The following is a 57,671-nucleotide window of genomic DNA, read 5'->3' as shown; positions in this document are numbered from 1 at the left end:
CCTAGTGTACGTCAGCCGACATTGGGCCGTAGGCCTTGCCGAATCGTTTCTCGATACGGCGCTGGATGAGTTCCCAGGCGGTCGTCATGGCGAGGTAATAAAGGGCCGCAACCATGAAGAGCTCCAGAACGAGGAACTTTTCCTGGATAAGAACCTGCGTGCGGCGCAGCAGCTCCTCCATGGAAATGATGGAGGCGATCGACGTTGTCTTCAGCACGCCATTGACGGAATTGCCAAGCGGCGGAATGATGATGCGGAAGGCCTGCGGCGCAACTATGTAGCGCATCACCTGCGCCTCGGTCATGCCGATGGCGCGCGCCGCATTGATTTGGCCTTTGGGAACCGCGGCGATACCTGCCCGGACGATCTCCGACAGATAAGCGGCCTCGCAAAGCGACAGGCCGATCAGGGTGGACTGCAGAACCGTCAGCTTGATGCCGAGCTGCGGCAGGCCGGTATAGATGATGATGAGCTGCACCAGCAGCGGCGTGCCGCGAAATATCCAGGTGTAGAAATAGGCCGGTCCGGAGAGGAACCGGTATTTCGACATGCGCATCACCGCAATGACGAAGCCCAGCGCAAGACCCGCCGTCATGGCAAAAACCGTGAGGCCGAGCGTCACCATCGCCCCCTCGAAAAGATAATAATTCGTCAGGTATTCGAAGAAACCTTCCCAGTTCCAACCCTTCACGTCTTTCTCCAATTCATGCGGGAATGGTCGCGGCGAGAACTCTCCCGCCGCGCTGACAGTTCAGATGGAGGAGATTTCAGCCTTCCGGACCAAGAACGGCGAGGTCGCCGGGCGCGATGCTCACGCCATAACCACCCATCAGCTTTTCAAGCGAACCATCGGCCTTCATTTCCTTGAGAGCAGCAGAGACGGCACTGGCGACGTCCTTGCTTCCAAAGGAAAGCGAACCGGGCGTAGGGTACATGCCGGAAAGTGCATGCGTGAACTCGCCGCGATCCTGGTATTGCTTGGCGACAGGATCGATGGAGACCGCGGCCTGAACCTGACCTGCCCGCAGCGCCTGATAGACGGTCGCGTAATTGTCGAACAGGTTTATGGTCATCGGCGCAAGACCGCGTTTCTTGAAGTCCTCGTTCAATTCCTTGATCTTGCGCTCGGCATAGCCACCGATATCGGTGCTGACGGCCTTACCGGCCAGATCGTCCACCTTGGTGATGGGCTCGGATGCACCGACGGCCGTTGAAATGCTGATGGCGAGACTCTCATAGGGGATCATGAACAGGATCTTGCGCCGCTCCGCCGTCACGAACAGGCCGGCATTGATCATATCCCAGCGGCCGCCCTGCAGGCCCGGCACCATGGTGGCATATTCCGTGCTGATATATTCGGGCTTCAGGCAGAGGCGCTTGGCGATTTCATAACCCAACTCGATACGAAGGCCTTTGAGCACACCCTGTTGGTCGGCATAGGCCATGGGCGGCAATGTCGGGCTGGTCGCCATCACGAGATGGCCGGGCTTGATGAGGTGATCGTTGGATATTTTCGGCGTGCAGTCCTGTGCAACGGCCGCACCGGCAAGAAGACTGATGACAAAGCCCGCCAGAGAGGTTTTGGCGCGCACGGCTATGCATTTCCGGGAAATCGGATTCCAGTTCATATTAAGCTCCGCTCTTTATATTATTTATTATGGCATACCATCACACCAAACGGATTGCCCTGTCAATAAGCGGTCATTTGTTTTTCTAAATTATTGTAAAACAACCATAAAATCAAAAAACCGCAGAGCCTGCGGCCGCCAACTGGGCAACCGCAAGACAAGCAGAACGGAGCGCCAAAAACCGTCAGTCAGCCGTTTTTTGCGCGGTGAGAACGGCTTCGGCGATAGCGCATGCGCTGGTGACATGATCGAGAGCGGCTTTGTAAGCGGCGTCCCCGTCACCTTTCCGGATCGCATCGACGATCTTTTTCATCTGCGCCGGACCTTCGGTATCGCGGCTTTTCGTCTTAATCGTCATGGAGCGAAGATGGTTGATCCGCACCGTCAGCAAATTGACGACGCCCCAGGCGACATGCCGGTCGATCTTGCTGAACAGCGTATGATAAAAAGACGAGGTATGCGCGAGAACACCGGGCATATCCTTGGCAACGTAACTTTCGCGAATATGCTCGAGTGAAGCCTCAAGCGCCTCGACAATGGCGGGATCGCGACGCTCCGCACAAAGGCGCGCCGCCATTCCCTCCAGCGCACCGCGGATTTCGTAAATCTGCTTGGCCTCGGCGAGATCGAGCAGCGCAACCATCGGCCCCTTGTTCGGCAAATTCGCCACCAGCCCCTCGGACTCCAGATGCCGCAGGACTTCGCGCACGATGGTGCGGGAAACGCCCAGCTGGGCGCAGAGATCGCGCTCTACGAGGCGATCTCCCGGACGGAAGTAACCGTTCACGATGGCGTCGCGCACCTTGTCGAGCGCAAGCTCCCTCAGCGTCTTGGTCGGACGCTCAACGCGAATGGCAGTTCCCTGCAAAGCACCGGTCATGGTATCACCTCGTTTGGCACATCCCGCTTCCGCCCGCCGGGCGTGAAAACAGGTTCTGGCTCTTTATATTATGGCGTACCAACTTATTTAGCCGCGCACCATGTTTATGGCAACAGCGCGCGACCCGCTTGTCGCAATGCCGCGTCACCCCATCCGTTCCGATGCATAGCTGCCCGGGCTTGGCGGGAAGACCACGGTGCGGTTACCGTTGATGAAAGTACGGTGGTGGATATGGGCGTGGATGGCGCGTGCCAGAACCTGCGCCTCGACATCCCGGCCGAGCGAAACATAATCCTCCGCGCTCTGGGCATGGGTAATACGCACAATATCCTGCTCGATAATCGGACCTTCATCGAGATCGGCGGTGACATAGTGGGCCGTCGCACCGATCAGCTTCACGCCGCGCTGATAGGCCTGCTTGTAAGGGTTGGCGCCCTTGAAGGACGGCAGGAAAGAATGGTGGATGTTGATGATCTTCCCCGACATCGTCTCGCACATCCGGTCGGAAAGCACCTGCATATAACGCGCAAGCACGATCAGCTCGGTTCCGGTGCTTTCGGCAATATCCATGATCCGGGCTTCAGCCTGTGGCTTGTTTTCCTTCGTCACTGGAATGTGGTGGAAGGGAATATCATGATTGACCACCACTTTCTGGTAATCGAAATGGTTGGAGACGACGCCAACAATATCGATCGGCAAGGCCCCGATGCGCCAACGGTAAAGCAGATCGTTCAGGCAATGGCCGAAGCGCGACACCATCAGCAGGACCTTCATCCGCTCGGACTGGTCATGAAGCGCCACTTCCATGCCGAATTTCTGCGAGATCGGCATCAGTCCAGCCATCAAGTCGTCACGCTTTGCTCCCTCTTCGGAAATGAAGCCCACGCGCATGAAGAAACGGCCCGTACCGAGATCATCAAACTGCGAACTATCGACGATGTTGCAGCCTTTTTCAGCGAGAAAGCCTGAAAGGGCAGCGACGATACCTCGGGTGGACTTGCAGGTTACGGTCAGGACGAAGTTCGTCATCCGGCACTCTCTCTGTCATCGATACTGGAAAAACCCCGCGCTGTCTGACGAGCGCGGGGAAAAGCCGCGAGGGCGGCGGGGAAACCCGAACTCAAACGTCGAGCGTTGTCTGGTGCTCCCAGGCAGTGAATTGCGCGCAATAAGCGTTCCACTCGCCCTGCTTGAGCTTGAGATAGGCCTTTGAGAACTCCATGCCCAATGCCTGCTGCAGTTCCTCGTCCTTCTCGTATTCGCGCAGCGCATCGAGAAGATTGAGCGGCAGTTTCGGCGCATTCGTCACGGTATGACCTTCGCGATACATGTCTATATCGTGATGCGGACCGGGATCGGCCTGTGAGCGGACACCCGACAGACCGGCCGCAATGATGATGGCCTGGAGCAGATAGGGGTTCACGGCGCCATCCGGCAGACGCAGTTCGAAACGCCCCGGCCCTGGCACGCGAACCATGTGGGTGCGGTTGTTCCCGGTCCAGGTCACCGTGTTCGGCGCCCAGGTCGCGCCCGAGATGGTCCGCGGCGCGTTGATGCGCTTGTAGGAATTAACCGTCGGATTGGTGACGGCCGCAAGAGCGGAGGCATGTTTCATGATGCCGCCCAGAAACGTCTTGCCCTTTGCGGAGAGCCCGAAAGGCATTGCCTTGTCGGCAAAAGCGTTGACCTTGCCGTCCAGATCCCAGACCGAAATATGAGCGTGGCAGCCGTTGCCGGTCAGACCCTTGAAAGGCTTCGGCATGAATGTCGCGCGCAGCCCGTGCTTTTCGGCAACCGACTTGACCATGAACTTGAAGAAGGAATGTTTATCCGCCGTCTGGAGCGCATCGTCATATTCCCAGTTCATCTCGAACTGGCCGTTCGCGTCCTCATGGTCGTTCTGGTAGGGTTTCCAGCCCAACTCCAACATGTAGTCGCATATTTCCGCGATCACATCGTAACGACGCATCACTGCCTGCTGGTCGTAGCAGGGCTTTTCCGCCGTGTCGTACTCATCGGAGATTTTCGCGCCGTCCGGCGAAATGAGGAAAAATTCCGGTTCCACGCCGGTTTTGACCCGCAGCCCTTGCCCGGCCGCTTCCGCGATGAGCTTTTTCAAAACGACGCGCGGCGCCTGTTCCACAGGCTGGTCTTCCATGACGCAATCGGCAGCAACCCAGGCCACATCCTTTTTCCAGGGAAGCTGGATGACCGAGGAGGCGTCCGGCACTGCGAAGAGATCGGGATGGGCGGGCGTCAGATCGAACCATGTGGCGAAACCGGCAAATCCGGCGCCGCCCTTCTGCATATCGGCAATCGCTTCTGCAGGAACCAGCTTGGCGCGCTGGCCACCAAAGAGATCGGTATAACTGATCATGAAATATTTGATGCCTTTTTCGGCAGCAAACTTGGAGAGGTCCAGTGTCACGTCATTCCCCTTTTTTTGAATATCAGACACTTCATCGAAAAAGACGGCCACATCCTCCCAAATGCGCCCGTCCATTGTGTTTTTTAAAAGCTGCCTTTACCCGGGAACCAGTTTGTTCCCGCCAGCGGAACCTGCGCCATTGCCGCAGCCTCCATGGTTAGAGCCACCAGATCTTCCGGCTCCAGATTGTGGAGATGGTTTTTGCCGCAGGCGCGTGCGATGGTCTGGGCTTCGAGCGTCATGACCTTCAGATAGTTGGCGAGGCGGCGACCGGCGGCGATTGGATCAAGACGTGCGGCAAGTTCCGGGTCCTGCGTGGTGATGCCTGCGGGGTCTTTGCCCTCGTGCCAGTCATCATAAGCGCCGGCCGTGGTGCCTAGCTTCTGGTATTCATCTTCCCATTTCGGGTCGTTATCGCCCAGCGCCACCAGCGCCGCCGTTCCGATGGCAACCGCATCGGCACCAAGCGCCAGAGCCTTGGCGACATCCGCACCCGAGCGAATGCCACCGGACACGACCAATTGCACCTTGCGATGCATGCCGAGATCCTGAAGCGCCTGTACTGCGGGGCGAATACAGGCAAGCGTGGGCATGCCGACATTTTCGATGAAGACGTCCTGCGTGGCCGCCGTGCCGCCCTGCATGCCATCAAGCACCACCACATCGGCACCGGCCTTCACGGCAAGTGCGGTGTCGTAATAGGGGCGCGCACCACCAACCTTGATGTAGATCGGTTTTTCCCAATCGGTGATTTCGCGCAGTTCAAGGATCTTGATTTCCAGATCGTCCGGGCCGGTCCAATCAGGATGACGGCAGGCGGAACGTTGGTCGATGCCCTTCGGCAAATTGCGCATATTGGCGACGCGATCGGAAATCTTCTGGCCAAGCAGCATGCCGCCGCCGCCCGGTTTCGCGCCTTGGCCGACGACCACCTCGATGGCGTCCGCACGGCGCAAATCCTTGGGGTTCATGCCATAACGCGACGGCAGATACTGATAGACCAGCGTCTGGCTGTGGCCGCGTTCCTCATCCGTCATGCCGCCATCGCCCGTCGTGGTGGACGTGCCGGCAATGGTCGCGCCACGGCCGAGCGCTTCCTTGGCGTTGCCGGAAAGCGCGCCGAAGCTCATGCCGGCAATGGTGATCGGCGTTTTCAGCGTGATCGGCTTCTTGGCAAAGCGCGTGCCAAGGGTGACGGTCGTATCGCACTTCTCGCGATAACCTTCGAGCGGATAACGCGAGATGGACGCGCCGAGAAACAGCAGGTCGTCGAAATGCGGCACCTTGCGCTTCGTGCCTGCGCCGCGAATATCATAGATGCCGGTCGCAGCCGCACGGCGGATTTCCGCCAGCGTATGATCATCGAAAGTCGCGGACTTGCGCGGTGGGGTGAAGGGGTTGTGATAGCTCATCGGAAAATCCCTCGCCTCAATACGCGTCGGCGTTGTCGATGTTGAAATTGTAGAGCGTGCGGGCCGAACCGTAGCGTTTGAACTCGCTTGGGCTGACATCGGAGACGCCGGCTTTTTCAAGAAGCTCGGCAAGCTTTTCCAGATGTTCGGGCCGCATTTCCTTTTCGATGCAGTCGGCGCCGAGGCTTTTGACCGAGCCGCGCACGAAAAGCTTCGCTTCATAAAGGGAGTCACCCAACGCATCGCCCGCATCGCCGCAGACAACGAGGTGGCCCGACTGGCCCATGAAAGCGGACATGTGGCCGATATTGCCCTTCACGACGATATCGATGCCCTTCATGGAAATGCCGCAGCGGGAAGCGGCATTGCCCTTGATGACCAGCAGCCCGCCGCGACCGGTGGCACCTGCGTATTGCGAAGCGTCGCCCTCGATGACGACGGTGCCCGACATCATGTTTTCGGCAACGCCCGGCCCGGCCGAGCCGTAAACGGTGACGGTGCCGCCATCATTCATGCCGGCGCAATAATAACCGACCGAGCCGCGAACATCGACGATGACGGGGCTGTCTATGCCAACAGCGACGGCATGGTGGCCGCGCGGATTGACAACTTCGAATTCGGTGTCGTTTGTGCCCGAGGAAAGCCCATGGAGCGCGGTGTTGAGTTCACGCAAAGGCGTGTGGGAGAGATCGAAAACTGGCATGGATATGACTTTCGCAATATGCGCCGATGACGGTTTCACGCGGCCTTTTCATGGTCCCAGAAATAGACGGTCGCCGGCTCCGGCTCCCAGACGCGGGCATTTTCGATGCCGGGCAGATTGACCAGCGCGCGGTATTCAGAGCCGAAAGCGACATATTGATCGGTCTCGGCCATCACCGCCGGCTTGCAGGCGATGGGATCGCGCACCACGCCGAAACCGGATTTGGTGCCGACGACGAAGGTAAAGAACCCGTCGAGATCATCGAGCGCGCCGGTCAGCGCTTCGCCCAGATCCTTGCCCTTGGCCATTTCAGCCGTGAGATACGCGGCGGCCACTTCCGAGTCGTTCTGGGTTTCGAAGGTCATGCCCTCGCGTACCAGTTCCCGACGCAGATTATTGTGGTTGGAGAGCGAACCGTTATGCACCAGGCACTGGTCGGCACCGGTGGAGAAGGGGTGTGCGCCAAGCGTCGTCACAGCCGATTCCGTTGCCATGCGGGTGTGGCCGATGCCATGGCTGCCCGCCATGGAGCGCACGCCAAAACGGGCGACGACATCTTTCGGCAGGCCGGTTTCCTTGTAGATTTCCACGCTGTCGCCGGAGCCCATCACCCGCACATTCGGGCGGATGGCAGCCAGGACCGAGCGAATTTCCGTGAGCTTTGCCGATGGAATATCCAGGACCGCGTGGGTGCTTTTCACCGCAACCGAAGCTTCAACACCATTTTCCTTCAGCGCTTCGGCAAGGCCCGAAAAATCGGCGACGGGATCGGCTGACTGGATGGTCACTTTTGCCCGGCCATCGGCAGCGCTTCCATAGATCGCGATGCCGGCGGAATCCGGTCCCCGATCCGTCATGGTCACGAGCATGTCCGAAAGCAGCTCACCCAGCTGCGGTTCAAGGCTTTTGTCCTTCAGGAATAGTCCAACAATGCCGCACATCGACAGGCACCTCCATTCGTTTCTGAATGAAGAGCTAGCATATGGAATTCCATCTCGTCAACTATCAGGAATATTTTTTTCTTCTAAGGCAACTTTTCAATCATTTGTCAGCCGCCTTTGCGGATAGGAAATGATCGACAGATAGCGAGCGGGAAGCTTCACCAGTTCCTCCGGGCCGTGCGGCGCATCAGCATCAAAAAACAGGCTGTCACCCGCCTGCATGGTGAAAAGCTGCTCGCCGTGGCGATAAACCACCTCTCCCTCCAGCATGTATAGGAACTCCATGCCCTCATGCTGGAAGGTCGGAAATACATCCGAGTCCGTCGTCAGCGTGATGAGATAGGGCTCGACGGTGACGCCGCTGGTGTTGTTGTCGATATGGCCAAGCAGGCTGTACTGATGGCCGGCGCGGGTGCCTCTACGCTCGATGTTCACCCCTTGGCCCGCCTTGACGAAGGTGGCGCTGCGCGGCTCCTCGAAGCCACGGAAGAACGCCGTGATCGGCACGCCAAGCGCCTTTGAAAGCGTCTGCAGCGTGGTGAGGGACGGCGAAATATTACCGTTTTCGATCTTTGAGAGCATTCCCACCGATACACCGGTGGCCGATGCGAGATCGGTGACCGTGATGCCCAGCTTCTTGCGATAGGCACGCACCTCATGGCCGATCGCCATTTCGAGATTATTGACCCTCGGCTCGCGAACCGCATGCGGGTCCTGCGACAAAAGCGCAGGCTCGGTCTTTGTGCTGTCCTTTGCCATGTGATCCTCCGGCATAACGTGTTTTCCCTTCTTTAAAGGAAAACTATTTTAATTCAGAGGAAATTTTTACATCGCAGCATCGGTAAAGCCTGCGGAAGGTCAGTACGTCACCCTGCCATCGGAGAGGTCAAAGACGGCACCAGTATAGAGGCATTTCAGTGGACTACGGACACGCGCTGTCCATCGTAGTCTTACGCAGATATTGAAGCTCACCTCTAACACGCCGCCAAGCGGTGCCAAGAATTACCCGGCACCGCTGGATTTCGAAAGGCCCTTCGACCAGTCAATGGCAAGAACCGTTCCTGCGGAGTTCAGGCTTCGACCAGCTCGCGAACATCATCAACGAGAAAATGCACGATCACATAGCGCGTCGTGTATTTCTGACCGCTATCGGACACGCTCTCGACGCTGCCGCCGTCGGAGGGATGCCATTTCTGATAGTGAGGATTGTTGGCGATCAGCGTAATCGCCTTGCCCGAAAACCTGCCGGTCAGCCGATAGCGAGCCTCTGCAAGATGCCAAATCTTTTCAAAATCCTGCTGGCTGATGCGGGCTTTCAAAGCCTTCTTGGATATCGTTTCTTCGGGCGAACTGTCGTCGTGTGCCCCCGATGGAATATGCAGGTCAACCTCTTCCGCGCCGTCCAGCAGAAAGGCAAATTCGTCTGGCCACATCCGTCTCACGTATCGCTCCTCCCAAAGCTTATCGTCCTACAACACAATTATGATAGCGCCTCTGCCGTAAGAGGCAATGGCGGATATCAACGAGCACTTGCCGGCATCCCAATTTTTCGGGAGCGTGGCCATGTGGGCCTCCAACAGGTGCTGAAGATCGCGGGTGGGACGCAACGAAATGGAAGCCAACGGCTATCTCAACCAGTCTGCCTCCGCTGGCGCAAAGCGGCACCGGCTTCGCTAGCGGACTGCAGCATCAAAGCGACCAACGAATGAATCAGGCTATCTCGGAAAAATCTTACGGCTCAGCGTAAATTATGGCGGAGAGGGTGGGATTCGAACCCACGATACCCTTGCAGGTATGCCGCATTTCGAGTGCGGTGCATTCGACCACTCTGCCACCTCTCCGCATGCGCGAACGCTTGCGTTGCGCGCTCCTCATAAACATCAATGGCGGGACTGACAAGGGAAATTTCGTGTTTGTGTCACAAATTATTCGTCCCGGACAAGGCTGTATAAATGCTTCGGCTTCTGGCCGTTTTGTGGATATTTTTCACGTGGCGCCACACGGCTTCACTCCTCCACGTCACATTCGGGCGGTGGCGTCACAGCTGGTGATAGCGACGTAAGATTTCCACGATCCGGTCATCCTGCTCCTGATCCGGCAGAAGGGCGGGTTGCCGGCTGGCGCCGACGGATGGGTCCTGAAGGTAAAGCGAGCGCTTGACCATGGCGGGCGCAAAACCGAGCGCATAGAGATCGGTGCGAAAATCCGTATAGATCGCCTGCTGGCGTTCGGCCTCAGCGATATCGCTGGCGTTGAAGGCATTGAGAATGCCGGCAAGTACATCCGGGAGCGCGTTGCCGAGGCCGGAGATGCAGCCGGCGGCACCGTTCTGCAACGACCAGAGAACGAGATGATCCGGGCCGGAATAGACTTCGAAACCGGGCATCTCCTTTGCTACCTGTAGATAGGCTTCCAGCGTCTGCTGCGCACCGCCCGAATCCTTGATGCCGGCAATGTTGCCATGGGCGGCAAGTTTGCGGGCGGTTTCCGGCTCTATGTGGTTCTGGGTTCGGGCGGGAATATCGTAAAGATAGACCGGTGTTTCGACGGCGTCGGCCACAGTCGAGAAATGGCGGATCAGCCCATCCTGGGTGCAGGCGATGAAGAAGGGTGTGATGACGGCAATACCGTCTACGCCGATGCGGTCGAAGGCTTTGGCGAGTTGCAGCGTTTCGAAAGTGGCGGGCATGCCGGCGTTGACGATGACCTTCGCACGGCCCGCAACTTCGTCCACCACCTCTTCCGTCAGCCGGATTTTTTCTTCATGCGTCAGTGCGGTGAAATCGCCGTTAGTTCCGGCGCACATGATGTTGTTGCCGGCCGCCACCTGACGGCGCACCTGCGCACGGGTCGCTTCGTAATTGATGGTTTCGTCCTCGTTGAAACAGGTCACGAGCGCGACGAAGGCTTGTTTGGTCATGAAAGAACTCCGCTTGGATTTCCAATAGTGTGATCGGCATCGGCCGGACGCACAGACTGCATATCGGGGTCGGGATCGAGGCTGGCGGAAAGAAGTGCGCGCGTATAGGCCTCGCGCGGCGCTTCGAAAACCTGCCGGACAGTCCCGAATTCCACAACCTCTCCCCGCTGCATGACCATGACGTGATCGGCAAAATCGCGGACCACCGGCAGGTCATGCGCGATGAAGATGAAGGAGAGGCCCATTTCACGGCGCAGCTTGTCAAGAAGTGCAACAACCTGCGCCTGGACAGACACGTCGAGCGCCGAGACCGCTTCATCGCAGATGATGAGCTTCGGCTCCAGCGCCAGCGCGCGGGCAATCGCGATCCTCTGCCGCTGCCCACCGGAAAACTGATGCGGATAACGGCGCATATGTTCCGGCGAGAGGCCGACCTGATGCAGCAATTCCGCGACCCGTTCGCGCCATTTCGCTTTGGGTAGTATGTCCGGATGGATCACCCAGGCTTCGGAAACCAGCTGGAACACAGTCATGCGGGGGTTCAGCGACTGGGTTGGATCCTGAAACACCATCTGTAAATCACGCCTGAGGGCAAAGAGTTCGGCAGGCGAAAGCTTGAAGAGATCACGCCCCTTCCACTCGGCGCTGCCGGCATCCGGCTCGTCGAGCCGGAGCAGAATGCGCGCGAGTGTCGATTTGCCGGAACCGCTTTCGCCAACGACAGCTATGGTTTCCCCCGCCATAAGGTCAAAGGAAACGCCCTTCAGTGCCTCGAAAGCCCCATAACGTTTGCGCACATCGCGCACACGGAGGAGCGGTTCGCCGGTCGCATTCGGCTCGTGCATTTCGCCCCTGCCGGGGGCGGCGCTGATGAGCTTGCGGGTATAGGGATGCTTTGGGTTGCGATAGACCTCGCGAACCGTGCCTGCCTCCACCAGCACGCCTTTTTCCATCACGACCACCCGGTCGGCGATTTCGGCGACGACGCCAAGATCATGGGTGATGATGAGAACGGCCATACCGGTTTCCCGCTGCAATTCCTTGAGCAGGGCAAGAACTTCAGCCTGAACCGTCACATCGAGTGCCGTGGTCGGCTCGTCGGCGATCAGGAGATCGGGCCGGAGCGCAAGCGCCATGGCGATCATCACACGCTGGCGCTGGCCGCCGGAAAATTCATGCGGATATTTCTTCAAGGCTCCGTCCGGATCAGGAATTCCAACGCGCGCGACAAGCCGCCTCGCCTCCGCTTCGGCTTTCACCCTGTCCATTCCATGGGTGGTCATCGCCTCGCGGATCTGCCAGCCGACGGTATAGACCGGATTGAGATGGCTGAGCGGGTCCTGAAAGATCATGGCGATGCGCCGCCCATTGATCTCGCGGCGTGGCTCAGCCGGCATTGTCAGAAGGTCTTTGCCATCAAGAAATATCTGGCCGCCGCTGATACGTCCGGGCGGCATGTCGATGAGGTTCATGATGGCCGAGGACGATACCGATTTGCCCGAGCCGCTTTCACCGAGGATCGCAAGCGTTTCACCACGGTCGATATGATAGGAAACATCCTTCACCGCATGCACGACACCGCCTGCGGTGTGAAACTCCACGGAAAGGTTGCGCACATCGAGAAGATGGTCAGCCATGTTTGCGGCCTTTCATTTCCAGCCGCCAGCGCTGCACGGGGTCGAGCGCAATGCGCAGCCAGTTGGACAGCAGGTTGAGCGACAGGGTGGTGAGTATGATGGCAAGGCCCGGCCAGAAGGACAGCCACCAGGCATTGGTGAGGTACTGCCGCCCCTGCGAGATCATCAGGCCCCAGGTGATTTCCGGCGGCTGAATGCCGATACCAAGGAAAGACAGCGCGCTTTCCGCCAGCATCACATAGGCGAAATCGAGCGTCGCAAGCGTTGTCAGCGTCGGCAGGACCACGGGTAGAATATGGCGGAACAGGATACGTTTGCCCGATGCGCCCATCACGCGCGCCGCCTGTACGAACATGCGTTCACGCACCTCCAGCACTTCGGCCCTTGTGGTGCGGATGTAAACGGGGATGCGGGTTATCGCCAGAACCAGCATCAGGTTGAGGATGGATGAGCCGAGCAGATAAAGCACGATGACCGCGATCAACAGTGACGGAAACGACATGATCACGTCCGCCAGCCTCATGATGATCTGGCCAACACGGTTGGAGGAAAAACCGGCGATCAGGCCAAGCACGGTGCCGGTGACGGCGGAAAGGAAAACGGCACCGGCGGCGATCATCAGTGTATTTTGCGTGGCGGCGACGATGCGCGCCAGCAGCGGGCGACCGAGCGCATCCGCCCCCAGCCAGAAATACCATTCGCGTTGCCATTGGAACGGGGCAAGGTTGCGTCCACGCAGGTTCTGCTTCGTCGCCAGCTCGCCAAGCCACGCCGGGCCGACAAAGGCGAGAATGATGACGACGATGAGGAAGATCGCGGCGCAGAGGGCGAATTTATCGGCCCACAACATGCGCAGCATGCGCGTTGCAAAGGATGGCTCATCGATAATCTCTGTATCGGCGTTTGAAAGGCTCATGGCTGAACGTCTCCTCAGTGCCGGATACGCGGATCGAGCAGCGCATAGGCGATATCGATCAGAAGATTCATCAGGAAGATCGCAAGCGCGGTCACAAGAATTGCTGCCAGCACGACGTTGAAATCGCGCTGAAGAATGGAATCGATCATCAGCTTGCCAACCCCGGGGAAACCAAAGATGGTTTCGACGATGACTGCGCCGTTGAGAAGGCTTGCCGCCTGATCGCCGATGACGGTGATGACCGGTAGCATGGCGTTTCGCAAGGCGTGGATGAAGATGATCGGACCCGATTTCACACCCTTGGCGCGCGCCGTTTTGACATAGGCAGAGGACAACGCACCGATCATCGAGCCGCGCACCACCTGAACGATGATGCCGAAGGGGCGCACGAACAGAACCGAGATCGGCAATATCCAGTGCAGCACCGAGCCGGTGCCGGAGGTGGGCAGCCAGGCGAGATTGACGGAAAACACCACGATCGCCACGATCGCGAGCCAGAAATCCGGCACGGAAGCGCCGATGAGCGAAATGGTGGAGGCCATGCGATCGAAGAAGCCACCGGAGCGGAAAGCGGCAAGCGAACCGACGACGATTGCTGCGGTGGTGACGAGGGACATGGTGATGACCGCAAGCCACAGCGTCCAGACGAAAGCCTCCAGCACCACATCCAGCGCAGGGCGGGCTTTCCTGAGCGATTCACCCAGATCCCCCGTCATCACGTCGCCCGCGTAGCGCAGGAACTGCACCATCAGCGGATCGTTCAGCCCATGCAGCGCACGAAACTGCTGCTTCAATTCCTCCGAAGCCTCCACCGGCAAAAACAGCGCGGCCGGGTCGCCCGTCAGGCGGGAGAGGAAGAAAACCATTACGATGAGGCCGATCAGGGAGATCAGGCTTGCAACGGAACGTTTTCGGATGAAGCTCAGCATGGTTACCTCCGGTGTTCAGCACGACGGCGAAGCTAAAGCTCCGCCGCCGCTCTTTGGCAGATGAAATACCGGCTTACTTGATGCCGATTTCCGAAAGCTGCAGCATCGAATTGGTGGCGATGGTGGGCTTGAAGTCCAGCCGTTCGGAGACGCGTGAGAAGCCAACCATGTGGAACAGCAGCACATCCGCCACGACATCGTCATGCAGGTAGGCGATGAGCTCGGACCAGAGCTTGGCGCGTTCATCGCCGACGGCTGCGGATGCTCGTTCGATCAAGTCATCCACCTTGGGGTCCGAGAAACCGGATTGCGTGCCCTTGGTGGCATATTTGAAGAACATGGTGAAGGACGGATCACCCTTGGAATTGTCGTGCATGGCAGCGACGATCTGCGGTCCCCGGCCTTCCTTGAAAGGCTTGGAATAATAGCTTTCGTGCTCGGCCACTTCCACGAATTTGAGGTCGATCTTGAAGCCGACTTCCTGCAATTGCTGCTGGATCGCCTCCATGATCTCGGTGACATTAGGGAAGTTCGCAGTGCGCGCGATGATGGTGATCGGCGTATCCACCTTCACACCAGCAGCTTTTGCCTCCTCCAGCAACTTCTTCGCGCCATCAGGGTCGTAGGGGAAAACCTTGACATCAGGGTTCCAGCCGAGCGTGGTCGGCGGAACGAGTGCGGTGGCCAGCACAGCACCTTCGGGAACCAGCGTGCCGAGGAAAGCCTGCCGGTCGATGGCGAGGTTGAGTGCACGGCGCACCCGCACGTCATTCAGCGGCGCGATGTTGTGGTCGAGGCGCATGTAGACCGTCTCGCTGTCGAGATAGGAAAAGTCGGTCTTCGGGTTTGTCGCGTCGAGCTGCGAAATGGAGGGTGAAAGATCGGCTTCGCCGGTCTGCACCATGGCGGCGCGAACCGAGGGATCAGCTCGGAAAAGATAGGTCGCTTCCGTCACCTGCGGCTTGGCGCCCCAATAGTCGTCACGTGCAGTCAAAACAATCTGCTGGCCCGGTGTCCAGTTGGTCAGCTTGTAAGGTCCGGTGCCAACAGGCTCGCGGATAAATTCCATCTTGGTTTCTTCGGGCACGATGGTGACGAGCGACATCAGGAGCGGCAGAATGGGCTGGGCTGGCTCTGTCTTGAAGTCGATCGTATGGTCGTCGACAATCGTGGGGGTGACGGTCATACCGCCGAAGTAACGACGGGATTCGCATGCATTCTTGTCGCTCATGATGCGCTCGAAGCTATGCTTGACATCCTTGGCATCGAAACCCGTGCCGTCGGAAAACTTCACGCCTTCACGCAGGTGGAAACGCCAGCTGCCATCCACGTTCTGCTCCCATTTTTCAGCGAGGCGCGGTTGCACGCCGTTCTTGCCGCGCACATCAAGCTCGGTCAGCGTCTCGCTGACATTTTCCATGATGATACGGCCAATATTGGAGCGGGTCGCCATGCAAGGCTCCAGCAGGTCAGCCTCTTCCGCCAGCACGATCTTGATCGGCCCCGACGCCGCAAGCGCCGGCGAAACCGCGGCGCTAAGGCAACCCATAACAAGGGCGCCCGCAATCAATGACTTCTTCATTCCGTTCTCCTCCCAGATCAGAAATTCAGCAACATGGCGGCGTGCCGCAAGAGGCATTCAAAAGCCCCGTCTCCTGCATTGAGGAGCATGGCGTGCGGATGATCGTCTCCTCCACCCGTTATCAAAGCATCGACGCTATCACATTTTTTGTCAAATTATTTTTCAGAAGGATTTTTTATTGAGACTTAGTACAGAAGTTTTATGTTTATAAAACATACACTTATTTTAATTCATCAAAAATTTTCGGACGTCCTTTTGTCTTAAATAAACTTGACAACTTTTTGAATATGCCATTTTCATCAGACCAAGAGGAGACCACGATGACCCCTGATGACATTGCTCACGCCATGACCGGAGCCATCCATGCCGTTTCGGAAAACCGGCACGAAGCGTTCCTGCCATCGCCGATGATCCAGAACCATGCGAGCTTTCTGCACCTTCTGCAGGACGGCACCCTGCTGTGCGCCTGGTTTGGCGGAACGCTGGAGGGAAAATCGGATATTTCGATCTTCGCGTCCGCGCTCACACCCGGCGCGAGCCGGTGGGGAGCGCCGCAGCGCCTGAGCAACGATCCCGCCCATTCCGAACAGAATCCGGTTATTTTCACCGCACCTGATGGCACTCTCTGGCTGTTTCACACCGCCCAGCCATCCGGCAATCAGGACGAATGCCGCATCCGCATGGCGCGGGTCGTCCACGACCCGGCAACGCCGGAAAAGCTGTCCGCCGAAGATGGCCGTTTTCTCGATCTTCCGAAAGGCTGCTTCATCCGTGCGCCGCTTCGCATCCGCGATGACGGCGCATGGCTTCTGCCGATCTTCCGCTGCGTCCAACGCCCCGGCCAGAAATGGAACGGCAGCCACGATACCGCAGCACTCGGCATATCGAAAGACAACGGCCTCACATGGCAATTGCAGGAGCTGGCGGGCTCGACCGGCTGCGTTCATATGAGCCCGGTTGCGGGCGCGAATGGGCGCTACTCCGCTTTTTTTCGCCGCCGTCAGGCCGATCTCGTTTACCGCACGGAAAGCACAGATGGCGGTCGCTCATGGACAGAACCGCTGCCGACCGACGTACCGAACAATAATTCCTCCATCGCCGCGATCAGGCTCGCACACGGCAGGCTGGCGATGATCTGCAACCCCATCAACGCCGCGCAATCCAGCGACCGTCGCGCCTCGCTTTATGACGAACTGGGCGAGGAAGACGACAGACCGGATGCCGATCCGAGCGGTGGATGTGTGCCCATATGGGGCGTGCCGCGCGCGCCGGTTTCCATCTGCCTGTCCGATGACGACGGCCGCAGCTTTCCTACCCGGATTTTGATCGAGGACGGGCCGGGCACCTGCCTGTCCAACGATTCGACCGACGGCCGCAATCTGGAAATGTCCTATCCATGGCTTCTGGAGGCAGCGGACGGTACCCTGCACGCAAGCTACACCTATCATCGCCGCGCAATCAAATATGTCCGGCTGGCGCCCGGCTGGGCAGACGCCAAGGACGGGAGAATCGGATGAGCAACATCATTGGTATCACCATGGGTGACCCCTGCGGCGTCGGCCCGGAAATAACCGTCCGCGCGCTTGCGGAAATGTCCGCCCCGGATAGGGAAGCAACGCGGATTTATGGCAACCTTGCCACGCTGGAAGCGGCGCGGGGTGCGCTTGGCATCGACATCGATCTTACTCGGAATGTGGTCGATCTGCCGGTGGAGGGTGCGCCGCTGCCATGGGGCACGCTGTCGCCGGTTGCCGGAGACGCCGCTTTCCGTTTCATTGAAAAAGCGGTGCGGGATGCCGAAGCGGGCGCAATCGGCTGCATCGTCACTGCTCCGATTAACAAGGAGGCCCTCAATCTTGCGGGCCACCATTATGACGGCCACACCGGCATGCTGCGCAGCCTGACCGGTTCTTCAGCCGCCTACATGTTGCTTGCCTCCGAGCGGCTGAAGGTCATTCACGTCTCGACCCACGTGTCCCTGCAGGAAGCCATTCAACGGGCAACGACGGAGCGGGTGCTGGCGACCATCCGCGCTGGCAATGCTCATCTGAAGCGCATCGGTTACGAGCGGCCGCGCATCGCGGTTGCCGGTATCAATCCGCATTGCGGCGAAAACGGTCTGTTTGGCACCGAGGATGATGACCAGATTGCGCCAGCGGTTGCCGCCGCGCGCGCTGAAGGCATCGAGGTACACGGGCCGATCTCCGCCGATACCGTGTTCCACCGCGCCTATTCGGGCACTTTCGATCTGGTTGTCGCGCAATATCACGATCAGGGCCATATCCCGATCAAGCTCGTCGCCTTTGATACCGCCGTCAATGTCTCGGTCGATCTGCCGATTGATCGCACTTCGGTCGATCATGGAACGGCCTTCGACATCGCCGGCAAAGGCATCGCCAATCACGGCAACATGAATGAGGCCATAGCCTATGCGCGCAAGCTCGTGGCGGGCAAGGGCGCAAGAGGATGAACACCATGTCCACAGCCTCCATTCTCATCCATCAGCCGCGCAGGCTTGCCGTTGGCGCCGGCACCATTTCTCAGGTCGGCGCCTGGGCCGTCAAAACCGCTTCGACCCTGGTGATCGCCACGCCGCTGACCGCGAAATTTGCCGACCGGCTGCAATTGCAGGGTCCTTTCACTGTCTTTGACGCCATTCCCGGCGAACCGGACACAGGGACGCTCGATGCAGCACTGGCCGCAGCGCGCGCCGCCAAACCCGATCTCGTCATCGGCCTCGGCGGTGGCTCGGTGATGGATGTGGCGAAACTCGTCGCCGCACTCTGGAATTCCAGCCAGACGCTTGAGGATGTGGCAGGACCGAACAGGGTCGCAGGGCGCGACACCAGGCTCGTCCAGATCGCCACCACCGCCGGAACCGGCTCGGAAGCCGGGATTCGCTCGCTCATCACCGATCCCGTCAAGGGCAGCAAGGTCGCGGTCGAAAGCCCTCATCTGATTGCCGATTTCGCGGTGCTCGATCCGGAACTCACGTATTCCGTGCCATCAGCTGTGACAGCGGCGACGGGGGTGGATGCCATGGCGCATTGCGTGGAGGCTTTCACCAATCGCAAGGCCCATCCGATGATCGACGGTTTTGCCCGCATGGGCTTTTCGCTGGTGGGCAAATATCTGGCGCGCGCCGTTCGCGACGGCGCTGATACCGAAGCCCGCGAAGGAATGATGCTCGCCTCCTACTATGGCGGCATCTGCCTTGGCCCGGTCAATACGGCGGCGGGTCACGCCATCGCCTATCCGCTCGGCACGCTTCTCAACCTGCCGCACGGGTTGGCAAACGCTATCGTCTTCCCGCATGTTCTGGCTTTCAACCAGCACGCCGTTTCGGCAAAGACGGCGGAGGTGGCCGGAGCGCTTGGGCTTCGCGAGCATCTTTCATCCGATGATCTTCGCAAGGCAGCGACAGATTTCTGCGCCGGCCTCGGCATTGAAATGTCCCTTGCGCGGCACGGGGCAAGCGAAACCGACCTTCCCCGTTATGCGCAAGACGCTCACGCAATCCGCCGGCTGATGGACAACAATCCCGTCGATATGAGCCTTGATGACGTGCTCGGCATTTACCGCCGCGCTTTCTAATCGAAAGTCCGGTGCGCTATCGCGCGCACCGGCTCGCCGTCACTTCCCTCAATCCGTATGCGAAGACTCGAAGAGGCGGTCACGTGATCCCGTCAGATGGTCGTGCATCAGCCGCCGCGCGGCCTCGGCATCTCCTTCGGCAATCGCCACCGCAATCGCCTCGTGCTCGGCAAACACGCGGGTAAGGCCGGATGCCTCGCGCTTCACCGACATGCCGTGAAACTTCATTCCCACCGCAATGTGGTCCTTGAGAGCCTCCATCGCAGTGGAGAAATAGCTATTCCGTGCCGCCCGCGCGATGGCAAGGTGGAACTGATAATCGGCATCCTCACGGTGGGACTGGCGATTGGTGGCGTCCCGCATCAGCTCGAGCGCCTTTTTGATTGCGACGAGCCTCTCGCCATCATGCCGCAAGGCCGCCGCCGCCGCAGCTGCCGGCTCCAGAGTCAGCCTGAATTCATAACAGTTCAGCAGGTCAGCGACATTTTCGAGCTGGCCGAAGCCCAGCGGCTCGCGCAGGCCGAATGCCCGCACATAGCTGCCGGAACCCCTTCGCGAATAGATGAACCCCTGTTCGCGCAGCCGCCGAAGCGCCTCGCGGACCACCGGTCGCGACACTTCGAATTCCATGGCGAGTTCATGTTCGGTCGGAAGCCGTTCATCCGGCTTGTAGGCGCCGGATTTGATCGCCCGGTGCATTCTCTCGAAAATAATGTCCGGAAGTGCCTTGCGCGCCGTTTCTTTCATCAGCCCCATCTGGTCAGCTTTCTCCAGCGTCATTTTCGCCAAGCATCATTTTCGCAATCCGTTTCAACGTGTCAGCTTGCCCAAAACCACCTGACTTCGCAATGATACATTGGTCGCCGGACCAGCCGACACCAAGACCGGGCAGGCACTCGCCGGCAAGGCGCAGACGCGATACCCCCATGGCAAGCAGCACCGCTTCGGCCGTGGCGCCGCCGGACAAAAGCAACGTGTCGGTCCCGGTGGTGAAAAGCGGCACGACGCCATACGCCAGCTGGTCTGAAACCTCGAGCGGGGAAAGATCTTCCGCCCCTTGCGTCGCGTAAACGAGCGTCAGGCTGGAACGAGCATGCGCGTGAAACGGCACGACGCCATTGGGTGCATCGGTGACCGATACCAACCCCGTTCCTTTAAGGATTTCAATTTGTTCAACGGTGATCGGGTCGCGCGAACCTATGACGAAAAGCCCCTTACCCGCGGGAATAGATGCCGCTTCGGGCACCGCCTGCGCTGTCATCATTTCGGCCAGCGCCTCGGCCAGCCCTCGCGCGCCCACCAGAAGATCAACCCCGTTTGCGCGCCCGGCAAGCAAAGCCTCCCTGATGTCCGCATGCGATAGGGTGTCTGGTATTGCGCAGCGGCTGGCGTGACCGCCCAGTCTTTCATGAACCGAAATCGTGCCGTCAACGCCAAAGCCGGACACGGAACCGTCTACGACGATGCGTCCAAAATCCGGAATGGCTGGCGCTACAAGCGCATGCCGATAGGAAACAGCATCCATTTCGGCGGCGATATGTCCTTTCAGGCGGGAATCGATCTTCTTGAACAGAACTGTATCGGCCGGAACCAGTGCCATCAGTTCCTGCGTGCGGCGGCGGGCTTCATCCGCCTTGCCATCCCGACAACCCAGATTGACGCTGAGGACGGCCGGCGCATCGGCCACCGCTGCACGGACGCCGTCAAGACCAATCGCAACTTCAGTCGAAAGCCCACGCCCGGCGAAGGGGGCGGCCGCATCAAGCGCACCGGTCAGGTCATCGGAAAAAATCAACAGCACGGGCGAAACCTTAAGAAAAGTTGTAATGTTTTCCTTCGATAAATTTATTTATAATCAATAGATAAATGGATGTGAATAACAAAAACAACACGACAGCTCGATTAGCCGCACCGACACATGTCGTCGTCATCGGCGAAAGACGGCAGGGAGAGGTTGATCACTAGACGAACCGGAAAGGCAGGCCTGAGATGAGCGCTTTGACAAAGCGCTTCTTCTGAAAGCGGCCGTTCAGCGAAACGCGCGGCAACAGCATCGGCTTTTCAAGGCTATCGGCCCCAAGAATACCGGCCTGCGTGGTAACAGCTACGGGAAATCCCGCATCAAACACCGCTTTCGCCTCGCGTTCTCCCACGGCCTTTATCCAGCCATAGGGATAGGAAAAGGACCTCGGTCGACGGCCGACATAGGTCTCCACCCGTCTTGTCGATTCCTCGATTTCGTATGCCAGACGCGCCGCATCGATCTTGCGCATGTTCACATGCATCATGGTATGCGCGCCGAGATGGACCAGGGGATCGCTCGACAGCGCCTTGAGTTCGGCCGCATCCATGACGAGTTTTTCCACGATCGCGATCGGATCGATACCATGTTGCCCCGCGACACGGTCGATCCTCTCCACCGCCTCGTCCTCCGCGAATATCTGGACGAAGTTTTCCAGACGCGCAAAGGCTTCCGCTTTTTGTGGAAGGCTGCCGGATTTAATCTGCTCCGGCCCTGTCCCGAAATCGAATTCAAAGGACGTGGCTTTCTGCGTCAGCGTGGCAGTGGTTTCCCACCACACGCTACGCGTCCGCTCCACAAAACCCGGCGTGATGAAAATCGTATAGGGAACAGCATATTTCCGGAAAATCGGTGCAGCATATTCGGCATTGTTGCGATAGCCGTCATCAAGCGTGAAAGCGCAGAACGACCGTTTCTCGGAACTATCGGCGAGCAGGCCCGGCAGATCGTGCAGATGAACGGGAACGAGACCACATTCGAGCGCCGCCTCTATCGCCTCTTCCAGAAATTGTGGCGTGATCGACAAGTGTGCATTCGGCGCAAAAGCTGACGCTTCCTCGTCCGGACGAACATGGTGGAGCGTGAAGATCACGCCACGCCCGGCAAGAGCCGGAAAAGCCGCACGAACCGCCGGCAGGGAAGCTATCTCCAGCCCCGCCCTTATGACCCCATATTTCAGAGAGCGTTTTACCGACCGCAAAAACACCATTACCGATTACCGCAACTTCAAACCGGGCAGAACCCGTTTTTTGATGACTCTCCAGACCGTGAGGGGCAGGTCGATAAGGCCCGGCAAAGGATCGTTCGCCGCAAAAGCCGCCCAGCTGCGGATTGTGCGCAGAGAGGCGACATAGTCCCCAATTCCCGCCTGTCCCCGTCGATTCAACGTCAATGCGGCAATGGCATCACGGACAAGATAGGACCATGACACACCTTGCCGCGCATCTAGCATCTGGCCGCGCGGCATGTCGTTGGCAACCTGCCACAGCAGCGCGCCGAGATCGATGCCGGCCGCTGAACACAGGCCAAACCACGACCATGGGCGAGGATTAACATCGAGAAGTTTCAGCGATCCATCCCTGCCATCCCGCTTGAACTCCACCTCGACCAACCCGCTGTGACCGGCCGATTTCAATATCTTCCTTGCCGCATCGATCGCTTGAGGGTTGTCGACAACCTCGACACAGGTGCTGGTGTAACCAAAATCGACGGGATACTGACGCAGGCGTCGGGCGGTGAATTCTGCAACAGGCTCGCCATCGCGCCAGAGCGCCGCATAGGAAAACTGGCTTTCTCCCCCGCCGGGAATGAGCTCCTGCACGACGACATTGCCCGCGCCGATCTCGCCGCTCGCAGCGGCAAAAGCGGCTTTCAGCGCCTGCCTGTCATCGGCGCGGATAACCTTCGCCCGGGAAATCGCGGTATCGCCCCCGCCCATATTCGGCTTCAGGATAACGGGAAACGTCACGTCCAGCGCATCGGCGTCATCGGACGAGGTCATGGCATAGGTCCGGGGGAAGCTGACACCGAGTTCCGCCGCGCGTTTGTAGAGCAGCGGTTTCTCGCACAACCATTGAAGGGAGGACCAATCAGGCAGGACGATTTTGTAAAGGGCGGAAAGCTCGTCGCGATGTTGTGAAACGAGCTGAACCTCGCCATCCCCTGATGGCACCAGAAGACACCCTTTCAGATGATGCTTCTCTGCCATATCGCGTAAAAACGCCATCGCCCCTGCATCATGAGGACCGGACCAGCGGATCGTGTTCTTCACGAAACGCGACCAGCCCGGCAGCGGTGAATCATGGGTGATATAGTGCACAGGCACATCAAGGGCGCCAAGGCTGCGGGCAAGGGCAAGCGTGCCGTGAGCGCCACCAACAATAACAACACCTGGAATGGTCACAGCCTGATCCCCGCCCTATTCCATACCTTGATCGCAAAAATTGATAAATAAATTGGATATTTCTAAAGTATTGCGCGTTCGGAGATCGAATTGGCGGAGCCGAAGAGCCTCATGCTCTTTCGGCTGCCTGCGAACGGTTGGAAGTTTGCTTCGAAGGCAAGCGCCTTACGCCTCTTTGCGCACAGGGCGCGGCTCGCCTTTGTCATCCACCGCTACCATGATGAAGACGGCCTCCGTAACCTTTTCCCGGGAATCCTGATAGTGCCTGCGGGTCCAGGCCTCGATCTTGAGCGTGACGGAGGTGCGCCCAACCTTTTCGATCCTGGTATAGACACACAATGTATCGCCGATCTTGACCGGTTTCTTGAAGACGATTTCATGAACCGCCACTGTGACGGTACGCCCGCCTGCCACATCATTGGCGCGGACGAAGGCGGCAAGGTCCATCTGCGACATCACCCAACCGCCGAAAATGTCGCCGGCCGGATTGGCGTCAGCCGGCATGGCAAGCGTTCTGAGCGTGAGTTCCATATCGGCGGGCGGTTGCTGTTCCATATCAAATTCCTTTCAAGAACCTCCCGCCGCCGGATTTAAACAACCGCGCCCCCTCAGCCAATAGCCGATTTTTCGCGGCAGCCCTTCCAAAACAGCAAGGAATCACGAAGCCATCGTAAGCTTCGGTTAACCATGATGCGGCACGATTCCAAAAAACCGCGAGGGCGTGCGAATGGCCTATGACTGGAGTGGAAACAATAAGATACAGCAGCGCTACGACCGTATCATTCTCGCGGTTGCCAGCGTCATTGCCATCAGCCTGGCGACCGGCACCTTTGTTCTGCGCTCGCAGATGGAGCCGGACGGCACCATAAGCCTAGCCAAACAGCAACGGCTGGACCTCGAAAAATGGCATTTGCGGCTTTGATCCGCACTGTGAGATCAACAGCAGCATAACCCGGCGGCTTATTTTGGAGCGATATCCGGCTTTACGGTATTTTCCTTCATGGGGGCATGGTCCAGATGGGCCAAAGCCGGGGTAAGAACCGACAAAAATGTCTCTGATCTGCCGATATAGATAATCGCTACGCCGTCGATCCCATTCAAAACCTCCGCCAGCGTATCCTGTGTCTGTTTTTCCAGCCCTTCCAGCAAATCGTCGATGACGATGAATTTCGGCTTCAACAACAGGGCATTGGCGATCCTAATGCTGGCCTGTTCATCCGAATCCAGCTTCTTGTCCCAGCGAATGTGTTCATCAAGCCGGGGCGCCATTTCACCGAGACCGCACGCGGTCAGCGCCGCGACATAGTCTGCCTCCACAAACCGCTGGGGCGCGCGCGGATAGGCCAGAATTTCGCGCAGCGTTCCTGTTGGCAAATAGCCGTGCTGGGCAATGAAAAGCGTGTCGGACTGTTCGGGCATTTCTATCCTGCCCTGCCCCCATGGCCACAGGCCGGCCATGGCGGCAAACAGCAGCCGCCGGTTCACGCCCTGTTCGCCATTGATCATCAGACGATCACCCCGCCCGATTTCAACCTCGGCCTCACGCAGCCGGAAACCCCGCTCCAGATCCTGTCCGCCCGCATCGCGGCAGATAGTCACCGACCGAAGGCGGATTTTTTCGTTGTCGGCACTCCGTTGAAGATCGATTGCGAGGCCGTGCTGTTCAACGCTATCCATCTGGATCAGAGCGTTGCGAAACACCGAAACACGCTGCAACGTCGCCTTCCAGCTGGCAATCGGCCCGAAATTGTCGATATACCAGCGAAGTGCGGTATTGACCTGGTTGAAGGCGCCGACGGCCATCATCAGCCCGCCGAAGGTGAGGTTGCCGGAAAAATAGACCGGCGCTGCAATAAGAATGGGCGCCACAACCGCCAACCAGCCGTAGCCCGACGACACCCAGGTCAGATGCGTCATTGCTAAAGCGAGCCCGCGGATTACGCCGAGCACGGCATCGATATCAACGCCGATCCGCCGCCGCTCGTTTTTTTCACCACGCGCAAGCGCAATCGCCGCCAGATTTTCGCTGGCCCGCATCAGGGAAAAGCGTAGTTCGGCCTCTTTTGAATAACGTTCAGCATTCAGGCCGACCAGACGATAGCCGACAAGGTTGCTGAGCAGGGACGCCGAGCCCGCATAAAGGATCGCCGCCCAGACCATGTATCCGGGAATCGCAACCGGATCGCCGTTGATCGTGATGGAAAAGCCTGCCGACAATGTCCACAGAACGCCGATGAAGCTGATGAGCAGGATCGTCGCATTCACAAGGCCGATGGAAAGCGCCGTGCTGCTTTCCGCAAGGTTGCGGACATCGTCGTGCAAACGCTGGTCCGGATTGATCGCAATCGTGCCGAAACCGGCAAGGCGGGCGGCGCGCCCCGGTTTCAGCCACTGGTCCACCATATCCTTGGCAAGACCCTCGCGCATGTTCAGCGCCGTCATCTGGTTAAGCCAGGTCTGAATGACATTGAGAAGCAACAACAGCCCAGCAATGATCGCGAAGACTTCGAGCTGATGGAGGAAGGCGTCAAGATCGCGCCGCTCCAGCGCATTGTAAAACGGCGCGTTCCACTCATTGAGCCTGATCTGCCCGTAAGCGGTGAGCAATATCACCGTGAGCAGGGCAATCGACAGCAATATCAGCCGGTTGCGAACCGGCGACGTCCAGAAGGCATTGCCCATCATGCGTAGTTGCGAACGAAAATCGAGATCGAAGCCCGAAAGGTTCGCCGCACTCTTGCGCTGATCGTCGGTCACCGTTGTTGCCATTCATTCCATTCCGAAACGTCAGTCGGCAAGGAAAGCGGTTTGCGATGCTGCACCTTGCGATGCCCAGCAATAACACGCCGTTCAACCTTGTCCACAACCGCGGAGAAATCCCCAGGGAGACAATTAAAAAGCCGCGGCAATTCTTCGCGCCGGCAAACATCGGCGCCTCGGCCAACAATGCGGGTGCCTCCGGAAATGATCCTTGCTTTCTTTTCCTGCATTGCACAAAATCCAAATAATTTCAGAGGGGCGGACAAACCGCATAAACCGGAAAACCGGGCAAGGCAGATTAATGGCGATCAAAGCGAGCATCTATCATCTGACGCATTATAAATACGACAATCCGGTTCGCCTTGGACCGCAAATCATAAGATTGAAGCCCGCCTCGCACTCCAGAACCCATGTCATCAGCCATTCTCTCAAGGTTTCGCCGTCAAATCATTTCGTGAACCTTCAACAGGACCCATACGGCAATTATCTCGCCCGGTTCGTTTTTCCCGAGCCGGCGACGGAATTCAAGATCGAGGTCGATCTTGTCGCCGATATGACGGTTTACAATCCGTTCGATTTCTTCGTTGAGGAAGAGGCGACCAAGTGGCCGTTCGATTATCCGCAGGAGCTGCGGGAAGATCTGTCCATCTACATGAAACCGGAACCGACCGGCCCCCTGCTTTCCGCCTTCATGGCCACCGTGGACCACACACCCGGACAGCCGACGGTGGATATGGTCGTCGGCCTCAACGCCCGTCTGCAGCAGGAAATCGGTTACGTCATCCGCATGGAACCGGGTGTTCAGACGCCGGAAGAAACGCTGGCTTCCGGCAAGGGTTCATGCCGCGACACCAGCTGGCTGTTCGTCCAGATCTTGAGACATCTCGGCCTTGCCGCACGTTTCGTGTCGGGATACCTCATCCAGCTGACACCGGATCTCAAGGCATTGGATGGCCCGTCAGGGACAGAGGTCGATTTCACCGATCTGCATGCCTGGGCCGAGGTCTATATGCCGGGCGCCGGCTGGGTCGGTCTCGACCCCACTTCGGGGCTTTTGACCGGCGAGAGCCATATTCCGCTGGCGGCAACGCCGCATTTCCGCAATGCCGCGCCGATTTCCGGCGGTTATTTCGGCGAGGCCAATACGGAATTCGCTTTCGACATGCAGGTTCGGCGCGTTGCCGAGACCCCGCGCATCACCAAACCCTTCTCCGATGAGAGCTGGGAGAGCCTCAATGCACTCGGCGAAAAGGTCGATCAGGTTCTGAACGCCCATGACGTCAGGCTGACCATGGGCGGCGAGCCGACCTTCGTTTCCATCGACGATTTCGAATCCGAGGAATGGAACACCGGCGCGGTTGGACCGACGAAACGCGAAAAAGCGGACGTGTTGATCCGCCGCCTGCGCGAACGTTTCGCGCCCGGCGGCTTCCTGCACTACGGGCAGGGAAAATGGTATCCGGGCGAAAGCCTGCCGCGTTGGACATTTTCACTCTACTGGCGAAAGGACGGTCTGCCGATCTGGCAGAACCCTGCGCTGATTGCCGAAGAAGGCGCAAATACCGGTGTTGCGGCCGACGACGCGCAAAAGCTACTGAGCGGTATCGCCACTCATCTCGGTGTGGAGCCCGATCTGGTGCTTCCGGCCTATGAGGATCCGGCCGAATGGATCATCAAGGAAGGTAGTCTTCCCGAAAATGTCGATCCGTCCAACTCGAAACTGAAAGACCCGGAAGAACGCAATCGCCTTGCCCGCGTGTTCGAACGCGGGCTGACGACACCGACGGGTTATATTCTTCCGGTGCAGGCGTGGAACGCCAAGCCCACCACAGACAAACGCTGGGTCAGCGAGAAATGGAAAACACGGCGCGGCAAGATTTTCCTCGTTCCGGGTGATAGCCCGGTAGGTTACCGCCTGCCGCTTGGCACCCTGCCCCATGTGCCGCCATCCGCCTATCCTTATATCCATGAAGCTGACCCTTCGATCCCGCGAGGGCCGCTTCCCGAGAAATTCCAGCCCTCCGGACGCACCATGCCGGAAGCGTCTTTCCATGCGGATGAGGCATCCGGCCAGGAACGCATCGAGCAGACGCTTGGTGAAATCGGCGGCGCGGTGCGCACAGCCATGTCGGTGGAACCGCGCGATGGACGGCTCTGCGTCTTCATGCCGCCTGTCGAACGCATCGAGGATTATCTGGAACTGGTCGCAGCGGCAGAAGCGGCAGCGGCCGAGCTCGGGCTGCCCGTCCATATCGAAGGTTATGCTCCACCACATGACGAGCGTATCAATGTCATCCGTGTAGCGCCCGATCCCGGCGTCATCGAGGTCAACATCCACCCGGCCGCAAGCTGGAAGGATTGTGTCGACATCACCACGGCGGTCTATGAAGAGGCGCGACAGACGCGTCTGGGCGCTGACAAATTCATGATCGATGGTCGTCACACCGGCACCGGTGGTGGCAACCATGTGGTCGTGGGCGGGGCCAACCCGAATGACAGCCCTTTCCTGCGCCGTCCCGACCTTCTGAAAAGCCTTGTCTTGCACTGGCAGCGGCACCCGTCGCTTTCCTACCTGTTCTCCGGCCTGTTCATCGGACCGACGAGTCAGGCGCCCCGCATCGACGAAGCCCGCCACGACAGTCTTTACGAACTGGAGATCGCGCTGGCGCAGGTGCCTGCCCCTGGCCAGGGTGCGCCGCCGCTGCCATGGCTGGTCGACCGCCTGTTCCGCAACCTCCTGACGGATGTGACGGGCAACACCCACCGCGCCGAAATCTGCATCGACAAGCTGTTTTCTCCCGATGGGCCGACCGGCCGCCTTGGCCTTGTGGAGTTCCGCGGCTTCGAAATGCCGCCGAATGCCCGCATGTCGCTCGCCCAGCAATTGCTGGTGCGCGCCCTCATCGCCCGTTTCTGGAAAAACCCCGCCGCCGGCAAATTCGTGCGCTGGGGCACGGCACTTGCAGACCGATTCATGCTGCCGCACTACATCTGGGCGGACTTTATGGACGTGCTCGGAGACCTGAGGGAAAATGGCTTCGACCTGAAGCCGGAATGGTTCACAGCCCAGCAGGAATTCCGTTTCCCCTTCTTCGGTGAGGTGGAATACGAAGGCGCGAAGCTGGAATTGCGCCAGGCTCTGGAGCCCTGGCATGTTATGGGTGAACAGGGTGCCATCGGCGGAACCGTGCGTTTTGTCGACAGCTCCGTCGAGCGTATGCAGGTCCGCCTCGAAACCTCCAACCCTGCGCGCTATACCGTGGCGTGCAACGGTCGCGCCGTTCCGCTAACTCCAACGGAAAACCGAAGCGTTGCGGTCGCCGGTGTTCGTTTCAAGGCGTGGCAGCCCTCTTCCGGCCTGCATCCCGTTCTGCCGGTCAATTCGCCCTTGACCTTTGACATTTATGATACATGGTCGGGACGATCGATCGGCGGATGCATCTACCATGTTGCTCATCCGGGTGGTCGCAATTACGAGACCTTTCCCGTCAACGGCAACGAGGCCGAGGCACGCCGCCTTGCCCGTTTCGAACCATGGGGACATACGGCCGGGCAATATCCGTTGATGGCGGAAACCGTGTCGCCAGAATTTCCGCTGACGCTCGATCTGCGCCGGCCATACGGAGTGTAAATTGTCCAAAGCCCCGGCCACGGAACGCAAGACGGAAACGAGCGCGCAATCGCGCGGGCTTGACTACTCCACCTTGCCCGGCGTGGCCGATGAGATGCTCGATACCAACGGCAAGGTCAGACCGGTCTGGAAAACCCTGCTCGGTGCCCTGTCGCGCATGTCGGAACGCGAACTGCATGAGCGCTTTGCCCGCACCGACCGCTATCTGCGCGATGCGGGCGTGTTTTACCGCGATTACAGCAAGGGCAGCAGCGAAAGAAACTGGCCGATCTCCCATATCCCGGTGCTGATCGACGACAAGGAATGGACGGTTCTTTCCGAAGGGCTTAAACAGCGCGCCAATCTTCTGGAAGCCATGGTCGCCGATTTTTACGGCGAAAACCGGCTGGTGAAGGAAGGTTACGTACCGCCGGCACTGATCGCCTCCAATCCGGAATATCTGCGGCCGATGGTCGGCGTAAAACCGGCAAGCGGCCATTATCTGCATTTCTGCTCGTTCGAGATTGGACGTGGACCTGATGGCAACTGGTGGGTACTTGCCGACAGGACACAGGCGCCCTCCGGCGCAGGTTTTGCGCTGGAAAACCGGGTGGCGACCACACGCGCGCTTTCCGACATCTATGCCGAAACCCATGTTCACCGTCTCGCTTCATTTTTCGGCGCTTTCCGCGACACCTTGCAGTCGCACAGAAAACATCCGGATGACCGCATCGCGGTGCTGACGCCCGGCCCCGCAAACGAGACCTATTTCGAACACGCCTATATCGCCCGCTATCTCGGCTTCATGCTGCTAGAGGGTGAGGATCTGACCGTGGTCAACGGCCGCGTGATGGTAAGGACCGTGGCCGGACTGAAACCGATCGGCGTGCTTTGGCGGCGCCTCGATGCCTCCTATTCCGATCCGCTGGAACTGAACCAGCAATCCCACATCGGTACGCCCGGCATGGTGCAGGCGCTGCGCAATGAGGCACTGACAATCGTCAACGCGCTCGGCACCGGCATTCTCGAAACACGGGCCCTGCTGTCCTTCATGCCGCGCGTCTGTCGCCACCTGCTTGGCGAAGACCTGAAACTGCCGTCCATCGCGACCTGGTGGTGCGGACAGGAATCCGAGCGCCGCCACGTTGCCGGCAATATCGAAGGCATGGTCATAGGCCCGGCCTATTCCCGGCTGCCCTTCTTCGAAGACAACGGTCAGTCCGTGCTCGGCTCGTCCTTACGCGAAACGGCGAAGGAATCGATCAGCGACTGGCTCGCTTCCGATGGCCACAGGCTTGTCGGCCAAGAGGTGGTGACGCTTTCCACCACGCCGGCCTATATCGACAACAAGCTCGTGCCGCGCCCGATGAGCCTTCGCGTTTTTGCCGCCCGCACCCAGGATGGCTGGCAGATCATGCCGGGCGGCTTTGCGCGGATCGGCAGCAGCAACGATGTATCCGCCATCGCCATGCAATCAGGCGGCAGTGCCGCGGATGTCTGGATCGTCAGCGACAAGCCGGTGGAACGCACTACGCTTTTACCGGCGGAAGAAAGCTTCACCCGCAACATGCCGGGTAGCCTGCCGAGCCGTGCGGCGGACAATCTCTTCTGGCTCGGCCGCTATATCGAACGTTCGGAAGGCGCATTGCGCATCTTGCGCGCCTGGCACGGACGTTATGCCGAATCCGCCGACCCACGTCAGCCCTTGCTTGCGCATGTGACGCGTTATCTCGAAGCGCTGGATGTGGAAATGAACGATGCCGTGCCGGAAAGCCTGCTGAACAACATCAACAGCGCGCTCTATTCCGCCAGCAACATCCGAGACCGTTTTTCGCCGGACGGATGGCTTGCGCTGAATGACCTTGCCAAGACTGCCCGTCGGTTCCACGCAAAGGTTTCGCCGGGCGACGACGCGACCCATGCCATGACGATCCTCCTTCGCAAGCTTGCAGGCTTCGCCGGTCTCGTGCACGAAAACATGTATCGTTTCACCGGCTGGCGTTTCCTGTCGATCGGCCGCTATCTCGAGCGTGGCCTGCATATGACAAGGCTTCTCGGCCATATGACCGGACCGGATGCGCCAGATGGATCCTATGACATGCTGCTCGAAATCGGTGACAGCGTCATGACCCATCGCCGCCGATACAATGTCAGCACGGCGGGTCTGACCGTCACCGATCTTCTGGCGCTCGATCCGCTCAACCCACGGTCCATCCTGTTTCAGCTGAACGAGATTCGTACTGAGGTGGAGCAGCTGCCGAACGCCTTTACGAACGGCCAGATGTCGCCCTTTTACCGCGAGGCAATGCGGCTGCATTCCGGCCTTGCCGTCATGACGCCGGAAAACATGAACGGCGCGATCTACCGCCAGCTCGAAACGGACATGGAACATCTCTCCGATGTTCTGGCCCAGACATATCTCGGATAACCCGATGCTTTATGACCTTTCCCTGCATATGGGTTACACCTACGACACGCCGGCCCATGGCGCGCGCCACATCATCCGAGTGCTGCCCCTGTCGATCCCGGGCCGTCAGCGCTTCATCGCCGGCACCATCGATGTTTCGCCGGTGCCGGAAGAACGGGCGGTCTTTGAGGATTTCTTTCATCAATCGGCCACCTCAGTGCATCTGCGCGCACCGCACGAAAAGCTGGATATCCGCATGCAGGCGCGTGTGATGGTGGAGGCACCTGCGCTGACGGCAGATTTTTCACCCGAGCTTTCACGCCTGCCGCAAGACCTTGCAGACGTCTGGTCGGTCGACTTCCAGTCACCGCATCACTTCATCGGCGCCAGCCCGAGACTAGGGACGGATACGGCGATATCGGCCTATGCGCGGGAATTGCTGAAGCCCGGAATGACCATTCGCGAAATCGCACTCTCGATGTGCAAACGCATACACAAGGACTTCACCTATGACGGTGAAGCGACGACTGTCGATACGACACCGTCGGAAGCCTTCAAGCTGAAACGCGGCGTATGCCAGGACTTTTCGCATATCATGATCATGGCGCTGCGCAGCCTCGGCATTCCCGCCGGTTACGTCAGCGGCTTCCTGCGCACCATCCCCCCGCCGGGCAAGGAACGTCTGGAAGGTGCCGATGCGATGCATGCCTGGGTTCGCGTATGGTGCGGTGAGGCCGCCGGTTATCTGGAGCTCGACCCCACCAACGATATCGTTGCCGGCAGCGACCATATCGTCGTTGGCTATGGCCGGGACTATTCCGATGTCGCGCCGGTGATCGGCGTATTGAAGAGCTACGGCAACCAGCAGATCAAACAGGCCGTCGACGTCATTCCCGTCCAGTAATGATACATTACGTGTTATTATGAGCATACTCGAATTAATACTTGAAAAACTGCACCAATTTGAACGACATATAAAATTTAACCGTCTACATTAGTGGATTCTACATCGTTTGCGGGTTTCCTGCGCTCAGTCTAATGTTCTAATTAGTGAGCCCGTTATGATCTCCTCCGCATATCAAAAAATGACGCGCCGTTTCCTTGCCGATACGGGCGGCAATTTTGGCATGATGACGGCAATATTGCTGCCGGTGCTGCTTGGTTTTGCCGGCGCCGGCATGGAGCTGGCGAATGTGATGCAGGTGAAAGCGGACCTGCAGAACACGGCGGATTCGGCGGCTCTCGCGGCCGCGACCGAGGCCCGCTTGAAAGAAGGCGCTCTGACGGACGAACAAATCAAGGAAATCGCCAAGGCCTTCATCGCCAGCCAGATGGAAAAGACCCTGACCGAGGAGGAGAAGAAGGCGCTCGAGAAAAACTCTCCAGTCAATATTGGCACAACGGACGATGCGCGCGGCAAGACCTACACCATCCAGACCACGATAAACTACCAGATGCAGCTTAATCCGCTCTTGGGGTTCTTCGGGGCGAAAACACTCGATCTTGCCGCGACAGGCACCGCGGTAAGCACTGTCAACAAGGGCGCGCCGATCTCCATGTATCTGGTGCTCGACCGCTCGGGTTCGATGTCCTTCAAGACCGATACGCTCAACACCAAGAAAACGTCGTGCCAGAACTACACGGTCGATAACTGGGGGAGTTATCCCAATCTCAAAAATACATCGCCCTGCTACGTCAACAAGGCTACTTCGCTAAAAACCGCGGTCGGCTATCTCGTCGCGACGTTGAACAAGGCCGATCCCACTTATACCGCCAACGGCGGTTCCGAACTGGTTCGAACAGGAGCCTCGGTCTATACGCATGAGACCTACGCGGCCCAGCCTATCACTTGGGGTACTAGCAGCGTTGCCACCTATGTCGACAAACAGATCCCGGAGTTTCCGTCTGGCGGTACGGATGCCCGCAGCAGTCTGAATGCCGCATACAACGCCCTTAAAAAAGCGAATATCGTTGAAGCGAAAGAACACAAGGACAAGAAAAGCGAATCCTTCGAGCGATACATCGTTCTCATGACGGATGGCGAAATGACGGGGAACAGCTCCTCCTGGAGTTCCAGCATCGACCAGACTGTGCGCAATACCTGCGATACGGCCAAGAAAGACGGTATCAAGATTTTCAGCGTCGCGTTCATGGCGCCGGACAAGGGCAAGTCGCTGCTGCAACATTGTGCGTCCAGTCTCGACAATTATTACGCGCCTGAAAACATGGAGCAGATCGTTACCGCCTTCGGCGAAATTGCCCGCAAGGCTGCCGGTAGTTTGGCAACGCTGACCAATTAAGGGAAAATCAAGCCAGCATCCCCCGGAAACGACCCCGCTTCCGGGGAGCGATGTTCCCGGGGCGACCTTGCCGGGTTGCATGGCTGGCACGGCGTGCGCGGCAGGTGACAGCGCCGGCGACACATGGCATAGGAGAGCCGCTCCCATTCACAGGCCCCTGTCATGATCCGCATCGAAAATATCAGCAAGTCGAACAGTCACCGCATTCTCTACATCGAGGCCTCCGCTGCGCTCAATCGCGGCGAGAAGATCGGCCTTGTCGGCCCCAACGGTTCTGGCAAGACCACGCTGTTCCGAATGATGACCGGCGAGGAACAGCCCGACGAGGGACAGGTCGTCGTCGAAAAGGGCATGACGGTGGGTTATTTCAACCAGGACGTCGGCGAAATGTCTGGCCGTTCCGCCGTGGCCGAAGTCATGGAAGGCGCCGGCCCGGTCAGCGAAGTCGCGGCCGAACTTCGGCAGCTGGAGGCCGCCATGTCCGATCCCGACCGGATGGACGAAATGGATGCCATCATCGAGCGTTACGGCGAAGTGCAGGCGCGGTATGAAGAACTGGACGGCTACGCGCTGGAGGGCCGCGCGCGCGAGGTTCTGGACGGGTTGAGCTTCAGTCAGGAAATGATGGATGGCGATGTCGCCAAACTTTCCGGCGGCTGGAAGATGCGCGTAGCGCTCGCCCGCATCCTTCTGATGCGCCCGGACGTGATGCTGCTCGACGAACCATCGAACCATCTCGATCTCGAAAGCCTGATCTGGCTCGAAGATTTTCTGAAGAACTACGACGGCGCGCTTTTGATGACCTCGCACGACCGCGAATTCATGAACCGAATCGTTACCAAGATCATCGAAATTGACGCTGGCAACCTCACCACCTATTCCGGCGACTACGGCTTTTACGAACAGCAGCGTGCGCAGAACGAAAAGCAGCAGCAGGCGCAGTTCGAACGCCAGCAGGCGATGCTCGCCAAGGAAATCAAGTTCATCGAGCGCTTCAAGGCGCGTGCCTCGCATGCCTCACAGGTGCAGAGCCGCGTCAAGAAACTCGAAAAGATTGACCGCGTCGAGCCGCCCAAGCGGCGCCAGACGGTCGCTTTCGAATTTGCGCCGGCGCCGAGATCTGGCGAGGATGTCGTCGCGCTGAAGAAAGTGAACAAGGCCTATGGCAGCCGCACGATCTATGGCGAACTTGACTTCATGGTGCGGCGCAAGGAACGCTGGTGCATCATGGGTGTCAATGGTGCCGGAAAATCCACCTTGCTGAAACTCGTGACTGGCACGACCACGCCGGATTCCGGCAACGTCACTCTCGGCGCCAGCGTCAAGCTCGGTTATTTCGCCCAGCACGCCATGGATGTTCTGGACGGCGACAGCACCATTCTGGAATGGCTGGAGGAACGTTTCCCGAAAGCCGGGCAGGCACCGCTGCGCGCCCTTGCCGGCTGCTTCGGTTTTTCCGGTGACGATGTGGAGAAGCGCTGCCGCGTTTTGTCCGGCGGTGAGAAGGCCCGTCTGGTCATGGCTGCCATGCTGTTCGACCCGCCGAATTTCCTCGTGCTGGACGAGCCGACGAACCATCTCGACCTCGACACCAAGGAAATGCTGATCAAGGCCCTGTCGGAATATGAAGGCACGATGCTTTTCGTTTCGCATGACCGCCATTTCCTGGCCGCCCTTTCCAACCGGGTGCTGGAACTGACGCCTGACGGTATCCACCAATTTGGCGGCGGATATACGGAATATGTAGAAAGCACCGGACAGGAAGCGCCGGGCCTGCGCAGCTGAGGCAGCTTAACGGACGTATGAGACGCAGAATTCCCGGGACAGGTTTCATCTTTTAACGTTTGCAGAGCGGATCGGTGGACTAACAAATGCAACTTAAAGACTGCTACAATTTCCACGATTTTCGCCGAATGGCAAAACAGCGTCTTCCCGGACCGATCTTCAACTACATCGACGGTGCTGCCGACGATGAGGTGACGTACCGGAGAAACACGGCCGCCTTCGAGAATTGCGATCTCGTTCCCGACGTGTTGCGGGGCGTGGCCGATGTGGACATGTCTGTCACCGTCATGGGGCAGAAGCTGGCGATGCCGGTCTATTGTTCCCCAACTGCGCTTCAGCGTCTCTTCCACCATCAGGGGGAGCGGGCGGTTGCGGCCGCAGCCGGAAAATTCGGCACGATGTTCGGCGTTTCTTCACTCGGCACCACCAGCCTCGAGGAAGCGCGCCGGATCAGCGGCGGCCCACAGGTCTATCAGTTTTATTTCCACAAGGACCGTGGTCTCAACCGCGATATGATGGCGCGCGCCAAGACTGCGGGTGTGCAGACGATGATGCTGACGGTGGACAGCATCACGGGTGGGAACCGTGAGCGCGACAAGCGCACCGGTTTTGCCATTCCGTTCAAGCTCAATCTTTCTGGCATTGCGCAATTCGCCATCAAGCCGGCCTGGGGGATCAATTATCTGACGCATGAGCGCTTCAGCCTGCCCCAGCTCGACGGCCACATCAAAATGGACGGCGGCGCGCTCTCCATCAGTCGCTATTTCACCGAAATGCTCGACCCATCCATGACGTGGGACGACGTCGCACAGATGGTGCGTGAATGGGGCGGCCCTTTTTGTCTGAAGGGTGTCATGTCCGTGGAGGACGCCAGACGCGCCGTCGATATCGGTTGCAGCGGCATCGTGCTTTCCAATCACGGCGGTCGCCAGCTCGATGGCTCGCGTAGCGCCTTCGACCAACTGGCCGAGATTGTCGACGCAGTCGGTGACCGTATCGATGTCATGATGGATGGCGGGGTTCAGCGCGGAACGCACGTCCTCAAAGCCCTGTCTCTGGGGGCGAAGGCCGTGGGGCTTGGCCGCTATTACCTTTTCCCGCTTGCCGCCGCCGGACAGCCGGGTGTCGAGCGTGCGCTTGAGCTGATGCGCATCGAAATCGAGCGCGGCATGAAGCTGATGGGCTGCACCACCGTCGACCAACTGACACGCCGGAACCTGCGGTTTCGTAACTAGAGCGGTGTCAGTGCGAGGAAATCGAGGCCTGTCGAGCTTATCGACAATATAGTCGGATAATCACCCGTACCGAATGATCCCTTTGATACCACCACAGCGGTTTCGGAAGGTTTTCACGCTATCGGCGCTGCGCAGTGGTGACCTTGGCAAGACTGATCGAATATGATTATGGTTGCATGATGCAACCATAATGGATTTTGGCATGCCCGAAAGACCCTTTCCCATAAACGATATCCGCTCCACCTCGCGTCGGCTCGTGCGCGAACTCGGCTTCATGGGTGGAGACTTTGCCGGCACCGATCTGCCGCCCTCCGCCGTGCACGCCCTGATCGAGATCGAGGCATGCCCACGCATTTCCGCACGCGATCTGGGAAAGATGCTTCGGCTTGAAAAGTCGAGCATCAGCCGCATGCTTCGCAAACTGGTTCTTTCGGGCGATGTTCTGGAAGAAACGGACGAAGAGGATAGTCGTATCAAGCGGTTGCGCCTCGCCGGGCGAGGACAGAAGCGGGTCGAAGCCATCCACACCTTTGCCAACCGACAGGTATCAAACGCACTGTCGCGGCTCGCGCCTGCGGATGGCCAAAAAATCCTTGACGGGCTTCGCCTTTATGCCGACGCGCTGGGAGACCGGGCCGACGCCGCGGCTCCCCCGATCGAAATCGTCAGGGGCTACATGCCCGGCCTTATTGCCCGTATCACGCAAATGCATGCGCTTTATTATGCCCGGACATCAGGCTTCGGCCAGCGCTTCGAATCCGTTGTTGCCGAAGGTCTCGCCTCCTTTTGCAACCGGCTCGAAAACCCGCAAAATGCGATCTGGGTCGCAATGCGTGGAGACGATGTCATCGGCTCCATCGCAATCGACGGTGAAGATCTGGGACCGGGAACCGCGCATCTGCGCTGGTTCATCGTCGATGATGGCGTGCGTGGCGGCGGCGTCGGGCGAAGGCTGTTGGCAACCGCCCTTGCGTTCACGGACGAAAAAGCATTCGCCGAAACCCATCTGTGGACTTTCAACGGACTTTTGGCAGCACGGCATCTTTACGAGGCCCAGGGTTTTACCTGTGCAGAGGAACGTCCCGGCAGCCAGTGGGGAAGCGAGGTTCTGGAACAGCGCTTCGTCAGGCCGCTTCCTGTGGTTGGCGGCGCTGAACGTGAAGCGAACTAAACCCCGTGGCGGCCGATCAAGCCGCCTTGAGAGCCCCCCGATGAGCAAGTGCGCCTGACCCCAGCTCGAACTGGCCGAGCAACCGGTTCAGCGCATCGACCTCGCCTGCAAGATTGTGGCTTGCGGCGGTCATTTCTTCCACCATCGCGGCATTTTTCTGCGTGTCCTGATCCATCTGGTTCACGGCGGTATTGATCTGCTGAAGGCCGGACGACTGCTCTTGCGCGGATTCGACGATCGCGGCGACGTGCTGGTTGATCTCCTGCACTTCGGCGACAATCGCGTCGAGCGCCTTGCCGGTGTCGCCGACGAGATGCACGCCCTCTTCGACCTGCTGGTTCGATTTTGTGATGAGCGACTTGATTTCCTTCGCCGCGCCGGCAGAACGCTGCGCAAGTTCGCGCACCTCCTGCGCCACCACGGCAAAACCCTTGCCCGCCTCGCCGGCTCGCGCCGCTTCCACGCCGGCATTGAGTGCCAGCAAGTTCGTCTGGAAGGCAATCTCGTCGATCACACCGATGATACTGGAAATCTCGTTCGAGGATTTTTCGATCCGCTCCATCGCGATCACGGCCTGACGCACGACTTCGCCCGATCGTTCCGCACCGATGCGCGTGCGGGAAACCAGACGGCCCGCCTCATGCGCACGGTTTGCGGCATCTTTCACGGTTATTGTGATCTCTTCAAGAGCTGCGGCGGTTTCCTCCACGGCAGCAGCCTGCTGTTCCGTCCGCCTTGCCAGATCATCGGAGGCTGCCTTGATTTCATTAGCGCCGGCATCAATACCGGCGGCATTATCTGATACCCGCAGAAGCGCGTTCTGCAACTTCCCGGCAGAAGCGTTAAAATCGTTGCGCACGGCATCGAACCGCTCGACAAAGGGATCGTTGATACGACAGGAAACGTCGCCATCTGCGAGCCTGGCCAACGCCTGAGCCAGACTGTCAACTGCGAAACGGATGCCGCTCGCCTCATCGGCCGCCTTGTGTTCGCGGGCCACCCGCTCCTGTTCGCCAAGAGTTCGGTTGGCTTCCGCTTCCTGCTCCAGCAAGGCTTTTTCACGATTGTTTTCGCGCAAAACGTCAAGCGAGCGGGCAAGATCGCCGATCTCGTCCCTGGTCTCGATATCCTTCAATGTCAGCTGGAGATTTCCCCGGGCGATCTGGGCGGTCTCATCGATGACATTCGTGATGCGGTTGATGAACCGCCGTGCAATAAACCAGCCGGCCATCGCCAGCAGCACCGCCGCCGTTACGATCGTCAGGACGGCGTCACGCATCATTGCATGCAGCTGCGCAAAGACCGTGTCCTCCGGAACCGAGACGATTGCGTACCATTTCATGTCGCCGGTGAGCATGACCGGCAAGGCGACGGCAAGGGAAACCGTGCCGTCCTGTGCCGTCATTTCCAGCTCTTTTCCGGGATTGGCGATCAGTTTATCCCAGCCTGCAGTTTGTGCGCCGCCATCTGCGAGGTTCTTACCCATTATCGTCGCATCGGGATGGCTGATGATCTTGCCGCCGCCGCTCACAAGGCTCATGAAGCCCGTTCCCATCGGCCGGACGGCTGACAACGCCTTGTTCGTTTCCTCCAGCGACAGATCGAGGCCAGCGACGCCCAGAGTTTTACCGTCGACGATGACAGGTTTGGCGACCGAGGTAATCAGAACCTCTTTGCCATCGATTGCGTAAGAATAGGGTTCGATGACGACTGTTTTCTTCAATGTGAAGGGCAACTGATAATAATCGCCTGGACCCGCGGTGGTATAATCCGTCAATGCGGTGTTGCTTATTTTGCCTCCGCTCCGCACCCAATAGGGTACATAACGACCAGTCGCATCATATCCCTCCTTGTTGACGAAGTCCGCATCCTTGCCATCGAAGGCATTGGGCTCCCATCCGGTCCAGAGACCAAGCAAAGCGGGATTGTTCGCCAGCATGTGCCGGATAAGCTGATCGGCCTTGCTCCGATCGGCATCGCCCGACTGCTTCATCGATTCCAGAACCGAGCCGAGGCTATTGACGATGTGAATCATGCCGCCGATATTTTTCTCGGTCGTCAAGGCTTCCGCTTGCGCGATCTGCTGCATACGCTCCATACTGTTGGCCCTCGTATCCTCAAAGGACCGATAAAACAGCACGGCCGAAGCCGCGATCGTTGCAACGACGCCGCATGCGGCGACTGCGAAGATATTACGGCCCGTTGTCGATTTAAACAGCATGTCACATCCCCACAAAAAATCCCGGCCGCGACGGCTGAGGTCGCTGCGCGCAAGCCCAAAATGTCAGCAACCAGACCAGACGATAATATTAGAAAACTATGCTTAAAAATTACTTTAATTCATATTTTTAGCGCAATTAAGAAAACAGAAATAAATTATAAAACCGTAATATTACAGTACAAACAAAATATTACGCGATATCCGAACCTTCCGAAACGCCAGCATATATTGCAAGCTACGAGCAAGCTCATGCGGCACGCATCATTGCGTGCCGCTGATCAGGAAAACCGGGAGCCTTTAATCCTGCAAACGCAGATCACTCCAGAAGCCGCGCAACTGGTCGGTCAATTGTGTGTAGAGGCCGTAGCGCCGCCGATAATGCGGGAGTTGCCCCGCATCCGGCCGATAGGCACTGGCCACGCGGGTCATCGCTGCGACCGCCGCTTCATAGCCGGGATAGAGACCGACCGCCACGGCCGCGCCGATGGCCGCACCAAGCGCGCCGGTCTCGCGGGCCTCCGCGACACGCAGCGGGATTTCAAGAACGTCCGCCATGATCTGCGGCCAATGCTGGCTGCGGGAACCGCCGCCGGACATGCCGGCACTGTCGACCGGCAGCCCCGCTTCCCTGAGAACGCCGATATGGCGGCGGTGTTCGAAACACACACCCTCGAACAGGGCTCTCAGCATGTGGCCTTCGCCATGCCATCCCGCCAGACCATAAAACCCGCCCCGAAATTCCGCGCCCAGTCGCGAGCCGAAGATGAACGGGTGGAAGAACGGATCGTCGGCGCGTTGCGAAACGGAACCGACCAGATCGTTGCAGCGCTCGAAGGCATGGTCACCATGGTCACCGCGAACACGGTGCACGTACCATTCAAGATTGGCCGCAGAGGTGGCGCTGGACTCGATATTGACATAGCGGCCACGTCCAAAGGTCGTGACCATGAAGACATCGGGGCTGATGACCGGTTTATCCGCGAAAACCTGATTAATGCTCCAGGTGCCGGCGATGATAGAAGCCTCCCCGGCGTTGATGACGCCCGACCCCATGGCGCTGGAGACGACATCGAAAAAACCGCCGATAACAGGCGTGCCCTCGGAAAGCCCCGTCAGAGCCGAAGCCTCAGCTGTCACATGGCCGACGATATCCGCCGATTCTACGAGGCGCGGAAAAAAGGCGACGGCATCCTCAAGCCCGTAGAGCGACAGGAGTTCCCGGTCGAGCTTCGCTTCGGGGAAGGCAAGCAACCCCGCACCACTGAGATCGGAAATATCATTGGCAAGACAACCGGTCAGGCGGAAGTTCAGGAAATCCTTGCAGAACAGCACCGTTCCGATCTGGGCATATGTATCGGGCGCATGCCTTTTCACCCAGGCCAGCAGGCTGGGCGTTTGCGCGGGCCAAGGCCGTTGCAGACAACGGTTCTGTAGTTGCGCGCCGCTTTTCCGGTCAAGCTCTACCGCCACATCGGCGGCTCGGCTGTCAAGCGACTGGATACCGATCAGGGGCTGCTGATCCTTGTCCAGCAGGTAGAGACCGTTGCCGTGGCCGGCGCAACCGACGGCGAGGATGCTCCGGGGATCGACGGACGATTTTGCCAGAAGCTGGCGGATCGCCTCGCATCCGTTGCGCCACAACTCCTCCAGATCGCGCTCGACGTAACCGGGCTGCGGAAATGTCGAATGGCCGTCGATGGCGTGTTGCGCGACCTGCCGGCCGGCCGTGTCGAACAGCACCGCCTTGATAACCGTGTTGCCGACATCCAGACCCAATATATGATTTTTATCAGCCACGATTATAGATGTCCCATGCTTCTTCGCTGCCCGCACCCTGATGGATGATAGCCATCAGGGCCGCAACGACGGCCTTGGGGTTGTCATGCTGGTAGATATTGCGTCCATAGACCATCCCGTTCGCACCTTCGGCCACCAGTGCCGCTGATTTCGCCAGCACGTTGCGCAAGTCCTCACGCCCCCCGCCCCGCACCAGAACCGGGCACCGCGCTGCCTCGATGACCTTGTGAAAATCCAGCGGATTGCTGGTGGGATCGGCCTTGATGATATCGGCTCCCATTTCCGAGGCAAGACGCACCAGCGTGACGATCTTTTCAGCATCGCCATCCACCTGGTAACCGCCGCGCACGTCATTGGGCAACATCACCAGCGGTTCGATCATCAGCGGCATGCCGTAACGATGGCAATCGGCGCGCACGCGGCTGATATTCTCGACGCATTGGCGAAACAGTTCCGGCTCGTCCGGCAACATGAACAGGTTCACGACGACGCAGGCGGCGTCCATCTCCAGCGCGCCGATGATCGGATCGTGATAGTTCTGGAGCTGCGACCACATGGTTCTGTGGCGCGTTGAATTATAGGGGTTGCCCATGTCGATGCGCATGACGAGCGCCGGCTTGTCGCGCTGCGGCCTTTGCTGCAATAGGTCCGCCTGTCCGTAGGTCATCTGGATGGCATCGGGAGCTGCTTCGACAAGCCTGTCCACAGTTTGAGCCATATCCTCAAGCCCGACGAGGAAGCTCGGCTCGTTGCAAACCCCGTGATCAATGGCAACGTCCAAGCATCCACCATTGCGGAACAGCCGGTTCATGCGCGCCTTTTTCGAAATCCGCATCATCATGCATTCTCCTTGCATCTGTGTTTAAGCATTGCCGTCGTGACCCCGTAAAAGGTCTCCAGTTCATCAACGAGCCGCTGCCGTTCGTCCGCCGCCTGCTGTGGCGCCCATCCCAGCTCGCGCGCTGCGACGCCAAGGATCGCATCGATCAGATCGGCATCGATGACGCCGGTAATGGCAAGCGTCGTGCGGCGCAGGATGAGATCCGTCAGATGGCGGACATGTTCGCAGCGGATCAGCCAGACCACCTCTGCCGCCGTGATCGGCGGTTTTTCGCAAAGCGGACTGTCATCCGGGCGGCCCCGACAAAAACCCATCAACTCGAAGGCACGTGAACCGTAGGCCGATGCCAGATACTCGGCCCGGTCCCGGTCGATCGAAAATTCCTCCGACAGCAGGGCCGGCAGGCGCACGGCACCGTTGGGGAAGTTCCTGCCGCCGCCGATCGGGCGGTTCATTGTGCCAGTCAGCCGCTTGCGTCCGAGAAAGGCCAGAGCCTCGTCGGTCACCTGTTCGCCAAAGGCTCTGAACGTCGTCCACTTGCCGCCGATCATGCAGAGCTGTGGCGGATCGCCCTCCACGCGGTGGACGAAATGGCTGCGGGATATTCTTCCGGTAAAGGCCGCGTCGCTGCGCGGCAGCGGGCGTATGCCGCTGAAACTGTAGACGATGTCGGAATGGTCGATGGAAATATGCGGAAAGACCTGACGGACCGCATCGAGAATATAATCACGCTCTTCCGGTTCGCATCGCACCCGTTCGGGACGATCGACCTTGATATCTGTCGAACCAGCGAGAACCCGGCCAAGATAGGGAAAGAGGATACAGACACGGTTGTCGGCATTCTCGAAAAAAATCATATGGCCGTTCAAGGCCTTAAAGAGCGCCTCGTTGGCGAGGATCAGATGCGATCCCTTGGTGCCGGAAACGGTCGGTTTCGCCCTCCCCGCAGCCTGTGTGGTCGTTAGCGCTCCAATCGTCTCATCGATCCAGGCGCCCGTCGCATTGACGATGATGCGTGGCCGGACGGGCAAGGTTTCGTCCGTGCCCTCCACCTTAAGACCATAATCACCGCCAGCACGGACAAACTCGGCATAGTTCAGCGCAATGCTTTGCGGCGCATCGGCCCGGGTGTCGATCAGAAGCTCCAGCGCAAGCCGTTCGGGCTGGCTGATCCACGCATCGTAATAGGTGGCCGAATATCTGATGCCTGGCGTCAGGCCCGGCCAGCGTTGCAACGTCTTTCGTGCGTTGCGGAAGGTGTGTCGGGGAAGGATGCGATTTTTGCGGGTGACGAAGTCATAGAGCATGAGGCCCGCCTTGATGGCCAGTGCCCCCCGGCTGGCGGGTTTTCCGCCGGAACCCACAAAGGTCGCAGCCGCGTTGAACAGGCCGCTGAAGGTTGAAAATATCGGGATCGTCGTCGGCAGCGGATGAACCATATGCGGTGCCAGCGTCAGAAGCGCATCACGCTCCCGCAGCGATTCCGCCACAAGGCCGAATTCACCATTTTCGAGATACCGCAGGCCACCGTGGATCATGCGCGAGGGTGCAGCACTGCAACCGGACGAGAAGTCGTTGCGCTCTACCAGAAGCACCCGCAGTCCCTGTAAAGCGAGATCGCGATAGGCGGCGATACCATTGATACCGCCACCGATGACGACGGCGTCGAAATCACCGTCTTGCCGAATGCGGCGTAGAGCGTCCTCGCGAAAACTGGGCATAGGAATACCGTTCGCTGGCTAACAACCAGCGTCCCAATGTTGTTAAACGTTTAAAGCGACGAGAGAGAGGGGTAGCGAAAATTATGCGCTATTCGCCTGAAGCCCCGTCTCAGCTACATGATTTACGCATCGAGCCCCACGAGATGCTCGGCAACGCCGACGCTGATGAGAGCCAGTTCATTTTCCGCGAGGCGCAGGCGGGCCGCAGCAGCGTTTTCAACCGCCTGAGCCGGATCGCGCGCCCCGCACAGCGAGAATGTTATGCCGGGCTGGGCAATCGTCCAGGCAATCACGACCTGCGCAATCGACGCCCCATGCGCTTCGGCCACCGGCTCCAGACGCCGCGTCAGCCGCGCGATCTTCTCGCGGTTTGCCTGGCTGAAACGCGGATTGCCCTTGCGCTGATCATCCCCTGCAAAAACCCGTTCAGGTCCGACCTTGCCGGACAGAAGACCGAGCGCCAGCGACGAGTAGCTCAGGACCGAAACAGCACTCGTGCGGCAAAGCGGCAGAAGTGTCGTCTCGATGTCCCGCCGCACCATTGAATATTCTTCCTGGATGGCATCCAGCGCGCCGGTGGCGATATAGGCTACCAAATCCTCCGGCGAGACGTTGCTCGCGCCGATCGAACGGATCTTGCCTTCGTCCTTCAGGCGCACAAGCGTTTCCACCGTCTCGGCAATCGGCGTCGTCGCATCCTGCCAGTGGGTGACATAGTGGTCGATATAGTCGGTTCCGAGCCGCTTCAGGCTCTCTTCGACCTCATGCCGGATCGAAGCGGCGCCGAGATAACGGTGAACGGGCTTGCCATCCTGGTGGAAGAAATAGGCGCCCTCGTTCACATGCCAGACCAGCCCGCATTTGGTGACCAGCACCACCTTGTCGCGCCGGCCGGCAATCGCCTTGCCGACGATGGTTTCCGCAAGCCCCATGCCATAGGCCGGCGCGGTATCGATCAGGGAAATGCCCGCATCGATGGAGGCCTGGATAGCGGCGATGGATTGCCGCTCGTCGGTGCCGCCCCACATCCAGCCGCCGATGGCCCAAGTGCCCAGCCCCACGGCTGATGCGCTGATACCGCTGCCGCCAATCGTCCGGGTCAATATTGAATTGTCCGTCACGAAGTTTCCCCCTCTTCCTGATCCAGTAAATAGCCGGCGATCGCCTCGTCCACGACGAGCGAGGTCAGATAGCGGCCGGCAAGCGTGGCTGCCACCGGTCCGGCCTTGATGGCCCCGGCCGCCACGCCGATGATGTTCGGGCACCGGGCAAGCTGCCCGGGGTCCAGCGCCACCACGCGCGAGTTGAGATCGATCCGCGCCAGCTGCCCATCCGCCATGGTGAGATGGGCAAGGAATTCCCCGGCAATGCCCGCATCCACCAGCGCCTGCCCGCCACGGGCCGCATCCGGCAGCAGATCGTAATAACCGGAACCGGGCGCCTCCACGGAACCGATGCCAACCAGCGCCACCTGCGCCTGTCGCGCTAAGTCGAACACTTCGCGGATCGAAGCGACATTCATCAGGAGATCACGCTGTTCCTCATCCTCGGCAAATAGCGGCGCATGAATGAGCGACGCGCTGCCGCCGAGCTTTTCCGCCAGTTGCGTGGCCAGATGATTGACATCCGTATAATGCTTGCCCTGCACACCCCCGGTCAGCGGCACTACCCGCACATCGAAACGGCGCTCCGCCTCCAGATTATCGACGACGGCGCTCACCGCCTTGCCGCCGGTAATCGCAATCACGTCGCCGTCGCGGATCGTCTCCAGCAAGTGGTTGGCGGCCACGCGTCCGACCATCTGCAGCGCGGTTTCCGGATTGTCGGACACCGTCGGTGTCACCACCGACTGTCTGAGGCCGAAGCGACGTGTGATCTCGTTTTCGAGGTCCACCAGCCTCTGATAGGGACTGGCGATAGTGATCTTTACCATGCCTGCCTTGCGGCCCGCCGCTATCATGCGGTTCACCTTGGTGTGGGAGAGATTGAGCCGCTCGGCAATTTCCGACTGCTTCACGCCCTCGATGAAATGCAGCACCAGGACGGAGTACATCTGCCTCTGTTGATCGAAATCGTCCTTGGTATCCAGCATGATCATATCTCTCCAATTACCACAGGCGCTCAGCGGCGACGCTTTACAAGATAGTGGTCGAACAGGACCGCCGTCAGCAATATGCTTCCCCTGATGATGTCCTGCCAGTAGACAGACACATTGAGCAAGGCAAGCGAACTGGAAACGACCGACAGAAGGATCGCCCCGAGGATTGCGCCTAGAATGGTGCCCGAGCCGCCCGAAAGGCTGGCGCCACCGATGACCGCGGCTGCAATCACGTTAAGTTCCATGCCGACTCCGAAGCTCGGCTGTGCTGACCCGAAGCGGGCCATGTAGATCACGCCTGCGACACCGCACAGCATCGAACAAAGTGTGGTGGTGGCAAACACCACCCGGCCGACGCGGATGCCGGAATAAGCCGCCGCTTTCGGATTGCTGCCGGTATAGAACACCTTACGGAATGCCGTCGTACGCCGCAGCAAGAGATCGAAGCAGACGACCACCACCGCGAATATGATCAGCACCAGCGGAATGCCGCCAAGCGCGCCCTGGCCGATGAATTTGAATTCCGGCGGCAGCGAGTAGAGACCGAGCGGCCGGCCGCCCGTTGCTAGCAGGCAGACGCCGCGCGCAATCACCATGACGCCGAGCGATACGATGAAGTGATGCAGGCCGATGACCGTTGTCAGAAATCCCATGGCCATGCCGACCAATGTGGTGAGGCAGATTGCCAGCCCGGCCGCGACCCAGGGATCGACACCGTTGAGGAATAGCCAGCCAGCCGCAACCATCGCAAGCGCCGTGACGGAACCGACGGATAGATCAATGCCGCCCGAGATTAACAGGATCGTCATGCCGACCACGACGATGCTTTCGATGGCGAAAACCATCGCCATGGCCCGCAGATTGTCGACCGTCAGGAAATACGGGGATATGAAAGACATCACCGCGAAAAGGGCGAGGATGATGACGATAAGTCCGGTTTCCCGTGCCTTGAGCGCCGGTTCCCACCAGCCTGTGCGGCGAACCGCCACTTCTGCAATGCCCGAAGGTGTTTCCGATGTTGCCATTTTCCCGCTCCCTCAGGCCCCTGCCGGGCTCTCTGCAATATTGATCGATGCAAGCTGCATGATCTTTTCTTCCGTCATGTCCTCACCCTCAACCTCGCCGGCAATGCGCCCCTCGCGCACGACCAGTACGCGGTCGCTGACACCGATGAGTTCCGGCAATTCAGAGGATATGACGATCACGCCCACACCCTCGCGTGCCAGTTCCCGGATCTGGCGGTGGATTTCGGCCTTTGCGCCCACATCCACCCCGCGTGTCGGCTCGTCGAGAAAGACGACCTGTGGCTCCACCGACAGCATCTTTGCCAGTGCCACCTTCTGCTGGTTGCCGCCGCTCAAGGTAGAGACAGCGTCACCGACGCTGTTTGCCCGCAATTTCAGCCGGCGTCCCAACTCGTCGGCGCGCTTCATTTCCTTGCGCCGTTCGATAAAGCCCATGCCGTTTGATATCCTGCCGACATCGAGCGCCGAGACATTCGCGGCAATGGACATGTTGAGAAACAGCCCGTTGCCCTTGCGGTCTTCCGACAGATAGACCAGCCCCTCCCGAATGCTGTCGCGATAGTCATTGAGCCTCAGCGGCCGGCCGCGCAACGTGACCTCGCCTTTTGGTTTTCCCTCCAGCCGGCAGACCGCACGGACAATTTCGCTTCGCCCTGCGCCGATCAGGCCGGCGAGCCCGAGGATTTCGCCCCGGCGCAGATCGAAATCGACATCGAAAACGCGCTTTCCCTCGTTCAGTCCCCGAACAGAGAGAATGACGTCACTCGATTTCTCTTCTTCTGCAAGTTTCGGTGGGTAGAGCTTATCGAGCACCCGTCCCACCATGCTGTTGACGACTTCCTCCGGGGAAATCTCCGAGATATTCTCCGTCCTGATGTGGCAACCGTCGCGCATCACCGTGATGCGGTCGCAATGCTCAAAAATCTCCGCCATCCGGTGCGAGATATAGATGATCGCAATCCCGCGTTCCGCCAACCGGTGCATGATCCGGAAAAGGGTCTGGGCCTCGGTTTCGGTCAAAGCCGCCGTCGGCTCATCAAGGATCAGGATACGGCAGTCCAGCGTCAGCGCCTTGGCAATCTCGACGATCTGCTGTTGCGAAATCGACAGATCACCGGCGCGGCTGGCGGGATCGATATCGCCGATTTCCTTGAGGATGGTTGCCGCCCGCTTGCCAAGATCGCGATAATTCATGAACCAGGATTTGCTTTGGCCGGTCTCCGACATGAACATGTTTTCGGCAACCAAAATTTCCGGGCAAAGCGCAATCTCCTGATGCACGAAACCGATACCGAGCCGGTTCGCCGCATTGGGCGAGGATATTTTGACCGGTTTGCCGTCCAGCAGGATTTCGCCGCCATCGGGCTGCAAAATGCCATCGATAATATGCATCAGCGTCGATTTACCGGCGCCGTTTTCACCCGCGAGCGCATGGATTTCTCCCCGCCGCAGCTCAAAGGCAGCACTGCGTAACGCCCGCACGGGCCCGAACGCCTTGTGAATATTCGTCATGTTGAGGATGACCTCGCCCATAACGCCCCTCCCGAACGTGGCTCCCCTTTGCCGGCGAGGCGTAAACCTCGCCTGTTTCAGGGCGGCGCGTCAGCGCCCCTTCATATAGTCATTGAGATCAAAGGAAGCGGCGTTCGCCTTGGTAATCACGGCGAAACCATTGTCCATCGAAGGCACCTGCATCGGGTTGAAGCCCGATACCTTGTAGTCGTTGAAGGGGTCGATCAGATCCGAATGGGCACCCAGAAAGGTGTTCATGAAACCCATGAAGCCCTGAACGCCCTGATTGGGATTGATGGACATGTAGATGTTGCCCTGCTTGATGTGCTCCAGCGTCGCCGGGGTAATATCCGCATGCAGGATCAGGACCTTCTTCTTGGCCTCGAGAACAGCGGTCGTTGCACCTTCAGCCGAACCGGCTTCAGGAATCCACAATGCGCCTAGATTGGGGTTGGCCTGCAACAGGGCACCCACCGCCTGATAGGCGATGTTTGCATCCTGGTTGGTCGCCTGGCGGCCGACGAGCTTCATTTCCGGATAGGTGCGCCCCATGTAATCGATCAGTGCGGTGACGCGCAGATCATGGTTGCTTTGGCCCGGATTTTCGAGAACGGCATATTCGCCCTTCTTGCCCAGCTTCTTGACGATCTCGTCAGCCGCAAATTTCGCCTCGGCAACATTGTCCGAGGTGATGTAGGCGGTGCGTTTCGACTTCGGCGAATCCGCCGCAAAAGTCGTCACCGAAACACCGGAGTCGATCGCCTTGTTGATAGGCTCGATAAAGGGATCGGCCTGCATCGGATGCAGCAATATACCCTTCGGCTTCTTCACCAGTTCCTGCTCGAAGGACGCGATCTGCTTGGTGATGTCGTATTCGGGCGTGCCGGTGAAAACGGCCTCGCAGCCCAAGGCCTTCGCGGCCTGCTTGAAACCTTCAAAGACCGGCACCCAATAGGGGTGGCTGGAAACCATGACGTTCATCACATAGGTCTCGCCCGGTTCACAGGCGAATTTGCCCGCAGCAGCGGCCTGAGAGCCGGCGCCTGCGGAAATCGCCAAGGCTAAAACACCCGCGGCAACGGTCGATTTCAGAAAAGCCAACATATTCCCCTCCCAAGGACAATGACCAATCCGCAATAAATTTTAAGTCGTGTAATTTATTGCATGACGTTTGAGATATCGGGAAACCGGGTAAGCGTCAATCCGGTTTGCATTTTATTTTTTTGAGTGAAATTTATTGCGGAGCGCATGGATAGTTTGGAGGCTGCCTACAGGATAGCCCGTCGCTCGAGCGAACTCCGCGGATCGAATAGGCAGTCAATCAGCTTGCCTATACCAATCAGCTGGCGGCAGTCGGATGTCTTAAGACCAAGGGATGGCAAGGCGCGATGCACTCAGGACGCCAAATGGCGGGTAGCGCGCAAACGCTTCGGTTCATCACGCCCTCCTCCATGTCCATGCCTCATGGAAGGCCGCTAAGTCCTCCTGCCGATCCTGTTTGCCCTAGTTGGAGTGGTACTTATGACGGTGTCGCAGCGTGTTCCTGTGATGGGACCGTTGACGCATACTCCATAGGGGACAGGTTCGATTGACACTGAGGCCACTATGCAAAAAGGCCCTGCGATTTCTCGCAAGGCCTTGATATTTAAGAATTCGGATGGTGGGCGTGACAGGGATTGAACCTGTGACCCCTACGATGTCAACGTAGTGCTCTCCCGCTGAGCTACACGCCCTCCGTGGCGGCGGATAGACCACAAAACCGGTTCATGCGTCAACTGCTTTTTTTCGGTTTTGTGAAGGTTTTTTGAGACCCCTTACGCCACAAGGAGTTTGTTGACCTCATCCACCAGATCGCGAAGATGGAACGGCTTGGAAAGCACCTTGGCATCCTTTGGAGCCTTCGAATCGGCGTTCAGCGCGACGGCCGCAAAGCCGGTGATGAACATGACTTTCAGGTCGGGGTCGAGTTCAGTCGCGCGCCGGGCCAACTCGATGCCATCCATTTCGGGCATGACGATATCTGTCAGCAACAGCGAGAAAGGCTCTTCGCGAAGCCGGTCGTAAGCGCTTGCGCCATTGTCGAAGGAAGAAACCTTGTAACCGGCTTTTTCCAGCGCCTTGACGAGAAAGCGGCGCATATCGTTATCGTCTTCAGCGAGAAGAATTTTCTGATTCATCATAAGTGACCGTAACTGCTCAATGTTTGAGATACCCTAGCCCGATTATAGGATTTTCACGGTAAATATCATGTGAACACAAGAATCGGTATAGCGCTGCATGGTCGATAGTATGGACTTGCCGCACCGTAACTGGCAACATGAACATCCTGATAGTTTACGACATGGTAAATGGCACTGAATGGACTGGATAACGGGTGAATACGAGCTGTTCGAAGTAACGGAACCTGCCGTTCAAACCCTGCCATTCGTCTATAATTCACCCCATAGCGGTCGCTGTTACCCCATCTCCTTTCTGGAATCGGCGCGGCTTGATTCGCACGAGATCCGGCGCTCGGAAGATCATTTCGTTGACGAGCTGTTCGCCGCTGCGCCCGACATCGGTGCGCCGCTGCTGAAAGCCAATTTTCCCCGCGCGTATCTCGACGTCAATCGCGAGCCCTACGAGCTTGATCCGCGCATGTTCGAAGGCACTCTGCCTCCCTACGCCAATATCGGCTCCATGCGGGTTGCCGGCGGCCTGGGAACGGTACCCCGTATCGTCGCTGAGAATATGGACATCTATGCCAACCGCCTGCCGGTGGACGAGGCGCTGTCACGGATCGAGACGATTTACAAACCCTACCACGCCTGCCTGCGCCGGCTGCTGTCACGCACCCACGCCAATTTCGGCATGGCGGTACTGATCGATTGCCATTCGATGCCGGGCAATATCCGCGTTGCCGGCTCGAACCTGCGGCCGGATGTCATTATAGGCGATCGCTACGGCACCAGTGCTTCCCAGGAGGTCTCCCGCGCCGCTCTGCATTTTCTTGAAGAACTGGGTTTCGTTGCGGTCTGCAACAAGCCCTATGCCGGCGGCTTCATCACGGAACATTACGGCCGACCGATCCGCTCTCTTCACGCGCTCCAGATCGAGGTCAATCGGGCGCTGTACGTCGATGAAAAAACGCTTTCGAAGAAAGCAGATTTTCCCGCCATTCAGGCATCGCTTGAAATCTTCATGCGCCAGCTCGGCGTTTTCGTTTCGGAATACGCGATCGAAACCTCGCTCGCCGCCGAATAACACATCAAATTCCAGGATATTTCAGATCTCTGTTCCAAACCGCCTGGCCACGCTCCGGGCAAAAAAAACCGCGCCTTGGCGCGGTCAAGTCTAGGGAGGAAACACCCAAGGAGGGTATTTACAGTCAAAGACTGCAGGATCACGCTACGCATTATATGCACAATTGTCAATCATTTTATTTTATGCACTTTTTTTAGGCTTATGCTGAAAATTTGGAATCGGCCTTGCTTGCATCCGTACGTGTGGACGGCGGGTGCAATTCCGGTCTATGCATTTCGCCATACAGTTCAGGCCCAATAATTCAGGCAATGAGGTTTCGCATGCTGCCCGACCGGGATTTCTTCTTCAAACTTGCCGAAGCCGCCAGCGCTGAAACGCTTCCCCGCTTCCGCACAGGCATTGCCGTCACCAACAAGGAGGACGGCGGCTATGACCCGGTGACGGAAGGCGATCAGGCAGCAGAAAGCGCCATTCGCGCCCTCATCGAGGCACGTTTCCCGCAACACGGCATTCTTGGTGAAGAACACGGCAATGTCGGTCTCGATCGCGAACATATCTGGGTTATCGATCCGATTGACGGCACACGCGCCTTCATTTCCGGCGTGCCGGTCTGGGGCACGCTGATCGGCTTCCAGTCGGCCGGTCGCGCTTCGATGGGCATCATGGATCAGCCCTTCACGAAAGAGCGTTATTTCGCCGACGGCGAGGCCGCATGGTATTTCGGGCCGGATGGTGAACGCAAGATCCGCACGCGCGAATGCGCTTCGCTGTCGGATGCTGTGCTGTTCACCACGACACCCCATATCTTCACGGCGGAAGAAAAGCCCCTTTACGACAAGGTGCAGGATCAGGTTCGCCTTTTCCGTTATGGCGTGGATTGTTACGCCTATTGCCTGCTTGCCGCCGGCCATGTCGATCTGGTGATCGAATCGGGCCTGAAGCCCTATGATGTCGGCGCGCTCATTCCGGTGATCGAACAGGCAGGTGGCATTATCACCACCTGGGATGGGGGTCGTCCGGAAAATGGCGGCCGCATTCTGGCAGCCGGTTCCAAAGCCGTGCACGAACAAGCGCTCGCCATTCTTTCAAAACTGTAGATGGTACGACTGACGGGGATGGCGCAAACCGCGCCATCCCCGTCATCGCCGCGTCATTCCGGCGCGAAAAAGGCGTCAATGGCCGCCAGCGCCTGTTTGCGGAAAACGTCGCGCTCATGCAGCAATTCATGGCGAGCACCGGTTATGGGAAGAAGCTGCGCCGCGCGGAAGTTGCGCGAGAGTTCCTCCTGCGCCTTATAGGGCGTGATCGTATCCAGCATCGGCGCAAGAATGAGGGTGGGAATGGTTATGTCCGTCAGATGGTCCTGACGGGTCACCCGACCCATCGTTTTCAGCGCTTCATAAACCCATCGCGCTGTCGGTGCGCCGATGAAGAGTTCCGGAAATTGCCGATGCAGCGCAAGATTTCTGGCAAAACGTCTGGCGTCAGAGGTCAGCGGGTTGCCATCGAAATCCCGTTCGCGCTGATCCCTGCCGAGCTGAAGCTTTCCAAGACCCAACAGGCTTAAAGCGGTCGCGACCAGCCGGATGACGGACGAAGGAACGGATTGCTGGCTGTCCAGCTCGATAAAGGGCGAACAAAGCGCCAGACGGTCGATCCTGTTCGACAGGCCGGGTGCTGCGGCCAGTGCTGCAAGTGCGCCGGTTGAATGCGCGATCATGAAGAATGGCAGCCGGGTATCCGGCAGCACCACCTGTTCGAGAAACAAACTTATATCGCGCTTGTAGTCGGAAAAACGTCGTACATGCCCGGCGCCTGGCTTCTTCAGCAGCCGTTCGGAACCGCCCTGCCCGCGCGTATCGAAGGTCGCGACCCAGAATCCCATGGCCGTCAGATCGCTGACGGTCTCGAGATATTTCTCGATACATTCGTTGCGACCATGCAGCAGAACCACGGTTCCGCGCGCAATGTGTCGGCTGGCGCGGAAGATCGCGTATCGAAGCTGTTTGCCGCCGTGGCCGGTGAAATAACCGACGGTATGGTTGCCGGGAACCGGGTTGTCTTCGCTCTCGCGCAATGTGGCTTCGATCATCGGTCTTTTCCGGCTTCTCTGCCTTTTCGGGATAGGTCGGCGGCGGCGGAAGGTCAAAGAAAAAATTGCCGGAACCGTCGGTTAAAGCAGTCGCGGTTCCGGCGAATAGGACAGAAGAAGAAGGGACGTTATTGCTTCTGCCACGGAGCATGTCTCCGATGACGGATATTTATGGCTCTCAAACTGAACGATGCTGGAACCGGATGTTCAGCGATGGTTCATCTTGTTGTCGCCCTTTCCGCTTTAATTCGCCCCCTTGACGGAGCGCCAAGCCATTCCCATCTCATTCATGCGGCCGCCAGAACGGGGCCGCGCCATATGTCCGGCCGTCGCCAGAACGGGACGCCGGATCAACCGCAAACAGTCGCTTCATAAGGAGGACACCATGCGTCACGTCGATTTTTCCCCCCTCTATCGCTCCACCGTCGGTTTCGACCGTCTTTTTTCGATGCTCGACGGCCTCGGCCAGCCCGAACAGGCCCAGTCCTATCCGCCCTATAACATCGAGCGGACGGGTGAAAACGCCTATCGTATAACCATGGCGGTTGCAGGTTTCGATGAAACGGAACTCAGCATAGAATCCCGTGCCAATACGCTGACGGTGAAAGCCGAGAAGGCTGCAGATGAGAAGTCGTCTGAAGGCGAGTTCCTGTATCGCGGCATTGCCACGCGCGCTTTCGAACGCCGCTTCCAGATGGCCGATCATGTCGAAGTCCAGACCGCTTCCCTGAAGAATGGCCTGCTTCACATCGATCTCGTCCGCAATATTCCGGAAGCCATGAAACCGCGCCGCATCGCGATCTCCTCCGACAGCGCAGATGCGCCGAAGACGATCGAAGCACAGGTCACGCCAGCCCAGGTCAACTAAGCCGATCCGGATGTCAAACGAACGGCCCCGTAAGGGGCCGTTTTTTGTTTGCCGAAAATTCAGCCCTCAGCGGGTGGATACTGCCGCGCCTTCCGCAGCGACAGTTTCCGTTATCGCTGCTTTTTCATGGGCCTTGCGGGCATAACGCTGGGCCAGCACTGCGCAGACCATCAGCTGAATCTGATGGAAGAGCATGATTGGCAATACGATTGCGCCGATGCTCTGGCCGGCGAAGATCGCTCCTGCCATGGGCACGCCGCTGGCAAGGCTCTTCTTCGACCCGCAGAAGGTGATGGTGATTTCATCCGCCTTGTCGAAACCGAGCGCCCGGCTGCCGAACATCGTCACGCAGAGAACAAGCGCCAGAAGAACGATATTGATGCCGATGACAACGCCGATATCGCGCACGGAAAACGTCTGCCATATGCCTTCGATAACTGCTTCGGAGAAGGCAAGATAGACCACCATCAGGATGGAACCGCGATCGACCGGCGACAGCAATTTCTTGCGTGCCCTGATCCAGTCACCGATCCACGGCTGCAGCACCTGGCCGGCGATGAAGGGCAAGAGCAGTTGCAGGAAGATTTGCAGGAACGCATCCAGCGAAAATCCACCACCATGGCCACCGACCGTGAACAGCAGCCCGACCAGCAGCGGCGTCAGCACCATGCCGAAAATATTCGAGGCGGAGGCTGAACAGATCGCGGCAGGCACGTTTCCGCCTGCCATGGATGTGAAGGCGATGGACGATTGCACCGTCGACGGCAGGACGCAGAGAAACAGCACACCCATATAAAGCGGTGCCGGCAGAATGCTCTCGGGAATGAAACCGATCGCCACGCCCAGCAATGGGAAAAGGCCGAAGGTGACGAGAAGGATCGCCATGTGCAGGCGCCAGTGCAAGATACCCGCAATCACCACATCCCGCGACAGCCGCGCGCCGTGGAGAAAAAACAGCAATGCGATTGCCAGTTTCGTGGCAAGCCCGAAATACACCGCTGGCTGTCCGCTGATCGGCAAAAGGGAAGCCAGGATCACGGTGGCCACCAGCATCATGGTGAAACGGTCAGGCAGGAAGCGGGTCATGGGAGGTCTTTCCGACATCGGTTTTTCTTGAAATATCCCATACTATCGCTCATCATGAATTCGGATGCAAAGACTAACAGTTATCACGATATGAGATAAATGCTGAACCTTCAACATCTTGCCA

49 protein-coding genes and 2 tRNA genes (1 of these 51 only partly in view) are annotated in these 57,671 nt (G+C 58.6%); 15 read left to right on the top strand and 36 right to left on the bottom strand.

Features of this window, described 5'->3' with window-relative positions:
• Position 1: 1 nt before the first annotated feature.
• From FB593_RS19795 to FB593_RS19720, 16 genes are all read right to left on the bottom strand, one after another.
• The gene (locus FB593_RS19795; RefSeq protein ID WP_003511502.1) at positions 2-691 is read right to left on the bottom strand and encodes an amino acid ABC transporter permease; all 690 of its coding nucleotides are present in this window, start codon (positions 689-691) and stop codon (positions 2-4) included.
• A 76-nt stretch (positions 692-767) separates the two neighbouring features.
• A complete protein-coding gene (locus tag FB593_RS19790; RefSeq protein ID WP_013761897.1) occupies positions 768-1,628 on the bottom strand; it encodes a transporter substrate-binding domain-containing protein in 861 nt (286 codons plus the stop codon).
• Between the two features lie 184 nt (positions 1,629-1,812).
• Complete coding sequence (locus FB593_RS19785) at positions 1,813-2,508, bottom strand: GntR family transcriptional regulator (RefSeq protein WP_003511504.1); 696 nt, start codon at positions 2,506-2,508, stop codon at positions 1,813-1,815.
• A 144-nt stretch (positions 2,509-2,652) separates the two neighbouring features.
• The gene (gene purU, locus FB593_RS19780) at positions 2,653-3,537 is read right to left on the bottom strand and encodes a formyltetrahydrofolate deformylase (RefSeq protein ID WP_003511505.1); all 885 of its coding nucleotides are present in this window, start codon (positions 3,535-3,537) and stop codon (positions 2,653-2,655) included.
• A 91-nt stretch (positions 3,538-3,628) separates the two neighbouring features.
• The gene (gene glnT / locus FB593_RS19775; RefSeq protein WP_003511506.1) at positions 3,629-4,936 is read right to left on the bottom strand and encodes a type III glutamate--ammonia ligase; all 1,308 of its coding nucleotides are present in this window, start codon (positions 4,934-4,936) and stop codon (positions 3,629-3,631) included.
• 83 nt (positions 4,937-5,019) lie between these two features.
• A complete protein-coding gene (locus FB593_RS19770) occupies positions 5,020-6,348 on the bottom strand; it encodes an FMN-binding glutamate synthase family protein (protein ID WP_003511507.1) in 1,329 nt (442 codons plus the stop codon).
• Positions 6,349-6,364: 16 nt separating this feature from the next.
• Positions 6,365-7,051 (bottom strand): GXGXG domain-containing protein, encoded by a 687-nt coding sequence (locus FB593_RS19765; protein ID WP_145166854.1) that lies wholly within the window; start codon positions 7,049-7,051, stop codon positions 6,365-6,367.
• A 35-nt stretch (positions 7,052-7,086) separates the two neighbouring features.
• Positions 7,087-7,992, bottom strand: a complete 906-nt coding sequence (locus tag FB593_RS19760; protein WP_019564960.1) for a class II glutamine amidotransferase — start codon at positions 7,990-7,992, stop codon at positions 7,087-7,089.
• A 96-nt stretch (positions 7,993-8,088) separates the two neighbouring features.
• Positions 8,089-8,766, bottom strand: coding sequence for a helix-turn-helix domain-containing protein (locus FB593_RS19755; protein ID WP_019564961.1), 678 nt, complete (start codon positions 8,764-8,766; stop codon positions 8,089-8,091).
• 296 nt (positions 8,767-9,062) lie between these two features.
• On the bottom strand, positions 9,063-9,425 hold the full coding sequence (locus tag FB593_RS19750) for a hypothetical protein (RefSeq protein WP_003511512.1): 363 nt from the start codon (positions 9,423-9,425) through the stop codon (positions 9,063-9,065).
• Positions 9,426-9,743: 318 nt separating this feature from the next.
• Positions 9,744-9,833, bottom strand: a tRNA-Ser gene (locus tag FB593_RS19745).
• A gap of 197 nt (positions 9,834-10,030) precedes the next feature.
• Positions 10,031-10,912 (bottom strand): dihydrodipicolinate synthase family protein, encoded by an 882-nt coding sequence (locus FB593_RS19740; protein ID WP_038494355.1) that lies wholly within the window; start codon positions 10,910-10,912, stop codon positions 10,031-10,033.
• Positions 10,909-12,549 carry an ABC transporter ATP-binding protein gene (locus tag FB593_RS19735; RefSeq protein WP_038494358.1) on the bottom strand — a complete coding sequence of 547 codons (1,641 nt, stop codon included), beginning with the start codon at positions 12,547-12,549 and terminating at the stop codon, positions 10,909-10,911. Before FB593_RS19735 ends, FB593_RS19740 begins: the two co-directional genes overlap by 4 nt.
• A complete protein-coding gene (locus FB593_RS19730) occupies positions 12,542-13,465 on the bottom strand; it encodes an ABC transporter permease (RefSeq protein WP_038494361.1) in 924 nt (307 codons plus the stop codon). Before FB593_RS19730 ends, FB593_RS19735 begins: the two co-directional genes overlap by 8 nt.
• 14 nt (positions 13,466-13,479) lie before the next feature.
• The gene (locus FB593_RS19725; protein WP_003511517.1) at positions 13,480-14,394 is read right to left on the bottom strand and encodes an ABC transporter permease; all 915 of its coding nucleotides are present in this window, start codon (positions 14,392-14,394) and stop codon (positions 13,480-13,482) included.
• A gap of 73 nt (positions 14,395-14,467) precedes the next feature.
• Entirely contained in the window at positions 14,468-15,976 is a 1,509-nt protein-coding gene (locus tag FB593_RS19720) for an ABC transporter substrate-binding protein (RefSeq protein ID WP_038495835.1), read from the bottom strand.
• Between the two features lie 320 nt (positions 15,977-16,296).
• Between FB593_RS19720 and FB593_RS19710 the strand changes: the two genes are divergently transcribed.
• The 3 genes from FB593_RS19710 to FB593_RS19700 are packed head-to-tail and all read left to right on the top strand — an operon-like array spanning position 16,297 to position 19,570.
• Positions 16,297-17,493, top strand: coding sequence for a sialidase family protein (locus tag FB593_RS19710; protein ID WP_111782982.1), 1,197 nt, complete (start codon positions 16,297-16,299; stop codon positions 17,491-17,493).
• On the top strand, positions 17,490-18,446 hold the full coding sequence (pdxA, locus tag FB593_RS19705; protein ID WP_038494367.1) for a 4-hydroxythreonine-4-phosphate dehydrogenase PdxA: 957 nt from the start codon (positions 17,490-17,492) through the stop codon (positions 18,444-18,446). The genes FB593_RS19710 and pdxA overlap by 4 nt, the downstream gene beginning before the upstream one ends.
• The gene (locus FB593_RS19700; RefSeq protein ID WP_065704462.1) at positions 18,443-19,570 is read left to right on the top strand and encodes an iron-containing alcohol dehydrogenase; all 1,128 of its coding nucleotides are present in this window, start codon (positions 18,443-18,445) and stop codon (positions 19,568-19,570) included. The genes pdxA and FB593_RS19700 overlap by 4 nt, the downstream gene beginning before the upstream one ends.
• A 48-nt stretch (positions 19,571-19,618) precedes the next feature.
• Here the strand turns inward: FB593_RS19700 and FB593_RS19695 are convergent, their stop codons facing one another.
• The 5 genes from FB593_RS19695 to FB593_RS19675 all read right to left on the bottom strand — a co-directional run bounded on the left by FB593_RS19695 (position 19,619) and on the right by FB593_RS19675 (position 24,330).
• The gene (locus FB593_RS19695) at positions 19,619-20,326 is read right to left on the bottom strand and encodes a FadR/GntR family transcriptional regulator (protein WP_003511522.1); all 708 of its coding nucleotides are present in this window, start codon (positions 20,324-20,326) and stop codon (positions 19,619-19,621) included.
• Between the two features lie 4 nt (positions 20,327-20,330).
• Positions 20,331-21,371 (bottom strand): four-carbon acid sugar kinase family protein, encoded by a 1,041-nt coding sequence (locus tag FB593_RS19690; RefSeq protein ID WP_111789632.1) that lies wholly within the window; start codon positions 21,369-21,371, stop codon positions 20,331-20,333.
• A gap of 160 nt (positions 21,372-21,531) precedes the next feature.
• Positions 21,532-22,581: a polysaccharide deacetylase family protein gene (locus FB593_RS19685; RefSeq protein WP_065704465.1), complete on the bottom strand. Its 1,050-nt coding sequence runs from the start codon at positions 22,579-22,581 to the stop codon at positions 21,532-21,534.
• A gap of 6 nt (positions 22,582-22,587) precedes the next feature.
• Positions 22,588-23,775, bottom strand: coding sequence for an ATP-grasp domain-containing protein (locus FB593_RS19680; protein WP_065660426.1), 1,188 nt, complete (start codon positions 23,773-23,775; stop codon positions 22,588-22,590).
• A 165-nt stretch (positions 23,776-23,940) separates the two neighbouring features.
• Positions 23,941-24,330 (bottom strand): acyl-CoA thioesterase, encoded by a 390-nt coding sequence (locus FB593_RS19675; protein WP_003511527.1) that lies wholly within the window; start codon positions 24,328-24,330, stop codon positions 23,941-23,943.
• A gap of 172 nt (positions 24,331-24,502) precedes the next feature.
• On the opposite strand from FB593_RS19675, the gene FB593_RS19670 reads away from it, so the two are divergent.
• Positions 24,503-24,697 (top strand): hypothetical protein, encoded by a 195-nt coding sequence (locus tag FB593_RS19670; RefSeq protein ID WP_013761913.1) that lies wholly within the window; start codon positions 24,503-24,505, stop codon positions 24,695-24,697.
• A gap of 38 nt (positions 24,698-24,735) precedes the next feature.
• On the opposite strand, the gene FB593_RS19665 is transcribed toward FB593_RS19670, so the two are convergent.
• Positions 24,736-26,544 (bottom strand): ABC transporter ATP-binding protein/permease, encoded by a 1,809-nt coding sequence (locus FB593_RS19665; RefSeq protein WP_035199741.1) that lies wholly within the window; start codon positions 26,542-26,544, stop codon positions 24,736-24,738.
• Positions 26,529-26,765 (bottom strand): hypothetical protein, encoded by a 237-nt coding sequence (locus FB593_RS27560; protein ID WP_158008476.1) that lies wholly within the window; start codon positions 26,763-26,765, stop codon positions 26,529-26,531. Before FB593_RS27560 ends, FB593_RS19665 begins: the two co-directional genes overlap by 16 nt.
• Positions 26,766-26,836: 71 nt before the next feature.
• On the opposite strand from FB593_RS27560, the gene FB593_RS19655 reads away from it, so the two are divergent.
• From FB593_RS19655 to FB593_RS19625, 7 genes are all read left to right on the top strand, one after another.
• The gene (locus tag FB593_RS19655) at positions 26,837-30,166 is read left to right on the top strand and encodes a DUF2126 domain-containing protein (protein ID WP_003511533.1); all 3,330 of its coding nucleotides are present in this window, start codon (positions 26,837-26,839) and stop codon (positions 30,164-30,166) included.
• A gap of 1 nt (position 30,167) precedes the next feature.
• The gene (locus FB593_RS19650; protein ID WP_003511535.1) at positions 30,168-32,573 is read left to right on the top strand and encodes a circularly permuted type 2 ATP-grasp protein; all 2,406 of its coding nucleotides are present in this window, start codon (positions 30,168-30,170) and stop codon (positions 32,571-32,573) included.
• Positions 32,574-32,577: 4 nt separating this feature from the next.
• On the top strand, positions 32,578-33,456 hold the full coding sequence (locus FB593_RS19645) for a transglutaminase family protein (RefSeq protein ID WP_003511536.1): 879 nt from the start codon (positions 32,578-32,580) through the stop codon (positions 33,454-33,456).
• A gap of 157 nt (positions 33,457-33,613) precedes the next feature.
• Complete coding sequence (locus tag FB593_RS19640) at positions 33,614-34,852, top strand: vWA domain-containing protein (RefSeq protein ID WP_003511537.1); 1,239 nt, start codon at positions 33,614-33,616, stop codon at positions 34,850-34,852.
• Positions 34,853-35,014: 162 nt separating this feature from the next.
• Positions 35,015-36,637, top strand: a complete 1,623-nt coding sequence (locus FB593_RS19635) for an ABC-F family ATP-binding cassette domain-containing protein (RefSeq protein WP_003511539.1) — start codon at positions 35,015-35,017, stop codon at positions 36,635-36,637.
• 86 nt (positions 36,638-36,723) lie between these two features.
• Complete coding sequence (locus FB593_RS19630; protein WP_065704468.1) at positions 36,724-37,872, top strand: alpha-hydroxy acid oxidase; 1,149 nt, start codon at positions 36,724-36,726, stop codon at positions 37,870-37,872.
• Positions 37,873-38,074: 202 nt separating this feature from the next.
• Positions 38,075-39,043, top strand: a complete 969-nt coding sequence (locus tag FB593_RS19625) for a MarR family winged helix-turn-helix transcriptional regulator (RefSeq protein ID WP_174006016.1) — start codon at positions 38,075-38,077, stop codon at positions 39,041-39,043.
• Between the two features lie 16 nt (positions 39,044-39,059).
• Here the strand turns inward: FB593_RS19625 and FB593_RS19620 are convergent, their stop codons facing one another.
• From FB593_RS19620 to cpdR, 11 genes are all read right to left on the bottom strand, one after another.
• Entirely contained in the window at positions 39,060-41,264 is a 2,205-nt protein-coding gene (locus FB593_RS19620) for a methyl-accepting chemotaxis protein (RefSeq protein WP_065704472.1), read from the bottom strand.
• A 297-nt stretch (positions 41,265-41,561) separates the two neighbouring features.
• Positions 41,562-43,061, bottom strand: a complete 1,500-nt coding sequence (locus FB593_RS19615; RefSeq protein WP_065704474.1) for an FGGY-family carbohydrate kinase — start codon at positions 43,059-43,061, stop codon at positions 41,562-41,564.
• On the bottom strand, positions 43,054-43,896 hold the full coding sequence (locus FB593_RS19610) for a class I fructose-bisphosphate aldolase (RefSeq protein ID WP_003511545.1): 843 nt from the start codon (positions 43,894-43,896) through the stop codon (positions 43,054-43,056). Before FB593_RS19610 ends, FB593_RS19615 begins: the two co-directional genes overlap by 8 nt.
• 2 nt (positions 43,897-43,898) lie before the next feature.
• The gene (locus FB593_RS19605) at positions 43,899-45,623 is read right to left on the bottom strand and encodes a glycerol-3-phosphate dehydrogenase/oxidase (RefSeq protein WP_065704476.1); all 1,725 of its coding nucleotides are present in this window, start codon (positions 45,621-45,623) and stop codon (positions 43,899-43,901) included.
• Between the two features lie 122 nt (positions 45,624-45,745).
• Complete coding sequence (locus tag FB593_RS19600) at positions 45,746-46,744, bottom strand: aldo/keto reductase (RefSeq protein ID WP_065704478.1); 999 nt, start codon at positions 46,742-46,744, stop codon at positions 45,746-45,748.
• The gene (locus tag FB593_RS19595; protein ID WP_038494403.1) at positions 46,741-47,715 is read right to left on the bottom strand and encodes a sugar-binding transcriptional regulator; all 975 of its coding nucleotides are present in this window, start codon (positions 47,713-47,715) and stop codon (positions 46,741-46,743) included. The genes FB593_RS19600 and FB593_RS19595 overlap by 4 nt, the downstream gene beginning before the upstream one ends.
• A gap of 29 nt (positions 47,716-47,744) precedes the next feature.
• Positions 47,745-48,746, bottom strand: coding sequence for an ABC transporter permease (locus FB593_RS19590; protein ID WP_003511562.1), 1,002 nt, complete (start codon positions 48,744-48,746; stop codon positions 47,745-47,747).
• A gap of 12 nt (positions 48,747-48,758) precedes the next feature.
• Positions 48,759-50,279 (bottom strand): sugar ABC transporter ATP-binding protein, encoded by a 1,521-nt coding sequence (locus FB593_RS19585; protein WP_065704480.1) that lies wholly within the window; start codon positions 50,277-50,279, stop codon positions 48,759-48,761.
• A 69-nt stretch (positions 50,280-50,348) separates the two neighbouring features.
• Complete coding sequence (locus tag FB593_RS19580) at positions 50,349-51,362, bottom strand: substrate-binding domain-containing protein (protein WP_065704482.1); 1,014 nt, start codon at positions 51,360-51,362, stop codon at positions 50,349-50,351.
• Between the two features lie 554 nt (positions 51,363-51,916).
• A tRNA-Val gene (locus FB593_RS19575) sits at positions 51,917-51,991 on the bottom strand.
• Positions 51,992-52,072: 81 nt separating this feature from the next.
• Positions 52,073-52,435: a cell cycle two-component system response regulator CpdR gene (gene cpdR / locus FB593_RS19570; RefSeq protein WP_003497910.1), complete on the bottom strand. Its 363-nt coding sequence runs from the start codon at positions 52,433-52,435 to the stop codon at positions 52,073-52,075.
• Positions 52,436-52,616: 181 nt separating this feature from the next.
• Between cpdR and FB593_RS19565 the strand changes: the two genes are divergently transcribed.
• Together FB593_RS19565 and hisN are read left to right on the top strand one after the other, a co-directional pair.
• Positions 52,617-53,501, top strand: coding sequence for an N-formylglutamate amidohydrolase (locus FB593_RS19565; RefSeq protein WP_065704484.1), 885 nt, complete (start codon positions 52,617-52,619; stop codon positions 53,499-53,501).
• Between the two features lie 320 nt (positions 53,502-53,821).
• The gene (hisN, locus tag FB593_RS19560) at positions 53,822-54,598 is read left to right on the top strand and encodes a histidinol-phosphatase (RefSeq protein ID WP_003511569.1); all 777 of its coding nucleotides are present in this window, start codon (positions 53,822-53,824) and stop codon (positions 54,596-54,598) included.
• Between the two features lie 53 nt (positions 54,599-54,651).
• Here hisN and FB593_RS19555 read toward each other — a convergent pair whose 3' ends face one another.
• Positions 54,652-55,593 (bottom strand): alpha/beta fold hydrolase, encoded by a 942-nt coding sequence (locus FB593_RS19555; protein ID WP_065704486.1) that lies wholly within the window; start codon positions 55,591-55,593, stop codon positions 54,652-54,654.
• Between the two features lie 385 nt (positions 55,594-55,978).
• Here FB593_RS19555 and hspL point away from each other — a divergent pair, with 385 nt between their 5' ends.
• Positions 55,979-56,461, top strand: a complete 483-nt coding sequence (gene hspL, locus FB593_RS19550; protein WP_003511572.1) for a heat shock protein HspL — start codon at positions 55,979-55,981, stop codon at positions 56,459-56,461.
• Between the two features lie 66 nt (positions 56,462-56,527).
• Here the strand turns inward: hspL and FB593_RS19545 are convergent, their stop codons facing one another.
• On the bottom strand, positions 56,528-57,547 hold the full coding sequence (locus FB593_RS19545) for a bile acid:sodium symporter family protein (protein ID WP_025595317.1): 1,020 nt from the start codon (positions 57,545-57,547) through the stop codon (positions 56,528-56,530).
• Positions 57,548-57,646: 99 nt separating this feature from the next.
• Between FB593_RS19545 and FB593_RS19540 the strand changes: the two genes are divergently transcribed.
• Positions 57,647-57,671: the 5' end (the start) of a LysR substrate-binding domain-containing protein gene (locus tag FB593_RS19540; protein WP_065704488.1), read on the top strand. The gene runs 836 nt beyond the window's last position; 25 of the gene's 861 nt are visible here — the first part of the coding sequence; its start codon is at positions 57,647-57,649; its stop codon lies beyond the right edge, outside the window.

Source organism: Rhizobium sp. SJZ105 (assembly GCF_007828365.1).
Lineage (GTDB): Bacteria > Pseudomonadota > Alphaproteobacteria > Rhizobiales > Rhizobiaceae > Agrobacterium > Agrobacterium tumefaciens.
This window is presented reverse-complemented; position numbering and strand designations above follow the sequence as displayed.

Excerpts from the sequence above, each read along its gene's own strand:
- FB593_RS19555 (WP_065704486.1), bottom strand. The coding sequence starts at position 55,593 with ATGATCGAAGCCACATTGCGCGAGAGCGAAGACAACCCGGTTCCCGGC.
- FB593_RS19790 (WP_013761897.1), bottom strand. The coding sequence starts at position 1,628 with ATGAACTGGAATCCGATTTCCCGGAAATGCATAGCCGTGCGCGCCAAA.
- FB593_RS19620 (WP_065704472.1), bottom strand. The coding sequence starts at position 41,264 with ATGCTGTTTAAATCGACAACGGGCCGTAATATCTTCGCAGTCGCCGCA.
- FB593_RS27560 (WP_158008476.1), bottom strand. The coding sequence starts at position 26,765 with ATGCAGGAAAAGAAAGCAAGGATCATTTCCGGAGGCACCCGCATTGTT.
- FB593_RS19730 (WP_038494361.1), bottom strand. The coding sequence starts at position 13,465 with ATGAGCCTTTCAAACGCCGATACAGAGATTATCGATGAGCCATCCTTT.
- FB593_RS19770 (WP_003511507.1), bottom strand. The coding sequence starts at position 6,348 with ATGAGCTATCACAACCCCTTCACCCCACCGCGCAAGTCCGCGACTTTC.
- FB593_RS19610 (WP_003511545.1), bottom strand. The coding sequence starts at position 43,896 with ATGCGGATTTCGAAAAAGGCGCGCATGAACCGGCTGTTCCGCAATGGT.
- FB593_RS19760 (WP_019564960.1), bottom strand. The coding sequence starts at position 7,992 with ATGTGCGGCATTGTTGGACTATTCCTGAAGGACAAAAGCCTTGAACCG.
- FB593_RS19725 (WP_003511517.1), bottom strand. The coding sequence starts at position 14,394 with ATGCTGAGCTTCATCCGAAAACGTTCCGTTGCAAGCCTGATCTCCCTG.
- pdxA (WP_038494367.1), top strand. The coding sequence starts at position 17,490 with ATGAGCAACATCATTGGTATCACCATGGGTGACCCCTGCGGCGTCGGC.
- FB593_RS19695 (WP_003511522.1), bottom strand. The coding sequence starts at position 20,326 with ATGGGGCTGATGAAAGAAACGGCGCGCAAGGCACTTCCGGACATTATT.
- FB593_RS19635 (WP_003511539.1), top strand. The coding sequence starts at position 35,015 with ATGATCCGCATCGAAAATATCAGCAAGTCGAACAGTCACCGCATTCTC.
- FB593_RS19645 (WP_003511536.1), top strand. The coding sequence starts at position 32,578 with ATGCTTTATGACCTTTCCCTGCATATGGGTTACACCTACGACACGCCG.
- FB593_RS19580 (WP_065704482.1), bottom strand. The coding sequence starts at position 51,362 with ATGTTGGCTTTTCTGAAATCGACCGTTGCCGCGGGTGTTTTAGCCTTG.
- FB593_RS19785 (WP_003511504.1), bottom strand. The coding sequence starts at position 2,508 with ATGACCGGTGCTTTGCAGGGAACTGCCATTCGCGTTGAGCGTCCGACC.
- FB593_RS19585 (WP_065704480.1), bottom strand. The coding sequence starts at position 50,279 with ATGGGCGAGGTCATCCTCAACATGACGAATATTCACAAGGCGTTCGGG.
- FB593_RS19595 (WP_038494403.1), bottom strand. The coding sequence starts at position 47,715 with ATGCTGGATACCAAGGACGATTTCGATCAACAGAGGCAGATGTACTCC.
- FB593_RS19605 (WP_065704476.1), bottom strand. The coding sequence starts at position 45,623 with ATGCCCAGTTTTCGCGAGGACGCTCTACGCCGCATTCGGCAAGACGGT.
- hspL (WP_003511572.1), top strand. The coding sequence starts at position 55,979 with ATGCGTCACGTCGATTTTTCCCCCCTCTATCGCTCCACCGTCGGTTTC.
- FB593_RS19655 (WP_003511533.1), top strand. The coding sequence starts at position 26,837 with ATGGCGATCAAAGCGAGCATCTATCATCTGACGCATTATAAATACGAC.
- FB593_RS19665 (WP_035199741.1), bottom strand. The coding sequence starts at position 26,544 with ATGGCAACAACGGTGACCGACGATCAGCGCAAGAGTGCGGCGAACCTT.
- FB593_RS19765 (WP_145166854.1), bottom strand. The coding sequence starts at position 7,051 with ATGCCAGTTTTCGATCTCTCCCACACGCCTTTGCGTGAACTCAACACC.
- purU (WP_003511505.1), bottom strand. The coding sequence starts at position 3,537 with ATGACGAACTTCGTCCTGACCGTAACCTGCAAGTCCACCCGAGGTATC.
- FB593_RS19545 (WP_025595317.1), bottom strand. The coding sequence starts at position 57,547 with ATGACCCGCTTCCTGCCTGACCGTTTCACCATGATGCTGGTGGCCACC.
- FB593_RS19590 (WP_003511562.1), bottom strand. The coding sequence starts at position 48,746 with ATGGCAACATCGGAAACACCTTCGGGCATTGCAGAAGTGGCGGTTCGC.
- FB593_RS19755 (WP_019564961.1), bottom strand. The coding sequence starts at position 8,766 with ATGCCGGAGGATCACATGGCAAAGGACAGCACAAAGACCGAGCCTGCG.
- FB593_RS19685 (WP_065704465.1), bottom strand. The coding sequence starts at position 22,581 with ATGGTGTTTTTGCGGTCGGTAAAACGCTCTCTGAAATATGGGGTCATA.
- FB593_RS19640 (WP_003511537.1), top strand. The coding sequence starts at position 33,614 with ATGATCTCCTCCGCATATCAAAAAATGACGCGCCGTTTCCTTGCCGAT.
- FB593_RS19670 (WP_013761913.1), top strand. The coding sequence starts at position 24,503 with ATGGCCTATGACTGGAGTGGAAACAATAAGATACAGCAGCGCTACGAC.
- FB593_RS19750 (WP_003511512.1), bottom strand. The coding sequence starts at position 9,425 with ATGTGGCCAGACGAATTTGCCTTTCTGCTGGACGGCGCGGAAGAGGTT.
- hisN (WP_003511569.1), top strand. The coding sequence starts at position 53,822 with ATGCTGCCCGACCGGGATTTCTTCTTCAAACTTGCCGAAGCCGCCAGC.
- FB593_RS19625 (WP_174006016.1), top strand. The coding sequence starts at position 38,075 with ATGCCCGAAAGACCCTTTCCCATAAACGATATCCGCTCCACCTCGCGT.
- FB593_RS19700 (WP_065704462.1), top strand. The coding sequence starts at position 18,443 with ATGAACACCATGTCCACAGCCTCCATTCTCATCCATCAGCCGCGCAGG.
- cpdR (WP_003497910.1), bottom strand. The coding sequence starts at position 52,435 with ATGAATCAGAAAATTCTTCTCGCTGAAGACGATAACGATATGCGCCGC.
- FB593_RS19740 (WP_038494355.1), bottom strand. The coding sequence starts at position 10,912 with ATGACCAAACAAGCCTTCGTCGCGCTCGTGACCTGTTTCAACGAGGAC.
- FB593_RS19630 (WP_065704468.1), top strand. The coding sequence starts at position 36,724 with ATGCAACTTAAAGACTGCTACAATTTCCACGATTTTCGCCGAATGGCA.
- FB593_RS19720 (WP_038495835.1), bottom strand. The coding sequence starts at position 15,976 with ATGAAGAAGTCATTGATTGCGGGCGCCCTTGTTATGGGTTGCCTTAGC.
- FB593_RS19675 (WP_003511527.1), bottom strand. The coding sequence starts at position 24,330 with ATGGAACAGCAACCGCCCGCCGATATGGAACTCACGCTCAGAACGCTT.
- FB593_RS19735 (WP_038494358.1), bottom strand. The coding sequence starts at position 12,549 with ATGGCTGACCATCTTCTCGATGTGCGCAACCTTTCCGTGGAGTTTCAC.
- FB593_RS19710 (WP_111782982.1), top strand. The coding sequence starts at position 16,297 with ATGACCCCTGATGACATTGCTCACGCCATGACCGGAGCCATCCATGCC.
- FB593_RS19565 (WP_065704484.1), top strand. The coding sequence starts at position 52,617 with ATGGACTGGATAACGGGTGAATACGAGCTGTTCGAAGTAACGGAACCT.